We start from the raw sequence: 53,606 nt of genomic DNA on the forward strand, positions 1-53,606 counted from the left end.
TCCAAATAAAAATCAATACTTTCTTTTTCTAATAATTCCATCTTTTCTCTCCTTTTGTTCTTCTAACGGCACTCCTGATACACTAACAAATCTACCCCTTTCATCTGCCACGTCAATACATGTTTCTCTCGAATTTTATCTATCCATTTTTATTTTATCGCAACTATCAAAGCTTCTATTCCTATTATTTCTTTTTAAAGAAAAGATAGTTTTTCAATCGTATAAATCGCTAGTTTCGCAAAAAAGGCTGTGACAAAAATAGTCACAACCTTTTGATCTTTTCTTCAATTTTTCACATGTCGGCGATTCAATAAAAAACCGCCTATTATTGTAAAGACAGGAGCAAGGATCGAGAAAAAAGCGAATGGCAAGTAATGCAACGCGCTAACTTTCATCGTCCCCATAATGAATGTGCCGCTAACTCCCCACGGTACAAGAGAATTGACGGTTGCTCCTGAATCTGCTAGCGTCCGTGTCAAATAGTTTTTTGATAAGCCAACCTCATCAAAGGAGCGTTTGAATGTTTCTCCCGGAAGAATGATGGACAAGTACTGCTCTCCAACGATCAGATTGACTCCGATACAACTCAAGGCAGTAAACCCGACTAAACGAGAAGGTCGGTCCATCTTTTCTTTTAATTCTTGCACGATGGTCTCAACAATCAAATATTTGATCAATAAACCACCTAATGCCAATGCCAGTAAAATCAAACTGGCTGAGCCCAACATACTCATGATCCCGCCTCGAGAAAGCAGTTCATCTAGCTTGGGATCAGGTGTATGCGCGACATAACCATTCATCAAGATGTCTGCTGCTTTTCCAATCGTCAAACTTTTCTCATGGATAAAGGAAAGAACGAGGGCGGCTGTCGATCCTGCTAATAATGTAGGGATAGCTGGGATTTTTTTGATTGCCCCGCCAAATAAAATAACTAACGGAATCAATGTCCAAGGAGAGATCCAAAAGCTTGCTTTCATATTTTGGATCATTTCATTGATACTGGCTAGGTCGGCTGAATGACTGTTATGTCCTAATATCGTATAAAAAAGCAACGAAAGGACGAATGCCGGAAAATCCGTATAACGCATGCCAGCGATATGTTCGAATAGATTGACTCCGCCGATACCAGCCGCCAAGTTCGTCGTATCCGATAGAGGCGAGCAGTTATTCCCTAAAAATGCACCAGAAACGACCGCACCTGTAGTCATTGCATCGTTGAATCCAAGCAAATGACCGATTCCCAAAAAAGCAATCCCAATCGTCGAAATCGTCGTAAATGAACTGCCGACTGTCACTCCGACAATTGCACAAACAAGAAATGCTGTCGGTAAAAAGAAACGTACAGAGACAAGCTTAAATCCATAAACCATGATCGTAGGGATGGTTCCAGATAGAATCCAAGAGGCAACCAAGACGCCAATCAAAAGAAAAATCAGGATCGGAATGATCCCCGGGGTGATTCCTTTGATGATTCCGTCATGGATCTCATCCCATGAAAACTTTTTAAATCTGCCATAAAACAACAAACACATGAAAGCTGCAAGGATCGGGATATGTGGCGAGAGTTGGAATCCGATGATCAGTACTCCTAGGAGTGCCAACAACACGATCAATACAGCGATACTTTCTTTTAAAGAAATATTTTTATTCATCGTCGATCTCCTATTTCAAATGAAAAGGCCCTGCCATGAAAAAACTATTCACTTGGCAGGACCTCCTACTAAATCAGCGACAGATCGTCGGCTGAAAGACTTATTTTTTTATTTTTCTTCTAAACTTTTTTCTACCTCAATCCCCCAAGAATCTTTCTTGAAGTGATTGATAATCAATGGAATAACGAACATGACCACTGTGATAGCTGCTACTAATAATGCATCACTCAATGTCGCTGTACCTAATGTAGCAAATACGACAACGATGATAGAGAAGATCAGCATGCAGCTGACTACCCAAGCTAAGCCGTTTCCGTTTTTACCAATTCGGTAAGGACGTTCGAATTCTGGATGTTTCTTACGCATTTTAAGCAATGAAACAGCAATCAAAATGTACACGATACAATAAATAACAGTTGTAGCATTTGTAAGTGTCAAGAATACAGCACTTACGTCATCCATTACACCATAAAGTAAAGCAAATAATGAAATAACGATTGATTGTGTTAGAACGACATTTCTAGATACGCCGTATTTGTTTTCTTTATGGAATCCGAATTTTGGTGGTAGGAATCCTTCACGAGCTACTTGGATGATTGTTTTTGATGGTCCAGTAACCCAAGCTGATAATTGTAAAAGCACACCAATAAATACCATGAAGCTGAAGATATTTCCGATCACTTCTGGTAAGCCTAGGATTTGGCAATCAATCAAGATTGGCTGCGTGATATTTGCTAATTCCATTTTTCCATCTGGTACGACATTGGCAACAAGCATCGCATTGATGACATTCAATAAAACTAATCCGATCAAAGCGATAAATACGCCTTTTGTATAATTTTTTGTTGCGTCTTTCAAACGAGGCATGTAAACAGAACTCATTTCGATCCCAACAAAAATAAATGTGATACCAGCTAAGTATTTCAATGAATCAATATGTTCCAAGTCAGGGAAAGCTTTTGACCATGAAAAGTCACCTAGATAGCCGTTTGAGACTAGTCCGACTTTGAAGGCTGCCAAAACACCTAAAACGAACATGATGACTACTGGGATATATACCCCTAGCCATACACCGATGTTCCCGCCGACTTTTGCCATATCGAATTTCAAGTTCAAGATCGTGATGATCCAGTAGATAACTAAAATACAACCTAAAACGAACCAATGATTATTGCCAAGTTCTACATTACCAAATGTGTTTCCTAACAATGGTCCTAAAGTAGAAGCGACCATTACCATACCTGGGAACATTTGCACCCATAATAGCCATGCAACGACAAATCCCCATTTGCTGCCCAGTGCTGTTTTTACCCATAACTGAGGACCGCCTTCTTGAGGAAGCATCGTTGAAAGCTCACCGGAAACCATTGATATCGGACCGGCAAAAAACAAAACTGCAAAAATTGAATAAAAAATCAATGTCCAACCGACTGCGGCTAACGTAGGAATACTCCGAACCGTTGCACACAGTGCCATTGTCAGACCGATAAAGGTCCCAAGACCCATTTTACTTACTTCAGATTTACTCACCGTTGACACTCTCCTTGATTTTTTGGATAAAATAACGGTGTCTTTGAAGTAGTTTCAGCAATAAACGAAACAATTCAGCGAATATTTGAGGGGATTCTTTGAGTCTATTGCTTGAAGGAGTTCTTCAAAGACAACCTCAAAACAAAGGGATCGAAGAGCTTAGGTCACCCCTTGCTCTTCAGATCCAAACATGCGTCAGAAACAGTTAGCATTCAAGCTGTTTTCTAACATGATTACTTTGCTTATTTTGCTTCGCTTGCCAATAATTGGTCTGCGTAGATTTTTTCCAATTTTTCTTGAAGAGCTGCTTTGATTTTTTCAGCATATTCTTCAAAGTGTTCTTCTTTGTTCATGTATGGTGTCATTACGCTGGCACGCAATACAGTTACTTTTCCGGCACGGTTCCATTCTTCATCTGAGAATCCTAGTTGGTTCACGAATTGCAATGGGCTGTTGCCATAGTCTGGGATAGCAAAGTCAGTATGTGAAGTTAAGAATTCATTACCGTAAATGCTTCCTTTCACGTATGAAGAATAATCGTATACGTCATGGTTCAATTTATTCATCGCAACTAAATCGTCGTTGCCTTTTTCTTTGAATACGTAGTCTACCATGTTGAAATCTGGATAAGTTAATGGATGAACTTCGATTTCTTTGTCACCTACTTTGAATGACAAGTCATTCAAGAAGTTGTAGAAACGATGTGCCCCTTCGATTGATGCACCCATCAATTTACCGTATCCTGTGACATTCAAAGGTAAGACATGATGTGCTGCCCAAACGCTGGCTGCTGTTGCCCCTGCTTTTGAACCTTCCAAGATATACGCTCCAAGTAATGCTGGGATATCTGCACCTTTTTCAAATACATATGTTGCGAAGTAAGAGATAACGTCTCTCATGCGGATATCTTTGATGACGATACCACCGGCAGAATATGGAACATAGCCCATTTTATGCGGGTCGATCGTTACAGATTCTGCTTCTTCGATTGCTTTATATGCACTGTGTACTTCTTCTAAGATATAATCTTTGTTTTCTGTAAAGACATTGTATTTGTAATGAACGTCTTTTAAATCTTCGAATGGAATGAAGTTGTTGTCTTCGTCTAAGAAAATCGCACGGCCATATCCGCCATAAGCAGCATCTACATGCAAGTAGAAGTAAATACCGTCTTTTTCTAATACGCGACGCAATGCAACGATTTTATCGATACCGTCGATTGCTCCTTCTTCTGTTGATCCTACAACACCGACTACACCTAAGATTGGTGTTTTTTCAGCTGCTAGACCACGAACGATTTTTTCAAGTTCGTTGATGTCCATGCGGTAGTTATGGTCAACTGGCACTGGAATTACTTGGTCTAAACCAATACCGATGATGTCGGCAGCTTTTAGCCATGAATAGTGTTTTGTTTGTGGAACCAACCATTTCCCTAATTTTTCTAAATGTTTTCCGCTACGTGCTGAGTGAGCTTTGATTTCGTCGATTTTTTCTGGAACACTGTCTAACAAGTTCATGATTTCTTCTGTTGACAAGTTCATCAATTCCCAATCGCTTTTTCCAGCAACTAGTTCAGGTGTCACTTCTTTCATAGCAAGTGGCAATGATTTGATGTTGCGGGCATACCAAAGTCCTTCTAAGTTTGCTAAAGAACCATCAGCAACGATGTGTCCCCAGCCATCTTTATAGCTCATTAATTTTGCAAATTCCATGCCTACTTCTTCTTCCATTTGGCTTGTTGCAGGAGAAGATTCGTAAGCAACGTTATTACCATTCCATAGCATAGCAAAATTATACGCTAGTAAAGATGGCATCAATGTTTCAGAGTTCATATGACCCCAGTAGCGTCCGGCATTATGCCAAGGAACGGAATGGGTACGCATCCGCGCTGAAATTTCTGATAGAACATCTTTTGTTTTATTCACAGTGTGTTCAAAACTAGCACTGCTTTTTTCTTCTGGCGTAATGATAGGCATGTCTTGAGGCATGTAGTTTTGACGCCAGCCTAAATGTTCGTCCACCAATTCATTCAACAAAGCTTTATAGATTTGGCCGTTCTCAGCTTTGTCCCCAATGAATAGGGCATTTAGGTTTAGATCTTTCGACAATGATTCACTCATAGTGAAACCCTCCTAAAAAAATATTTAAATTTTGTCGAGCCCTACATTACACCTGTTCTCCTATTCTGTAAACTAAGCTTTCGACCGTTTTTTAATCGTATTTTAATATGTATCAATTATTCGAATTGTTCATACTTTTGAAATAATTAAAAAAAACGAGGGAATTTACAAAAGTAAACTCCCTCGCAAAGATTGTATTAACGACAACCAGCGTTCTATTTTAGGATGGGTTTCAAAATTGGAATGTTGTAATAGTATTCCCCTTTTTCAAGGCAAAAACTTACTAAATTCTAATCAATTACTTTGGCCAAAAAGTAATTTTTCTTACCTTTTCGAATAACCACAAACTTACCATCGAATTCATCGGATGGATTTATGACAAAATTTAAATCGGTAACGCGGTCACCGTTAATACTTATAGCTCCGTTTGAAACATCTTCCCGTGCCTGACGTTTAGATGGTTCAATTTTTGTGGAAACAAGTAGCTCCACGATATTTTCAGGTGTGCTTGAAATTTCAACGTTCGGCATTTTACCGAATCCTTGCGCGATTTCTTCCGCATTTAGTTCTTTAATATTTCCAGAGAACAATGCTTGTGTTATTTTTTGCGCTTCTTTCAAGTCTTCTTCACTATGCACAAATCTTGTAACTTCTTCTGCCAAACGGCGTTGTGCTTCACGTTTCTCAGGTTCTGTCTCTACTTTTTTCGCTAATTCTTCAATTTCTTCTTGAGATAAGAACGTAAAGAATTTCAAGTATTTCACTACATCACGATCATCTTGATTCAACCAGAATTGGTAGAATTCAAATGGTGAAGTTTTCTTAGGATCAAGCCAAACGGCACCGCCTGCGGTTTTTCCGAATTTCGTTCCGTCCGCTTTCAACATCAATGGAATCGTTAAACCGAACGCTTCTGCTTCTGGTCCTTCTAATTTTCGGATCAGGTCTAAACCAGCAGTGATATTTCCCCATTGGTCTGCTCCACCGATTTGTAGTTGTACATCGTATGTTTTATGCAGATGTAAAAAGTCGATGGATTGCAGGATTTGGTAAGTGAATTCTGTGAATGAGATCCCTACTTCCAAACGGCTGGCAACGATATCTTTTGCTAACATCGTGTTGATGTTGAAGTTTTTACCGTAGTCTCTCAAAAATTCAAGTAAAGAGATTTTTGACAACCAGTCGTAGTTGTTCACAAATGTGATATTTGCGTCTTTACCAAACAATTTTCTCATTTGATTGGAAAGTGCATCCACGTTATGTTGCACTTGTTCCATCGTTTGCAACACACGTTCTGTTTTACGGCCGCTTGGGTCGCCGATCGTTCCTGTTCCGCCGCCAATCAGAATATATGGATGATGGCCTGCCAATTGGAATCTTTTCATCATCATAAATGGGATCAAATGTCCGATATGCATCGAATCACCAGTTGGATCAACGCCGCAATAAAGTGAAATGCTCTTTTCTTCAACGAGCTCGCGAAGTCTTTCTTCGTTTGTTTGCTGATTAATGGCGTCGCGCCAAGTTAATTCATCAATAATATTCATTTTACTGACCTCCGTGTAGTTTTTTATGAAAGCAGGAACCTGCTAGCATGCGTCATTAAGTATTTCTTCGGGATGGAAAATAAAAAAAGTCCCTTGGCATATAGCCAAGGGACGAAATCTCGCGGTACCACCCAATTTGTATGTCTAGATATCCAACATACCTCTCGAACATTTAACGCTGTCGCGTGGCAATCACTGCCAGAGACTCCTGAAATGTAATTCGCTTTAAAGCATGTACTGGTTTGCAGCAACCACCAGCTTTCTGAAACATTGGCTTTAACAACTACTTCGTTTCGATCTTCGTCTTGTTATTATTAATATGTGTCTATCATAGAGCGCAACTTTTTCTTTGTCAACAGAAAAAGGATATTTTTTTTAAATTCCTCATTTTTTCTTTTTTGAATCCGCTCTAATCCCGAACATTTTATTTTTAATATTGTTAAAAGAAACTATTTTTTCTGTATTTTTTCTGCAATTTATCGAGAAGTCACTTTACTTTTCCTCTTATTCTTTCTTCGTTACAATGAGCAATGGGACGAGTAAAAAAATGAAAAAGCAAGGGACGAGGTATATGGAAAAAAAGCAAAAAATTATTTTAGGAGCTACTTCTGCTTTAACTGTCGTTATTTTAATTTTAAGTCTGTTTTTTGTCATCCGAGCATACACAAAAAAAGAACCGATCATTCCTGAAAAAAAAATAACAGAAAAGACAAAAGAGCCAATGGATGATAAGCAACAGCTAGTTACTCAAGCAAAAAATCTGGCACAAAGCTATGATTATGACCAAGCGATTGCTTTATTGGAGAAAAACAGTAAAAACGGATCTGCGGAAACACAGCAGCTTCTTCAAACACTGAAAAAGGAGAAAGAACAACTGATTGACTGGTCTGATCCTACTCAGATCTCTCACGTCTTTTTTCACAGCTTGATCGTGGACCCGCAAAAAGCCTTCCACTCTCAACAGTCGCAAGGATATAAAGACTATATGGTAACTGTTGAAGAGTTCAACCGTTCGATCGAACAACTCTATCAAAATGATTTTGTTTTAGTCAATTTGAATGATTTGATCCAAAAAGACGAACAAGGAAACCTTTCCTTTAACGGGCTTGCGCTACCTGAAGGAAAAAAACCATTAGTTCTTTCGCAAGATGATGTCAGCTATTATGAATATATGGATAATTCCGGTTTTCCTAGCCGATTAGTCGTATCAAATAACAATGAAATCAAAAATGTTTATAAAGAGAATGATAAGGAAGAAATTGGGGACTTTGACATGGTTCCTCTGATCGATGCTTTTGTCAAGAAACATCCTGATTTTTCTTATCGAGGCGCAAAAGGCACCTTGGCCCTGACAGGTTACAACGGTGTTTTAGGTTATCGAACATCCAAGTCTCAATACGGAGATAACGAGAAAACAAAAAAAGAGATCGAAGAAGCTAAAAAAGTAGCTGATCAGTTGAAGAAAGATGGCTGGAGCTTTGCTTCCCATACCTGGGGACACTTGAATATGACTCAAGCTTCATTAGAGGATGTCAAAAAAGACAATGAATTATGGCAGCAAGAAGTTGCACCTATCCTAGGAAAAACAAATATCCTGATTTATCCATTTGGTGCAGATATTAGCGACTGGCAGCCTTATTCAGCAGAAAATCAAAAATTTGCTTACTTAAAGAGTCAAGGTTTCGATATTTTCTGCAATGTAGATGCTTCTACTCCCGCTTGGGGACAATTAGGTGCGGATTTCTATCGAAATGCTCGAATCAATATCGATGGCATTCGGTTCCAATCAGATTTAGACGGACAAAACCCTATTCTTGATCCATTCATCAACGTTCATGATGTCTATGACAAAGAAGCACGAGAATCCGCTTGATTTTACGTCATTTATAAACCAAAAAAGCCGAACTGACATTTTATCGTCAGTTTCGGCTTTTTTTATGCTTTATTTCTTCTTCGGCGCGATTCCCTTGATCAGGACTTCTGTCCATTCTGCTGTATATGGAAGCAGTTTTGCGTATATCTCTGGCTTAGAAATTCCTTCTACCATTGCTTGAAAATAGAGGATCAAGAACTCATCAGAATATTTCAAATCCACTTTTCCCTCTTTACGCCCTCGATGGAAAAGATCAAGCATGATACTGAAACTTTCTTGCGTATACGCATCCATCGCGTCAGAAAATTCTTTTTTTTCTTTTTTTGTATAGCATGTCATTAAATCGATATAAAATTGTTTGTTCACTCGATTGAGATAGCGGATTTTATTTTCACTCATGGCAATCAACGTTTCTTCAAATGGAAGATTTTCCGCAATCAACGCTTTCGCTTCTTGCCCTAAATCATTCATAAATGTGAAAAATACTTCATAAATCAGCCCTTCCTTGCTGCCAAAATATTTAAAAATCGTCGCTTTACTTACCTGAGCGCTCTCAGCTACCTTATCCATCGTCACTCCAGCGGTTCCTATGTCTGTGTTCATCAAGTCAAAAGCTGCTTGTAAAATCTCTTTCTTTTTCTCTTGTGCTCTCTTTTCAAAACCGTTCATTGGTAGAGCCTCCCGTAATTTTAAACTTTTATAATATATATAGTTCAAATTTATTCTGAGGTTTATTATAACTATCTATTGAGAAAGTATCAAGCCAGCAATTCCTTGTTTATGAATTCATTGACAGAAATTTATAAAAAGAATATTATGTACTAAAATAATAAAAAAAGTTTTATAAAAAGGTATAAAACCATTTTATTAAACCATTTAATCTTATTTAGTATATATTTTCAAAAAAGGAGTGGGGTTTTTATGGCAGAAATCGTCAAAGTCACACATTTGAAAAAGAACTTTGGTCGTTTCGAAGCTTTAAAAGACGTCTCTTTCACCGTACATTCAGGTGAAGTCGTTGGATTTATCGGACCAAATGGTTCTGGAAAATCCACGACGATTCGGACACTTTTAGGGATTATAAAAAAAGACGGCGGGACGGCAACGATTTTTGGTCAAGATGTATGGGAAGATAGTTTATCTATCCATGAACGTCTTTCTTATGTTCCAGGTGACATCTCTTTATGGGGAAATTTGACTGGAGGAGCGATCATCGATCTCTTCATGAAGCTTCATGGAAAAGGGAACGCTCAAAAAAAGGACGAACTGATTCAACGTTTCTCTCTTGATCCTAAGAAAAAAGCAAAAAACTATTCAAAAGGAAATCGTCAAAAAGTGGGCTTGATTGCTGCTTTATCTGTTGATTCGGATCTCTATTTATTTGATGAGCCTACATCTGGTTTAGATCCCTTGATGGAAACCATTTTTCAAGAAGAAGTTGAAAAACTGAAAGAACAGGGTAAATCCATCCTGCTTTCTTCTCATATTCTCAGTGAAGTCGAACGGTTGGCAGATAAAGTCGTGATCATCCGCGAGGGAACAGTCGTAGAAGAAGGAACACTCGATGAATTGCGTCATTTGACCCGCTCGACCATTACTATAGAAACAGAAGCAGATAACAGCCACTTAGCACAATTGAACGGTGTCCATGATTTTGTGCAAAAAGGCCACCTTGCTCAATTTGCTGCTGACAACGAAGCTTTCGATGTGATTTTAGCTGAAGCTTCCAAATTAGGTGTGAAAAAATTTGAATCTATTCCACCGACTCTTGAAGATTTATTCATGAGGCACTATGAAGGATGAGGAGGAATCGAAATGACTGATAAATTTTCACGCTGGTCCACCCTTTTTTCTCAAAACCTTAGCCGTGACTGGAAAAAGATCTTGATATGGCTAGTCGGTGTCACTGCTTTTTCTGGTGGTTTTGTCCCTGCATTTGAAGAATTGACTTCAGGACAAGGGTTAGCTGGATTATACGAAACAATGCAAAATCCGGCAATGATAGCAATGGTCGGACCAACTCCCGCTTCGAATGCTGCTGAGTATACTTTAGGAGCGATGTATGCAAATGAAATGTTGCTTTTTTGCAGTTTGTTTGCTGCTGTGATCTCGGTTTTGCATGTAGTGAGCCAAACGAGAAAAAAAGAAGAGCTTGGTCTGATTGAACTTATTCGTTCCTTTCGAGTCGGACGTCAAGCAAACTCTTTAGCTGTCATCGCTGAAACTATTCTGATCAATTTGCTTTTAGCAATATCGATCAGCTGTACGATGATTTTTTTTCAAGCAGATTCGATCACTGCAGAAGGTGCTTGGCTTTTTGGGCTATCTGTAGGTAGTACGGGGATTTTGGGGAGTGCCGTTGCACTGTTTGCTGCACAACTGATGCCAAGTTCAGCCAGTTCGAATGGTCTGTCTCTAGCGTTTTTAGGTGGACTCTATCTTCTAAGAGCAATAACAGATGTAGCTGTTTCCTCCCTTTCGATGTGGAATCCTTTAGGCTGGTCTTATTTGACCTATCCATTTACAACTAATAACTGGATTCCTTTGCTTTATTTGTTTTTGTTCAGTCTCATCTTGATAATCAGTTCATTTGTTTTAGAGGAACATCGAGACTTGAACACCGGCTATATCCCCGAACGTGAAGGAAAACCGTATGCTAAACGTTCTCTTCTATCCTTGCGTGGTTTATTATTCTATCTAAATAAAGGAATGACAATCAGTTGGCTCATCACTTTTGGTTTGATGGGGGCGGCATACGGCTCTATCTACGGGAATATGCAACAGTTTTTAGAAAGTAACGACTTAATGAAACAGATGTTTATCCAATCTGGCGTCTCAATTGAAAAAAACTTTACAAGCACGATCATGGTCGTCTTGATTTGTCTAGCTGCTATTTTACCAATTGCTAGCATCAATCGTTTATTTACAGAAGAAACCCACGGACGTATGAATCAGCTGTTCGCAACAAAAATTTCTAGGAACCAACTTTATTGGACAAATCTGTTACTAGCGATCCTGTTTTCTATATTGTCGATTCTGATTAGTTCTGGTGCGCTAGGACTTTCTGCTTTGGCATCGATGAAGGATGCGAAAGATATGGATCTATTGCTGTTTCTTAAAGCCGGATTCAACTTTCTGCCTGCTGTTTTAGTGTTTATCGGGATGAGTGGCTTTCTATTCGGATGGCTTCCTCGAATGGGTAAATTTGCTTATATCTACTTAGCTTACTCCTTTGCGCTCAATTACTTTGGCGGGATTTTGGATTTGCCAGAATGGTTCTCCAAAACAGCGATCCCTAGCTGGGTACCACGGATGCCAAACGATTCTTTCGATCTTTCCGTATTCCTTACGTTATCCTGTATCAGCCTTGCACTGATCGTCCTTGGTGCTATCGGTTATAGGAGAAGAGATTTAGTGGAAGGATAACAAAAAAGAGCATGTTCAATTTCATACTAGCCTCCAAATTGGGATCAAAAATCCAACATTTGGAGGTCATTTTTGTATTTACAAGTCTTCTAACTGCTCTTTATCAATGATCCAGACTTCCCGATTCTCTCTTTTTACATAACCATTCTCCTCTAATAATTTAAATTTTCTAGATAAAGTTTCGGGGGTCGTACCGATAAATGCAGCAAGTTCTTTCATTTTCATTGGCAGGAAAAAGTGATTCTTCCCTGTCGCTTTAGCTAAATCAAGCAGATAGACAGCGACTCGTTCTTCTACTTTTTCCATCATCAAAAAAGTTGTCTGCTGCTGTACTTTTGTTAATTTCTCAGCGTTGATTGCTAAAAGTTTCAGACTAAGGGCGGGATAATGCAGTAAAAGTTCCGAGAAATCTTTTTGTCTCAATACACAAATTTCCGTTTTTTCTAGTGCTTCGCCAAATAAAGACTCATTTGGAACGCCTAGCAACTGGCTCTCTCCCTCATATCCGCCCGGCTCTACTACTCGTAAAAGCTGTTCCTTTCCGCTAGCAGATAATTGATACACTTTCATACTGCCGGAAGCCACGATCACTAATTGAGACTCTCCATTCGGCGCAAGAATCTGTTCTCCTTTTTCCACTTTTCTGTGTGTCACTAGCGAGTGGATTTTTTGCTGATCTTCTATCTCGAGATGATTGAATAATGGAACGAGTGAAACACACAATCCTTCATGTCTCATAGCAGATTCCTCCTTTGGATTTCTTCCTTGTTTGTTATTCTACTTGTTCTTTTAACTTGGTTAATTGATTTGTATCAAGATTTTTCTTTTTGTGCGATAAGTAAGCAGACACATGCCGTTTATGACCACGATCAGAATACTCATTTCATGGAAAAGCATACCGCTTGCCACCTCGGCCACCAGGATCAGACTCTCGGTAATAATGGTGATGAGTGTTTTATGTCCTAAAATCATTTTTTGATACTATCTATAAGTAAAATTGAAAATTGCCGCTTATGTCAAATAGGAGCTGTGACAAACGCCTTGTCACAACTCCTATTTTTTGAATAAACGGTGTTCAATCAGCTGACCCTCGGCATTAGCTCAACAAACGGCAAAATATGAGGAGCTATTTTTCCGTTTTTTTCTCTAATACTCAGGTCAAAACACTGATTTCACAACCTCTTCCTTAAACGGTGTTCAAAAGCTTGCATCTACGACACTAAGCCCAATCAGATGAAAAATATGAAAAGCTATTTTTCTCTGCTTGTTCTTACTGCTTGATGCAGAATAGCTTTTTCACAACCTCTTTATTACTGTAGCTGATTTTCTAAAAACTTACTAACATTCGGCTTTTTTTACTAAATGCCGCTGTTACTTTTTTGCCGAAACGACCCTTTACTGCTTTTTCCAATCCAGTCGTTGCAGAGGATACCGCTTTTTTTGCCGTGCTTGCTTCCACCTCTGCGGCTTGTTTCGCCTTTTTGCATTTCGTGACTTTGTCTTGAGTCATCGCAATCCCTAAAGCTCTTGCTGAGATTTTTTGTATCTCTTTCTGGTAGTCTTCCCAAATTTTTTCCTCTAGAACGATCACTTATTATCTCCTTTCCTGTTACTTTTTGTTTAATCGTTGCAGATCAGCACGATAACGGCGTTCGACTTCATCTTGCTGATCATAGATTTTTTTTCGTTTCTGCATCAATTCATGAGAGAACCTCTCTTCTAAACGTCTGAGTTCTTTTTGTGCAAAATACAAAGAATCCTTCGGGCATTCAAAGGAACGCACCGAAAAACGTATATTGGAATAAGTCGTTTCTGCCAGCTGCTGCATGTTCTTTTGCATCTGTCTGAGCTGATCTTCCTGATCTTCTAGCTGCAGTCGTTCTTTTCGGTATGTTTCATGAATCTGGTTTTCTTTTTCCATCTCACTACTCCTTGTTTTAAAATAATTGTCGTGCCAAGTCCCGATCACGTTGGACCAGCTCATTGATTTTCGCTTCGATCTCTTTTGCCAAGGTAGAGAATTCTGCTGAAAGCTGCTTGATTTTGAAGATTTTTTCCCGGAATTCCTGCGTAGGTTCATCAACGATCGTCTGCTTTGTACAACCGACTTCTCGCAGAGCATCGAGCATTTCGTTCTGAGACAAAAGCGGTGTCTGTCTGCGGACCATCGCAAGACCATCTGCCCACAGCTGTTCCAAATCACGAATTCCACGCTGGTAAATGACTAGCACTTGTTCCATCGCTTGATTGAAGACGGAAGCCGCATGTTTCACGATCATCAGCGCCTGCTGGTCGTCTAAATAGATCTGTTCATTGGTCGACAGACCGCCGCTGCTCGCTGTGAATCTTTTCCGCCAAGTCACTAGCTTGGAGAAAGCACTGATTTGTAGCTGGAGCCACTTGTTTTCTTCTTTCAGTTGACTAATCCGATCTTTCTCCCATTGATTTTTTTCGCCATATGTCTCCATTTGACGGATCATAGCTTTGTTTTTGATGATTTGCTGGGCGAGTAAGGTCTGTTCGAGGGCGACCCCTCCATGTTGGTCGGAATAGATGACGATATCGCCATATTTATCGATGTAATTCCCGTTTTTGTCGAGATTGAACTGATTTAGATCGTGTCCATAGTTTTTCCAGCCGGCGTTGTCGATTCCGAAACTGTGAAATGGCAGTTGGCCTTTCCCGCCAGTCAGCCAGCCACTAGTCACGATGTCTGAAGTGTCATACAGATTGATGATCTGCCCTTCATAATTCATGAGCTGCTTCTCACTCAAGCCTGGGCCTGCCGCTGCATATGTAAATCCGTGATAACCTTTTAAAACAGCGACATAGATTGCCTGCGCTCCACCTAAAGAATGACCGGTCGTGGAAATAGTGTAGCCGTCTTTGACAGAATAGGTCTTTTCGATTGCATCGGCATACGCTAAAGCAGACTGGAAGGCGCCGTTGTCGTGTTTGTCCTCGAAGCCGACTTCTCGGATGTTCGTTTTCCAGTCCTGCCAGTTTTTAGTGCCCGCGTAGGCGATGGTCAGGTCTTTTTTGATGACGGATTTGGGGTAGTCGGAAATTTGCTGTAATTGATTTTGCTTCTTACTTTTATATTCATCTTTGATTTCAGCCACGACCATGGCTTGCATACCGTTTTGCTTTGGTGTTTTTTCTTTTCCGATTGTATGTTTGTCGGTATCAATGACATCAATAACAAGATATTCATCCTCAACGATTTTTTCGTTGACTTTTACTTTCCCTGTTTCAACGCCATATACTGCTTTAGAGAATTCTTTGTTTTGGTCCATCACTTGACTCCCTTGTCATAATAGATAATGTTTTCTTCAGGCATTTTTTCATCTGTCGAAGAATTTTTTTTAGTTAGTACATATGAATTCCTAGTATTCCCAGTGTTGAAGGAATACAGCCACTTATTTGTTTCGGCTGATCTCGTATCTAGCGTCGTTTCATCTGGGTAAACATCATTGATGATAAATCCAACTACCAACCCTTTCATCGGACCTACAGAAAAACCTGTAAATTCTATTTTCTCAATATCCATATACTCAGTTATAGAATCTAATCTTTCAAAAAATTCCTGTTCAGTCATGTCTCCTTTACCTTGATTAAATTCTTTGAAGATTTCCTTTTCTCGCTTTTCATCCACTGTTGAAATCTCATAATGATTATACAAATAATTTGCCAGATCGGTTTGGATGGTACGCAGTTCTTCATTGTCTTTTTCTCTTCTATCCATCAATAATTTCCCTCCTATACTCAGTGCAATGATGACTATGACTCCTCTGAAAATGATTTTTTTCATGCTTGCTCCTTCTTGCTTCCCTTCACAAAGAAAACGCTTTAAATGGATTTTACCATAGGCTTATCAGTGAAAAAAGAAGCCTTTTTCTTACTTTTCCTTGTTTGATAACGAAATGAATATCTTTTCTTTTTTTCTGTTATGTAAATCGAAACATATATATAAAAGAATGAGAGGGCGCAAGTAATCGTTGTTTTTTAGAGATCGTTAACCATTATGTTTTTAGATTTGTTTAAATTTTTATTCTGATTTGGCTGATGGAAAAACCAAACAGACACCTGCGAAAAAAATGATTTTTTCGCAGGTGTCTGTTTATGTTGCATCATGAGAGCAGTGGATTCGATGATGTGCCATCTATTTAGTACGCAACGCAATCAGCTTTTTCATAACTTATTTTTTATCGCATGATACAATGGCGCTAGTTCTTTGAGCGCCTCAGCAGTTTTCTCTTCAATGTTTGTGTATTCATTTGGAGAAAAAAACAGTTTGCCAAGTTGGAAGGTTCGATTGCCCATTGTCTCTCGCAGCTCTTCTTGCTTGCTCTTATCTGATAAATAAACGGATAAAGGCAAATGATCTTCCAGCTCATTTTCAGGCTGAGGCCAGATATAATATTCTTCAATCGCTACCTGGGTACTCCATTCCTGCAGTAAAGATAGCGATTGATTGTATCCTTCAACGCTTCCTTCTCTCGTATCACTTTTATAGTGCTGATACATCAAATAGATTTGGTATTGTTTTTGATTCAACAAAACTGCTAGACAGGCATTCTCGTCTTGACGAGATTCGCTTCGGTACGCGCTCCAAAAATGACTGCGTAAATTCCAGCCATTCGTCCAACTCTCGATTTTAGGTTTGCTCATGCCATACGTATCAGGCAAAAGTGCAGCAGTCTGGAGTTGGATCTCTTTCCATTTTTGCCAATGTGCTTTGTATTCTTGTTTGATTTGTTCGACTTCATCTGGTGTATGTATTTCTTTGAGTTGTTTGAATGCATAATTGTCTCTGTCAAATAACTGATAGTCTTCTTTCATTAGATCCATTTTGTTCCCTCTTTTCTTTTTTATTTTAACTATCTTATTTAAAAGAAACAACTGTAAAAAAGCTGAATCGAAAAAGCAACTGCTTGCTTTTCGAGTTCAGCCTCTGTTTCCATTTACAGGAACGGTCATGAAGTTTTGATCACATTGAGTAGTGTCGTAAATAAAATGGCACTGGAAGCAGCTCCCGGGTCGATATGTCCGATTGCACGCTCTCCTAGATAGGAAGCTCGTCCTTTTTTAGCTACCAAGTCTTTGGTGTGTTCTTTTGCCTGTTCAATGATTTCTTTTGTTAGATTTCCTGCTTTCAATGCCTCTGTAACTGGGAGCCAAACATCTAACATCGTTTTATCGTCAGCTTCTGCCTTTCCTCGGCTTTGAATACCCGCTGTTCCCTGCTCGATCACTTCTCCTAATTTTTCTTGAGAATCAATAGAATCGACCTCTTTTGTCGCTTTCATCATGTTCATGAATGCAGATCCGTATAACGGACCAGAAGCACCACCAACTTTCGATATCATCGCCATAGAGAATACTTTGAATGTATCACTAATTGTTTCAGGATGATCGGTTTGAAAAGCTTCTTCATAAGCTGAAACCCCTCTTCCCATATTATTTCCGTGGTCTCCATCGCCAATCGGGGTATCTAGATCACTGAGATATTGTTTGTTCTGATTGATTGCCTCTGCAAATTGTGAGAGCCATTCTTGGATTTCTTGAACGGTTAGTTTCATATTATCACCCTTTTATCTTGAGATTGTCTTACCATGAAATCGTCTGTACATTGCTTTCTAAAGAATCTTTCCATTGTGTCTCCGTCAAGTCGATCAGCGTCAGAGAAAGGCCTTGCATATCTAGTGAGGTCATAAAATTACCGACTTTTCGGAAAACTACATTGACGCCTCTTTCTTCCAACAGAGCTAAAACATCATTCATGAATACGAACTGTTCCATCAAAGGCGTCCCGCCCATTCCGTTGACGAATACACCTGCTTCTTTTGGCAAATTCGAGTAATCATCTAAAATCTTAGTAACAAGTTCCTTTGCCAGTACTTTAGAAGGCTGCATCTTTTCTCGACGATAGCCTGGCTCACCGTGGATACCAACACCATACTCGATCTCATCTTCTCCTAGTTCGAATCCTGGTTTCCCTACTTCTGGTACAGTTGCTGCTCGAAGCGCTACACCGATCGTTTTAGTTGCCTGTACGACCTTTTCTCCCAATTCTTTCAACTCTGCTAGGGAAGCACCGTTTCTTGCTGCATCGCCCACGATTTTGTGTACAAGGACAGTACCCGCAACTCCGCGTTTTCCAGCAGTATACGTACTATTTTCAACGGCGATATCATCATCTACGATCACACTTTCTACTTCAATATCGTCCATAGCAGCTAGTTCCTTTGCCATATCGAAGTTCAATGCATCCCCTGTATAATTCTTAACAATCAGTAAAACTCCTTTTCCACTATCCGCTTCCTTGATAGCCGTTTGAATCTGATCTGGAGTTGGAGAAGTAAACACATCACCAAGCACCGCTGCACTTAACATTCCTTCCCCTACAAACCCGGCATGGGATGGTTCATGTCCGCTTCCTCCACCAGAAACCAAACCAACTTGTTCTGCTTTCTGATTCTTGGCTACAACGCGGGAAGATTCTACACGATGAACAAGTTCTGGATAGCTTTTTACTAATCCTTCCAGCATTTCTTCGACAATATTGCTTGGATCATTCATGATTTTTTTCAATTTATTCCCATCCTTTCTTTCCGGCATTTTGTGCTTCTGTTAAGATTTGCTGAGTATCATCCGTTATACCGGCAGTGATGGCTGCTGCAAAAGCTCCTTCCACTAAAGGCGCATCCACCAGATGATAACGTTGCTGCTGTTCTTCTTCCAACATGTCTTTTGCCAATTCCGAATTCAATACCGCGCTGCCGATATCCGCAAAAACAAAATAACTAGCTGCATCGCTTGACTCATTGACAGCTTCTACGATTTTCATCGGGTCTGATCCGATCTCGCCATTTATTCCGCCGAGAGAAAAGATCTGAACCTCTTCGGATTTTTGCATCTGCTCAATCATTTCTTTAATACCATCTGTTACTTTTTGACTATGAGAAATAAGCAAAATACTCTTTTTCACAAGAATCTTCCTTTCTTTTACATAGTTGCTAACGATTGGTTTCGCTTTCATTAATGAACAATTCAAGTATATAATAAATTCCTAATTTTGGGAAAATATGTGTTGCGCATCTTGAACTTTGTTATACTTTCATTAAAGAGAGGAGTGATCAAATGATTACAACAACCACGAATAGTGTGGAAGGAAAAACCGTAGTAGCTTATAAAGGAATCGTTTTTGGTGAAGTTATTACTGGAATCAATGTATTGAAAGATTTGGGGGCTGGTTTGCGAAACGTTTTTGGCGGCCGTTCAAAAAGTTATGAAAATGAACTAATGGGCGCAAGAGAAGAAGCCCTTGCGGAAATGGCCGAACGTGCAAAAGCATTAGGAGCTGATGCAATCATCGGCGTAAAAATGGACTACGAAGTATTAGGCAGCGACAATGGCATGCTGATGGTCACATGTAGTGGAACAGCTGTCTCCACAAGATAAGTAGGAATAGCTGTCTTAATAAATAAAAAGAGATGGGACATGTAGTGGGATCCAAGAGTTAGATTTTTCAGTCTAACTTCGAGGTTCACTACCTTCCCATTCTCTCTTTTTTATTTCTTTTTGCGAATGATTCCGTAAGCTGCTGCAACTAGCACACCTGTGCCTACGAAGGAATAATTGACAGAAGCTGTTTTTTCATTTGTTTTTGGTAAAGTCTGACTTGTTGATTCGGATGGCTCTGTCGTTTGCTGAACTGTTTCTGTCGTGGTTCCAGAGGCCACTGATTTTTCTCCTGCCGAATGCAAAATATCTTTTATTCGTTGGAAACTAGCTGCTAAGTCTGCTTTTTTTGCTTCAAAATCATCAGCAACTGTTTGCGCTTCGCTGATCTTTCCATGGATCGCTTGACTGGCCGCTGTGATATCCGCTTGAGTTTGACTTAGCTTTCCAGAAGCTGTTTCAGCAACCTGATCTAATTGTTGATTGAACTCTTTTGCTTGTTGGATCTTCCCGTCAAGATCTGTTTGGACAGCTTCCGCTTTTGCTTTCGCTTCAGCAAGCTTTTTCTCAAGTTGTGCACGGTCATTTCCTGCTTTATTTTTAAGATCAGCTAAATCTTGATCGATTGCTGCTTGGTCTTCTTTCAATTTGTTTTTTGCAGCTTCTAATGCTTCTTCGAGTTCTTTTCTTTTATTTTCCAAGTCTTGCAAATGATCGATTTGGTCAGAAGAGGTAGAACTATTCGTTGATGTATCTTCTGAAAACGAAATCGTTTCTCCTGAGTTATCTGTCGGTACATTGGAAGTCATTTCTGTTTCCGAGGTTCCGTTTTCAGCATCAGAAGAGCTTATAGTTGTTGAAGGCTCTGTTTGAGCAGGTTCAGAAGTTTCTGCAAAAGCCGTATGTCCGAAGAAGAAAATACCGGAAACAGCAATCGGCCAGATCAACGGCTTCATTCTTTTTTTCATCACTTTTCCCATCCTTACTACTTTTTAACTAATTTCTTATTATAAGCAAAAATGATTGGAAGAACCATAAACACAACAGGCTGTTTGTCTAAAAAACGGTGCATCTTTTATTTTTTTGTACGTTCCGGACTTTTCCATGTCCCGCTTCCATAACCTAAAATCGTTTTGACTGCTGGAATGAAAGTCGTCACGATCGTTATCGCGTTCACTATCCAGAACAAAAGCATATATAGTGGCGCGAAAAGAAGATATTTCAATTTTCTTCGTCGATCATCTACAATCAGCGAAGCTAACAACTGGAAAAATCCTGCGACCATTTCAAAGCAGATGAACACAAAACTGAATGTAAAAGTGACATAGATCTGTTCATAGTTTCCTTGGTACACATAATGCCCAATCAATCCAATAAAAAGAATCACGGAAATACAAAAGAATATTGACCAGACAATACTCAATGTTTGATCAATGAAGATGATCGTTCTTCCGATATGTTCAAAAGGATGGAGCATCACTTTTTTGAAATTCGTCAACCAGACTTCTGTTCCACCTTTTGCCCAACGTTTTCTTTGTCGATATAGCATCTTCAACGTCACAGGTACTTCCATGAAAAAGATGATCCCAGGAGCAAAAACAGATACCCAATCATTCAACTGATGATCCCACGCAATACTGATGTCTTCTGTCGCTCGATCTTGCCTGAATCCGCCCACATCGATCAAGGCTTCTTTTCAATACATCGTATTTGCCCCACTGTACGCATAAAGGCCACCGAAAACAGCTGACTGTGTTCGTTTGATGATACCAACGATACTCGAGAATTCAACCGTTTGCGATTTTGCAATCAACTTGGTACGATTTTGGACATCCATATTTGCAGTGACCGCAGCAATATGTCTTGCACCAGGGCGAATGAAATAATTCACATACCTGTTCAGTGCATCTGGTTCCGGTACCGTATCTGCATCATTGCTTAAAATCAATTTCCCTTTTGCAAAGGCAAGTCCGATATTAAACGCATGGGCTTTCCCTTTATTTTTTTCGATCCGAACCACACGAAGATTAGCGTATTTTTTCATCAGTCTGGCTAATATTTCTGGTGTTTGGTCCGTTGAACCATCATCGGTCACTAATACTTCATAGTTGTGATAATTCAATTTCGTCATCAAATACTCAATCGTATCTTCGATCACGATCTCTTCATTATGGGCTGGCACCATGATCGTAATGAACGGTTCGACACCCGATGGAACATCTACCCATTCTTTTTGTTTATGTTTGTATAAAAAAACATAACACCAGACACCAATAAACCATGCAAATCCGCCTAAAATCGGGTAAGAAACGAGAAAAAAATACATGATAGACAAACAAGTATCTAGGAATTGATTACCTGTATGAGTGATTGAGGTCATTTCAGTTCCACCCCATTTTCTTTATACAAATCTGCAATGAGTGTCGTATCTAGATTTTTCTCTTCGGAGACAGAATAAAAACGGACCGTTTCTCTCTCTTCTTTTGTTCCAAAACGTTCCGTATACATTTCTTCAAGTAATTCTTGTCTTTTTTTCAATTCTTCATCTTCATATTCAAAAGACTTATTTACTTTTCTATACAAATTTCGATTGTTCCATCTAGTCAACACAAATGAGATAATCAGGAAGCTGAAAAAGATCAATGCAAAAAAGCCGATGAAGAAATACAGCATTTTCTTTTCCAATAAAAAAGCGTACAAGTAAAAATCTTTGGCTCTTTCTGGTCTTGTTAATGGGAAAAATACCCATATAAAAGGAAGAACAACGATCATCCAACCCAAAAGAGCCACTAGCGTTTGCCAAATTTTTAACCAATAATTACCTTTTGAAAAATACTTATCTTTCACCAAAATCGATGCAACTTCTTCTCTTGTTACTTTTTTCATATCCTCACCTCACATTTTTGTTACGACGTAGGAGTTTACCATACTTTTCATTTCTTTTCACATAAAGTGTTCCTAAATTTTTCCTAAGAAAAAGAACAAAACATTTCTCATCGGCAAATGAAAAATATTTTGTTCTTTTTATCAGTTATTCTTTTTATTTTTTTATCTCTTAATTATGTTTCTCTTTCCAATACGACAATGCTTTTCATTCCTCTAGATATCGCCGTGTACATTTGTCTGCGTCTTCTTTGCTCATCTCTATCGTTTTCAAATGGATACAAGATTACATGATCAAATTCCAGTCCTTTTGCTAGACTCAAAGGGATGATCTGGCAGTTTTCTAATCCATATGAACTTTTTTTAATCGATTCTTGTAGCGTTTGGGTTTCCTCTTCTGTTTGGGTGATAATTGCCGCTTTTTCTCCTTTTAGAGAAGCCAAAATCTCAGCTAGTATTTCCAACAATTCTTCAGAGGATCGAAAAGAGCGGTATTCGGGTTCTTTTCCTTGCGGTCGGATCGATACGATGTCGATCTTCTCTTGATCCACAGCATAGGTTTTGAAAAGCTCTGTGATTGCTCCGCTAGAACGGTAACTATTTCTAAGATCATACCGATGGATCGGCAGATGGTAGTCGTCGAAACAACGCATAATATCAGCAAAAGTAGTGGAAGAATTAAAGATTGCTTGATTCTCGTCACCTACTAAAGTAAAGTGAGTTTTTGGAAATAATTCGATCAATAGACCTAATTGTGCCAGGGTATAATCTTGTACTTCATCAATCAATAGATAGCGAAACGCTGGTACATTTACCTTTTCAACAAGCAAATGATGAATAGCTAATAAAATGACTGCTTCATCAACAGTACGTGTGTGTGGCCAAACATAAGCTGAGCCATATCGTTTTTCATAAATTCTTTCAAACAATCGGTGCTCATCCACCCATGCCATTTCTTCGATTTGTCTGGTTATTTTTCGATAGTTTTTTTGTAAAAGTTTCCTTGCATAAGCTGCGATACTTTGTTCCGAATCATCAGAAATCAATTCACCGAATAATTTCAACTGTCTATCTTCTGTCAACGAGAGTACCTGATTCTGCACAGCAGGACTTTTTGCTTGTTTCAAAAGATGATTCTTCCATTCGCTCATCAGTGCCTTTTTCGTTGCTTGAAGCCTGTCGATCAATTTAGGATGAGCAGGGACTTTCTCATATATTTTTTTGATCGTTTTTTTAGAAAGAACTGTTTTTCCATTTTTAGTAAGTCCACGGATAAAATCAGGATGATCTAGAAACAAAGGATCTGATCGTTTTAGATCATCAATATACTCTTTACTACGCAAGTGTTCTGCTTGCTCTGATACATTTTCTTTGGTGATACGTTTGAAATAAGCTTCTTCACCTTCTATTTCCTCTGCTGAAAGCTGTGAAACTAGCTGCAAGATGGTTAGATTCAGTGGATTTCTTTCGCCTAATGATGGTAGGACATTCGAAATATAGTCGATGAACCGATGATTAGGCGATAGAATCAGCAAGTCATCAGATGTCATCGTATCTCGATATAAATAGAGCAGATACGCAATACGCTGCATGATAGCAGAGGTTTTACCACTACCTGCTACGCCATTTACCAAGATATTTTGACTTTTCACATCCCGAATGATTGTGTTTTGTTCCGATTGGATCGTAGCAGTGATAGCATTCATTTCATTGGTCTCATCTTGACCTAACACTTCTAATAACACATCGTCTTGGATAGCTACAGACGTATCAAAAAACTTGACCAAACGATCTCTTTCCAAAATAAATTGACGTCTTTCTTTGATAACCGTATCGATTTTATTTTGACGAACCGTATAAGAAGATGGGCCAATCATGTTATTGTAAAAAAGTTCGGCAATTGGTGAACGCCAATCATAAACAAGATTTTCATCTGCATCATCTGTGAAATTTGCTGTACCGATATAAAAGGATTCTTTTGGCTCATTATCCAGAAAGTCTACAACGACTTTTCCAAAGTAGGGACTTTTCAATAAACGTTCGATCTTTGCTAGCTGATTTTCTGCGTTTTTCTGTTTGATATTCATCTGATCGATTTCTCTATTTTTCATTTCAATCATCGAAAAAGTATCCAGGTTATCTAAGTAACTGTCAAAATTCAATCGAAGCTCGCCAGCCATTTCTTTCAGCGACTGGTTTCCTTCTACTTTTGCCGTATCCATCGATTCACGCAGTTCGTTTCTTTTATCGATTAGCTTTTGATACACGTTCTTCAGATATGCTTCTTCTAACTGCTTTTGTGTGTTGACCATACACATTCTCCTCTTTTTTTAAAGTGGCGGAACCGATTAGTTTACCTCTTTTAAGAGTCGAATGCAAGCTTTTTAACGAGTATCATTTGTTAGGATATATCAGTTCTTCAGGTCGGACAGTTTGATATAAAGAAAATGCACCATCAAGGTTTTTTACGTGGTAGCCAGACTGCTTCAAGATTCTTTCCGCTAGATAGCTACGTAATCCGCTATGACAGCTGACGATATATTCTTGTTGGCTGTCTAATTCATTTAATCGGTCCCGAAGTTCATTCAAAGGGATATGTTTGGCTTCCTTGAATTTGCCTTTTTCCAATTCTTCTGCTGTTCGCACATCTAATAAAATTTTTCCTTTGGCTAATTCTGTCGGCAATTCCTGCCATTGTACGGTTTCACTAAGCCCTTCTGCAATGTTCATTGCTGCATATCCTAGCATGTTTACTGGATCTTTGGCTGAGCCAAATGGCGGTGCATACGTCAATTCTAACTCCGGCAAATCGAAGATCGTCAAATGCCCTTTGATTGCTGTTGCTAAAATATCGATCCGTTTATCCACACCTTTTGCCCCAACACCTTGTGCACCATAAATCTCGCCAGTCTCTGGATGGAAGATCAACTTCAGTAAAATATCTGTTGCTTCTGGATAATAGCTTGCATGATCTTTTCCTGACACATGAACGACTTCAAAAGACAGCTCGTTTTCTTTGGCTGTTCTTTCACTTAATCCGGTGGATGCGGCAGTCATTCCAAACGTTCGTATAATTGCTGTGCCAATACTGCCTTGATTTCTTCGAGAAATTCCGGAAATCGTGTCCGCAACTTGTCTACCTTGACGATTGGCTGGTGAAGCAAGAGAAATAAGTGCATCTTTTCCAGTGATTGGCTGTTTTACAACGATAGCATCCCCCACCGCATAAATATCAGGAATATTCGTTTGATAACGTTCGTCTACTAGGATACCCCCGCGTATACCTAATTCGATTCCAGCAGTCACTGCTAGCTGGTTATCAGGACGAACACCAATGGATAAAATAACTAAATCAGCAGGAATGGTACGCCCGTCATCCAGTCGCAATCGTTTCCCATGGTCTTCAAATCCAGCGACAGCATGAGAAGTAATCACTTCTACTCCTTGATGAGACAATTCTTTTTCTATAAAAGCTGCCATTTCTTCATCCAGTGTCGGAAGAATATGCGGTGCTTGTTCGATCACCATGACTTCTAAACCTCTTTTTTTTAGGTTTTCTGCCATTTCCAATCCGATGAATCCTGCACCAACGATCACGGCACGCTTTGGCTGTTTTTCTAATGCATGCATCACTTTATCGATATCTGGTACATTTCTAATAGAAAAAACATTGTCGGCTTCTGTTATCCCTGGAATCGACGGAACAACTGGTTTTGCACCAGGAGATAAAACCAATACATCGTACTGTTCCAAGTGTTTTTGACCCTCATGTACGACTTCTACCGTTTTGTTTTCAGGAAAGATAGCTGTCACTTCATGATTTGGACGCACATCTAAACAAAAACGAGCGGATAATGATTCTGGCGTTTGGACAAGAAGATTTTCCCGGTCACTGATTTCACCAGAAAGATAATAAGGCAAGCCGCAATTTGCAAAAGAAACATACGGTCCTTTTTCAAAAACAACGATTTCTGCATCTTCCATTAATCGGCGAAGCCGTGTAGCAGCAGACATTCCACCTGCTACACCTCCGACAATAACGATTTTCATCTTATTTCCCTCCTACTGTTCGATCAAACCATTGATTCATACCGCCACGTACATTCACCACATCATAACCAGATTTCTTTAATTCTTTTGCTGCTTGTTTACTCCTCATCCCTGATTGACAAATCACATAAACGGTCTTTTCTTTGTCTCCATCATATCTGTTTATGCTTTGTAATGGAATATTTTTAGCTCCTTTTATATGCCCGCCCCGGTATTCTACAGGTGTTCTAACATCAAGTAATACTGACTTTTCTAAAAGCTTTTCCTTTAATTCTGGGACTGTTATCGATTTTATTGGCTGAAATAACAAACTCATTTTCTGCACCTCGTTTATATTTTATAAATACCTTACGGGGTATATTAAACAGGAGCTTTCTTATTCTGTCAACCAGAATGACTCTTCATTTTTTTAACTGCTTTTTATATTTGCATAAAATACCGATTAGGGGTATTATCGAGTTATAAAAAATAGAGGAGAATGTGCTATGGAGATTGAGAATAAAAATATCCTGAACCGTTTGAAACGTACAGAGGGGCAAATTCGTGGTATCCAAAAAATGATCGAAGATGAAAAAGAATGTATGGATGTCATCACTCAATTAAGCGCTGTTCGTTCCAGCATTGATCGCGTAATGGGAATGATCGTTGCAGATAATCTGAAAAATTGCTTTGAAAATCCCGATAGTAATCCAGAAGAACAAGCGGCTAAATTAGAGCAAGCGATCAAGATGATTATTAAAAAGTAAAGGAATGATTTCAATGAAAGTCGTTTTCCATATTGATGAATTAGAAAAATGGTCAGAAACAGGGAAAAACGTAAAAAACCTGATAAAAGCTTCTCCTGAAACGACGATCGTCGTTTCCGTCAACGGTATCGCAATTACCGGTTATCTAGACTTTGCCAATGCAGAATTCTTAGATTTGAAAGAAGTCGTTTTTCACGCTTGTGCGAATGCTATGCGTGCTAATCATATTTCAGAAAGTTCTTTACCTGAACAAGTAATCGTTGTACCAGCAGGTGTACTTGATTTAGTTAAACTGCAATCCCAAGGTTATGCTTATATCAAGCCTTAGTCAGTAGAGGTTGTGAGCCTACCCATTTAACTCCGAGTTACAAGAAATAATTTTAAAAACAACTTCTCATGTTTTTGGTTTGGTTGGCTTATTATCGAGAAGTAGCTATTGGGAGTCTATTTATCAAAAAAAGGAGTGCGACATAGGTCACACCCCTTCTTTATTTTCTTTGAAACATCTTTCGGTACTCGACAGCATACAAGACAAAAGATTGTAAAAGACCGTAAGTGATGACGGCAAAAATGACTCTCACCCACAGCGTTGGTAATTCTGGGAAAAGCAGCAAAAGGATCATGCCAACATAGATGACAGCAGTCGCTACTTTGCCATACCACTTCGCACCACTTAATTTGATATTTTTAGATAGCCCGATTAATCCAGCTACAAACATAAAGCCTTCTTTTATCAAGAATAGACCAAACAACAGCCAAAGCCACGGTCGATACCATGCCATAGACAAAATCAGAAAAAGTTGTGTCAATTTATCTGCAAACGGATCAAGCACCTTCCCTAAGTCTGTTACCTGATTATATCTCCGAGCAATGACCCCATCTAGATAATCAGACAAACCTGAGACAACAATGACCACTCCTGCTACATAAAACGACTGTCTCAGCACAAAATAAAGATAAATCGGCAGCAAGAGAATACGGAATATCGATAAAAGATTCGGAATTGTTTGGATTTCTTTACGCCAGTTTGTGCTTATTTTCATTTGACCGTCCCACCTCCTCAGCACTCTTTTTTTTATTTTAGCTTACATAGAGAATAAAACCAATGATTTTACTGCTGTTATTTTTTTGCAATCACTGATCATATGCGTTGGTCTGAAATAATCACTTGTTGTTTTCATCTTTTGCTCTTCTTTCTTCCTGTCGTTTACGCATTTCTTTTACTAACGCTTTATGGGCTTTTTTTGATCCTCGCTCTAGATCACGCTGCTGTTTCCGTGTTTTAAAATCAACAAACAGACTGTCTAAATCGTAACCTGTCGGGTACAGATTTTCTGCTGAACGCACCAGACGAACACGCTGACGAGGCACACGGATCATTTCTTTTTCTAAATATACGGCAATCGTATCTTCACCTATATCCTCATAAACTAATGCTTCTTTTTGGTATTCATTCACAAATATTCGATCGCCTTTTGCAAAGAGCTGGCGTTCTTTTTTATTGTCCTTCCTATTTATACCTGCTGTCTTAGGAGGAAATTCTTTTTTCTGTGTCCGATAGGCTTTTTCCTCCAGGTAACGCTCTGCTTGCTGGATCAATTTCATAGACATAGCCATTTTATGAGCAATCCATAAAGCTTGGCTTTCTCCTGTTTCTCCAACACGCAATTGATATTTAGGACGAAGTGCTTCCCGATCGAAAGCCATAGCAGCCGGCACAAAATCTTCATGATCCCTAGCAAATTTCTTAATTTCTCCATAATGGGTCGTGGCAATGATCAATGCCCCCTGCTCATACATAGATTCCATGATTGCGATCGCTAATGCAGCCCCTTCATTTGGCTCTGTTCCACTGCCAATCTCATCCAGAAGTACCAATGTATTCCTTTTTATCTTTTTCAAAATAGCAGCGATGTTTTGCATATGACCAGAAAATGTACTCAACGCATTTTCTAAATTTTGGTGGTCACCGACATCGACGAAAACCTCATCAAAGACAGCAAGCTCTGTCCCTTCTTTTGCCGGAACTTGCATGCCGAACATCGCCATCAAAGTCAATAAACCGACCGTCTTCAACACGACTGTTTTGCCGCCGGCATTTGCTCCGGTAATAATCAAGCCTCGATAGTCTTTACCGATTTCAACATCCAATGGTACCGCATGATCAGGTAAAAATGGATGTCTGCCTTGTTTGATGACGATATGTTCTGATTTATTGATTTTAGGCGTGATCCCATTGATTTCTCGACTGAATTTTGCCCGAGCAAAAATGATGTCTAATACCGTCATCGTTTCGATCAATAAATCGATTGCTTCTTCATTTTCTGCAATAGCACCAGTCAATGCAGCCAGAACTTGATATTCTTCACTGATTTCTTCAGCTTTTAACAACTGATAGTGTTCATTCAGTTTAGAAACCACAGTCGGTTCAATAAAAACCGTCGTTCCTTTGTTCGATTCATCGATGATCGTCCCATCTACTTTATTTTTATAGCTGGCTTTGATAGGAATCGTATAGCATTCACCTTTTTGAACGATTATTGCTTCTTGGATCATTTCTTTGTTTTTCGGATGACGCAAGAATTTCAGCAATTTTGACTGGATTTCTTTTTCTATTATTTGTAATTGTTTGCGTACTTTACGCAAATTACGTGAAGCATCGTCACTGACTTTATTATTTTTTATTTTTTGGTCAATCAACTCTTCTACATTTATCAAATCAGGAAGATGCTTGCTATAAGCAAATAACAAAGGTGCCTGGTATTGATTCTTATCAAAAAACTTTGTGATCATCCGACTGCTTCTTAGAAAATCCGCATATTCGATCAAATCAGCGGGCGACAGAACCAATCCTTTTTTGACTTGTTCTGTCAGTGCATCAATCCTCGGCAATCCCATAAATGGAACATGCTGACTACTTTCTAAGATCAAGCGTGCTTCTCTTGTTTCTTCTTGACGATCCAAGACGGTTTGTAGGTTTGACGAGGTCGTCATCTTACTGATTCGTTTTTTGCTATAGTTTCCGATTGCTCTTGCTTGGATTTCCTTTTTGATCTGATCAAATTGTAATTGACTAATCATTTCGTTGTTCATACTCTCTCCTTTTCTTGAAGAGATACCTGTCCCAAAATAAATAAGGGCCTAGAGATAAATAAAAGGATAGAACACAGCTTAAAAAAGTCATGTCCTATCCTTATTAGAATACAAAGATATTGTTTTCCTGACAGGTACCGTTTCATAAGCACACCAAATAAACCTTGTTTATTGGCTATTCGACTTACTGATTAGATACCAGCTACACTCACAAAACATTCCCCATTCTTCTAGGTCTTATTTATTTTCCACTTAACTATAGCAAGACGCCTTTTGATTGTCAAACCTTAGTATGTTTTATAGATTTACACCATTAATGAATAGACACCTACCGCGATAATTGCTCCGATCATTGGACCTGCGATTGGTACCCATGAATATGCCCAATCTGAAGTTCCTTTATTAGCTATTGGCAATACCGCATGTGCTAATCGAGGACCAAAGTCCCGAGCAGGGTTGATTGCGTATCCTGTTGGTCCTCCTAATGAAAGACCGATGGCTAAGATCAATCCACCTACAGCGAATACGTTCGTTCCAGGTGCAAATTCGTTTTGTCCAAAAGCTAGCAACCCAAGAACTAATACAAAAGTACCAATTAATTCTGTGATTACATTTGCTGGATAGTTCCGTATAGCAGGACCTGTTGCAAACGTACCCAAAATCGCACTTTCATCTTTCGTTGCATTCCAATGTGGCAAATAAGAAAGCCAAACAAGAATGGCCCCTGCAAAAGCTCCTAAAACTTGCGCAATGATGAAAGGAACGACAAGATTCCAACTAATTGCCCCTGTCATCGCCATAGCTAGAGAGACTGCAGGATTCAAATGAGCTGGGCCCATGAATCCAGAAATATAGACAGCCATTGTTACAGCGAGTCCCCAACCAAACGCAATGACAATCCAGCCAGAAGCTTGTGCTTTACTTTTGTTTAGATTCACAGCCGCACACACACCATCTCCAAGCAAAACTAGGATCAATGTCCCAATAAACTCCCCCATGATTTGAGTCATATCACTGTTCATTTATTTCTCCCCCTTTAGTTCCCGCAGATCTGATTCTGCGATCAATGCTTCTAAACGTTTAGTCTGTTGCGCCTTCTCTTCTTCTGTCCACCCAAAATACTCAGCAATTGCATCGATCACAGGTTGCTTGATCTCATCCAGCTGGTCTCGTTCAAACAACAGATGATTCGTCCGACGAATGAGATAATCACCTGGGGCTAAAACCATTTCTTCTTCTAAGCCATAACGTAACCGAGCTGACTCAGCGAGACTCAAACCAGGATAAGGTGTCATTTCTTTTGCTAATTCAAAGATACGTCGAGCATTAGTCCCGTAAAAATCAGCGATATAAGTAGCATCTTCTTCCTCTAAACCGGCTGCTACTCCTTCTTTTGCTAATTCCCTCACTGTTTCTTCTAATTTCGTTGGATCGAAGTTTCCACCTGAAATCTGATATTTTTTAGAGTCGATTTCTTTCGTCTCTATTCCGTATTCTTCTTTTAACAGCTGACGAATCAATCGTAAAGCTCCTTCTGCCATCTTACGGTAATCAGTGATTTTCCCACCTGATAAAGTCAACAAGCCATCTGGTTCTCTTTCTAAAGAACTACCTCTGGAAATCGTAGAAGGTGCTTTTTCGTCGCGGCTGTTTTCCAAATGGTTCAACACATCTTCTACTTCAGCACGAGAAACTTTATTTTCCTTATATTCACTTACTGTATCAACCACTTTATTGAAGCTCTTGTCTGAAATCGATCCGTTATCTCCGCCATTATAATCAGAACCAGAATTACCAATCAATAGTGGACGAAGCCCTGCCCAGCTTGCTTCGATATCTGCCAATGTGATATTTGCTTCTGGATAGCGATGGTTGATTACATCCAATAGATAATCCACGTCTTCTTGTGTGACTTTTGGATCCGTAAAGTCTCCTTGGTAATCCGTATCTGTCGTACCAAAGTAAGTTTTGTTTTCTCTTGGGATAGCAAAAACCATCCGCCCATCTTGTTTTCCTGTATCGAAGTATGTGGGTTGCGGTACAGGCAGTTTTTTCGCATCTACGACTAAATGGATTCCTTTGGTTGGACGCATTTTAGGAGAGACTGGACGCGTAAAATTCAAGTTCCGTACTTTATCTACCCAAGGACCACTCGTATTGATCACTAATTTTGCTTTGATCTCTATCACTTCATCTGTCAGCAGATCACGAGCTTTGACACCAACGATTTGATCGCCCTCATATAAAAAGCCAACCGCTTTCATTTTACTTACTAGATAAGCCCCATCTTCTGCAGCCTTTTTGATATTATCGATCACTAAACGGGCATCATTGTTGCGGAAATCCAGATAAACACCTGCACCTTTTAGCCCTTCTTTTTTCAAAAATGGTTCTCTTTCCAATACTTCTTCTGGTGTCAGGGTATAGTTCTCATATTTAGTTCCTGTCACATTTGCCAGTTTGTCGTAAAGGTCCATTGCTACTTTGACAGAGAACATATTGAAGGTTGTTGCTCCTTCATCTTCATAGATTGGTAAAAGCATTGGATCTGGTTTTGGGATGTGTGGGGCAATACCTTGTACGACTGCACGTTCACCAACTGTGTCAGCTACTACTTCCACATCAAATGTTTTCAGATAACGAATACCGCCATGCACAAGTTTGGTCGAGCGAGAGGACGTCCCTTCTGCAAAATCTTGCATTTCGATCAATCCTGTTTTGATTCCTGATGCTGCTGCCTGGACTGCCACACCGGCACCAGTGATTCCGCCACCGATGATCAACAGATCCAATTCTTCTTGCTGCATTTTTTGAATGCTATCTTGTCTTGTCTTGTTTGAAAACATATGGATTTCCTCCTTATTCAAATGCTTGGGTAGCTTTTACTGCTTTTTTCCAGCCATTGTAAAGTTTTTCTCGGCGCTCTTCCTCCATTTGAACTTCAAATAGCTTGCCAGCTTCATAAAATTCACGAATCTCGTCTGTATCTTTCCAATAGCCGACAGCTAATCCTGCTAAAAATGCTGCCCCTAGTGCTGTTGTTTCCAAGTTTTCTGCTCGTTGGATCGGTACATTCAAGATATCTGTTTGGAATTGCATCAGATATTCATTATTTGCTGCACCGCCATCCACTTTCAATACAGGAATCTTGATTCCAGTGTCATCTTGCATCGTATCGATGATATCTCTCACTTGATAGGCAATCGACTGCAAAGTAGCTTTAATGATATCTTCTTTTGTCGTTCCACGTGTCAAACCAAACATAGCCCCTCGTGCTGCCTGATCCCAATAAGGAGCACCCAGTCCAACAAATGCAGGAACAACATAGACCTCATCTTCGTTTGTGGAGCGTTTTGCCGCGGCTTCCGAATCACTAGCCTTTTGCAACATTTGAAGACCATCTCTCAGCCATTGAATCGAAGAACCAGCCACAAAAATACTTCCTTCTAAAGCATAGTAAACCTTTCCATTTATACCGTAACCAATTGTCGTCAATAAATTATTTTTGGATAATTGCGGTTTTTCACCGGTATTCATGACAATAAATGAACCTGTACCATAAGTATTCTTGACCATACCTGGTTCGAATGCCATTTGTCCGAATAATGCAGCTTGCTGGTCTCCTGCCATCCCTGAAATTGGTGCTTCGCTTCCATAAAAATGATAACCTTGCGTATAACCATAAACTTCTGAGTTAGAAGTAACTTTTGGTAACATCACTCGAGGAATATTCAATAAATCCAAAATTTCCTGATCCCAATCTAGCTGATGGATATTGAACAACATCGTCCGACTGGCATTCGAGTAATCAGTAACATGTGCTTGTCCATCGGTCAGTTTCCATACTAACCACGAATCAATCGTTCCAAACATTAACTCGCCTTTTTCAGCGCGTTCTTGCGCACCTTCTACATGATCAAGAATCCAGCGAATCTTCGTTGCTGAGAAATAGGCATCGATCACTAGTCCTGTTTTTTCGTGGAAAAATTCTTGATATCCTTCATTTTTTAAGTTATCTGCAATTCCAGCTGATTGTCTGGATTGCCAAACAACTGCATGATAGATTGGACGTCCTGTATCTTTTTCCCAGATTACTGTTGTTTCACGCTGGTTCGTTATGCCAATCCCAGCAATCTGGTTTGGTTTGATCCCTGATTCGATGAAAGCTCCGGCAATAACTGACTGTACAGAATTCCAGATTTCATTTGCATCATGTTCAACCCAGCTTTCTTGCGGGAAATATTGCGTGAACTCTTTTTGAGAACTGCCGATATGTCTTCCTTTCTTGTCAAAGATAATTGCTCGTGAGCTAGTTGTACCTTGGTCAATCGCCATGATATACGTTGGTTCTGTCATTGTGATTCCCTCCATTATCTGCAAACGCTTTCTTTAACTGCTTTTATCATACTACTCATTTAAAAAAAGAAACTGTCAAAATTTTATTCTTTTTTTCTTTTTTTTGACAGTTTTTTATTATGATGCTAGTTTTTGATCAATTCTTTTCTTTTTTCAACATTTCTATTCTTCTTTTCAATCGGATAATGTCATAAGGCGACGCAAATTCTGATAGATAATATTCATTCTGTTGCTTGTTTCTCTGACAAAACGTTATGACCAAATCATAGTTTTGTCCTTCTTCATAACTTTCAATCTCAATACCGCTGACTCCTCTCAGTTCTCTGTTCAGATACTGTTGGAAAGCAATACGGTAAATAGGCAAACTTTCTAAATCGATCCCTATCACTACTGGTTTCGCAATATAAAAATCGATCATCAAAAGAACATTGGCATACTGGATCATCAGATAACTAAGTGCACTGTCTTCGGTGCTTTTCCTTGGCAATTGCTGCATCGCTGTTTCCTGTAGTTTCTCCAATAACTGTGTTAAGGAATGCCCAAGCATTTTTTGCTGCTGCTCCAAAAGCCGATCACGCTCGTAGACTTCGATCTTTCCAACAAAGAAAAACCATTCATTGTTGATTTGTGAAATTTGGTAGCCTACTGCTTTTTCCTCTTTGATTTTCAAACGACGAGGACGATAATGCCATAGCATCGTTTCCCGAATATAAGTATCCAAAACAGCGGTGGGTAACTTTTTGCTCCGTGTCAAATCATATTGATAAAATATTTCTTCGTCGACTATCGAAAAAGAAACAAAAAAGCTGTAAAACATCATTGTTTCGTATACATTCAGTTCTGCTGCTGTTCGACTAAGATGCATCACGATGATTGGATCGATTGCTTGATAAAGCCGGTCCGACTGATAGAGTAATTTCTTTTCTTTCAAGGTTTCGTACGTACTTTTTTCATTCAATAGTCTTTTTTTCGTGATCCCGAGCCAGCAAGCAATCTGTGCTTCTGCTGATGCCGTAAACGTCGTTTCTAATACGCGGCCCAATCCTAGAATGAATGGTCTTTTTTCTGGTGTATTTTGCAAAAAAAGCGGTCGTTGATCTTCCGGGATATATTGGAATAATTCATAATAAAAATATCGGATCTGTAGCTCTTCTCCGTATAATTGTCCGTTTTTGATTTGTAATCCAAATTCCTCTAAGAGCTGGTTTAATTCTTTGATCTTTCGAAAAACAGAAGACTCACTGATATTAAACGCTGTCGCTAATCGAACGATGGATACTTGCTGGTGTTCTAATAAATAGACAAGCATTTTAAACTTCAAGCTTTCCTGTAATAAAAACAAAAGAATTTTTTCCAAACTGACATCTTCGTCCAACACAAGCAGCGCCTGATACTCGTTTCGCTGTACTTCTACTTTTTTTCCCATCATCCGTCCAATCAATTCAATATCTTCCAAATATTGATCAAAAGAGGTTTTTGACAGTTGGACATGCTCTCTCAATCCATTGATAGAGGCTGTTCCCCCTTGCAGAACAAGGTTTCGCAAAATCAGGATCTGTAACTGCTCTTTTCTTTCTAATAATGCTTCAATCTTCATAGGCAGTATTCGCCACCTTTGACCACACCATATTAGGTACACGATATTCTGGCTGGAAAAACAGCTCATGTTCTTCTAACTGTTCGAACGTCCAGCCTTCTTCTACTGCGATTGTCAGTTGGTCAAGAAGATGGAACATTTCTTTTCTGCTTTGGAGCTGTGCTCCAAGAATCTTTTTTTCAGAATCAAATAGGAATTTGACTTTGACTTTGCTCTGGTTTATTGCTGCAAGCTTGTATTCCGCGTACCCTGTTTCAATTTTTTGGGGATAAAAAATGCTTTCTTCTTCTGTCATACCTACGCTTCCTAAGAAATAGCCAAACCACTGATTGCCGACTGGTCGATAGGTTCCCTGATCCTTTGTCGCAGAACCACTAATTGTCTTGCTGACATTTCGCGCTGTACGGACAGCGTTGTTTACTAGAGAAACGTACATTTTTTCATTTGTTGGGCGAAAAGTGACTTGGATTGCATCGCCAATTGCATAGACGTCTTTTTGAGACGTTTGCAAATAGTCATCTACCCAGATCGTTCCATCATCATTCAATGTTAATTGTTCTTCCCACATCTGATTGTTGGGGCGAGAATGGTTAGCCAGCAAAACAAGATCATAGTTTTCCCTTCTTCTTTCCGTCTCTACTACAGCGGTTTCATTTTCGGACAAAGATACGACTTGCTCTTCTAAGAAAAGCGATATCCCTTGATTTTTCATTTCCTTTACTAACGGCTCCGTCATTTCAGGGTCTAGGTAACGAAAAAGAATCGACTTTCGGCTTTCATAAAGATGGATTTGTGTTTTTCCTGATGCTAAGCCTTCAGCTATTTCGATCCCTGCTTGACCTGCTCCAATGATGGCAATTTTTTTTGCATCCATGATCTTTTGCTGAAGAGCAGCTATGTTTTGTATCTTTTTAACTGGGTGAATGAACCTTGCTTCTGCAGGAACATTTCGAAAATTTTGATTTGAACCAGTCGCCAAAATCAAACGATCAAAATCCAGTTTGTCTCCGCCTGCTAAAACGACTTTCTTTTCTTCCAATCCTATTACCGTCTTTTCTGTGTAAACATGGATACGATAGCGGTCGATCAGCTCTTCTTTGGTGATCCAAGAAAGTTGTTTTTCACTGGTGACCTTTCCTTTTACTATCAGATTGAACCCGCTGGGAATCCACCCTAACTTCGATTGCTTTTCAATCAAATATATTTCACTTGTTGGTATCAATTGGCGAAGATAAATAGCCGCATGAATCCCTGCAAACGACCCGCCGACAATTACAATGTTCATCTGTATTCCTCTTTCTTATTAAGTGTGCGACTGCCAACATGGGCTGAAATCACAATGTTCTTAAACCATGTTTACTCATTCCTATGATCCATAGCAGCGTAGCAGAAAACACTCTGTCCATCCTACCGTGTGACTAGGTCTGCTTCTCAGTAATAAATTAGTTGACCTAATTGAAGAGTATCATTTCTGAAGAGATGTTTCAAAAAATGTACTCTTAGAAAGGCAAAAAACCCGCCTTTTGCGTACCTCTGTCCAAATAGGAAACAGAAAAGAACGAAAAGACGTGTTTTAGCGTGTGTAATGTAATAGTTAGAATAGGCAAAACATTTTTATGCTGACAATTTTTAATGCTTTAATGCTTCAACCACTACTTCGCCCAATTGATGAGCAGATTGAGGGTTTTGCCCTGTAAGAAGACGTCCATCGATTTGAACGACTTCTGAAAAAGCTGGACCTGACTGATAGTCAGCTCCTTTTTCTTTCAAAGCATCTTCTGCTAAGAATGGTACTTCATTCGTTGTACCATTGGCTTCCTCTTCTTCATTACTGAATCCAGTCACTGTGCGTCCAGCTAAAATAGACTTTCCAGATTCATCTGTAACTGGCAACAATCCGACAACACCGTGACAAACAGCTGAGACCAGTCCTTCATTTCGATAGATTTGTGAAGCAACTTTCCCAAGATCTGTTGCTTCTGGAAAATCCCACATTGTTCCGTGGCCACCAGCATAATAAACTGCTGCATAATCTTTTGCATCCACATCATCAGGACGTAAGGTATTTCCCAAGGCCCGATTTCTGAAATCTTCATCTTTATAATAGGCCCAATCGATTTCATCCATATTCAAAACACTTTGCGGTTCTAAAGGTACATATCCGCCTTTAGGACTGACAAAATCTGCATCGATCCCATTTTTTACTAATACATCATAAAAATGAGTCAGTTCACTTAACCACAAACCTGTAGGACGCTCGATCTTTTCGTACTTTTCTACATTTGTTAATACGATCAATACTTTCATTTTTCCATCCTCTTTCTATAAAAATTGAGTTATTGATAACGTGCTTTCAAGAAATTATATAATGGACTTGGCAAATAAAGCTCTTTATATGCTTCTTCAAAAGGTTTCGTTACAAATTCATCCTCACGGTTTTCCAATAATTTCTCTGCCCAGTCAGGATCGACGATCATTTGCTGTCCAATTGCTGCAAGTTCTGCATATTTCAGTACTTGCTCTACGTCTTTGCGAGTACGGATGCCTCCGACACCAATTAAAGGGATCTTTCCTTGGATCGTGTCATGGACAGCTTCAAGAATCGACTGATCGCTGTATTTATCAGAACGGGCTCTTCGATCATACGCATTTAATGAAACATGCAGATAATCTAATTTTGTCTCACGTAATCGTTCAAGAAGCCAGATCGTGTCTTCAAAACGGATACCTGGTGTTTCATATTCTTCTGGCGAGAAACGATACCCTACGATGAATGGTTTTTTTGCATATTTTTCAACCGTTGAGAAAACCGTTGTTAATAATTCGTCAATAAAACGATAGCGATTTTCTAAGCTACCGCCCCATTGATCCTCTCGTCTATTCGAATGCGGAGAGAAAAATTGTTGGATCAAATACGTATTTGCTCCATGCAACTCGATACCATCAAATCCTGATTCAATCGCTCTGCGTGTGGCTTCGCCAAATGCTTGGATTGTTTCTTTGATTTCATTTTCACTTAATGCTCGCGGTGTTTCTGCATCAGGTCGTTCCGCTGCAACTGCACTTGCAGATACAGGCTGTTCTCCGGATAGAGTAGCTCGACTAGTCATTCGTCCACCGTGGAAAATCTGAACAATCGCTTTTGCACCTTCTCCTTGGATTGCTTTAGCTAGTTCACTTAACCGAGGAATCATTTCATCGTGAGCGATGCTCAGTTCGCCTGGCCAGCCTTTTCCGATATCTTGGACATTTGCAGCACCAGTAATAACAGCACCAAGTCCTTTAGAACGTTGTTTATAATAAGTGATCTCATCTTCGGTGATCACTCCATTGAAGAAGCTGAGTTGTGTCGTCATAGGCGACAGCATCAATCGGTTCTTCAATTGAACTCCTGAAGGTAAAATAATTGATTGATCAAATTGTGACATTGTCATTCCTCCCATAATTCGCTCTGATTAACCTATCGAGAATCATTTATCATTAAACCACTCGGTTAGTTGCACATGCAACTAATTTGCTTAAAAAAATTTTTATTTTTTTTGTAACTTATCTGTTGCTTCATTCATTATCTCGGCTAATTCTTTACTTGCTTCATTTCCCAAGACTGCTTTGTACGACTGATGGAGTTCTTCCCAGCTACCATCGACTTCCTTAGTAAATTGGCGTCCTTGTTCTGTAAGATAAACTAATGACAAGCGCCCTTCGCTAACTGTTTTGACGTATCCTTTATATTCTAATTTTTCAACAAAACGAGCGATTGTTGAAGGCGCAGAATAGAGCATTTGTGCAATATCTTTTTGCGGTATACCATCTTTTTCTTTTAATATCAATAAAATAAATCCATAAGTTGGTGCCAGACCTGTTTTTCTAAACGCTTCATCCGCTAATTTATTCAATAGGCGATCTAGCTTTTTCACGCTAAAGAAAAGACATTCATCCAACGCTTTTTCAATTGGCTTTTCCATTTCATCCCCTCCATTGGCGTACATATCATAGTATGATTTTTATTTTTTGTCAAAAAACACGGAGTAATGACCGCCTCCTCTGTTTAGTTTTGAGAAAAAGAAGTTGTGACAAAAAATGTGTCACAACCTCTCGGTAATACGTTTCAATCAAATAAGCTTTTCTTTATTTACTTCCATCACAAATGCTTCATATGGTCGTAACTCGACTTTGCCGTCTGGTAACTGTTTCAGAGGATAATTTGACACAATAATCCTTAAAGCTTCACGTGGAACAGTGAACACCTGTTTTTCACTGGACATATTGCAAACAACGAGCCATCGCTGGTCTTCATATATGCGAGAATAGGCAAAGACATGCTCTGGCGTCTCTTCTACTAATTCATAGTCTCCCCAGACGATGATGTCATGTTTTCTACGCAAATCGATCAATTTCTTGTACATATAAAAAACAGAATCTTGATCTGCTAACGCTTCTTCTGCATTGATTTCTTTATAATTTGGGTTGACTCGAAGCCATGGAATTCCAGTAGTAAACCCAGCATGTTCACGGGCGTTCCATTGCATAGGCGTCCTAGCATTGTCTCTTCCTTTCGCATTGATTGATTCCAAGATTTCCTCTTTTGTAAATCCAGAAGAAATCCTTTCGTTATACATATTGATTGTCTCAATATCTTTTGCTTCCGAGATATCATCAATTGGGCAATTCGTCATGCCTAATTCTTCTCCTTGATAAATATAAGGAGTGCCTTTCATCATATGAAGCAAGATAGCAAACATCTTGGCACTTTCTTTTCGATACAAATCGTCATTTCCCCAACGTGAGACGATTCGAGGCAGATCATGATTATTCCAAAATAAACTATTCCATCCTTCATCACCCAAAGAAGTTTGCCATTTCGATAATACTTTTTTCAGTTCAGAGATACTTAAAGGTTTCAAATCCCATTTGTCTTTGCCTTCTTGCTGATCTAATCCTATATGTTCGAATTGGAAGATCATGGATAATTCCTTTCTTTTAGGATCGGAATAAAGTTTAGCAATCTCGGTAGTTGCTCCCCATGTTTCGCCAACGGTCATCAGATTTTTGTCGCCAAAAGTTGCTTGATTCATTTCCTGAAGATACTCATGCAGTTTAGGTCCATTACTTGTGATTTCTTTATCCGGTTCTTTGCCAATCATATCGATCACGTCCATACGAAAGCCACCAATACCTTTGTCGATCCAGAAATTCATCATTTGATAAATCGCTTGGCGAACCTGTTTGTTTTTCCAATTCAAATCAGGTTGACGCTTGCTATACAAGTGCAGAAAATATTGCCCTGTTTGCTCATCCAACTGCCAAGCAGGTCCACTGAATATCGAGCGCAATCCATTAGGCTCCTCTCCATTGACTGGATCACGCCAAATATAGTAGTCACGATAAGGATTTTCTTTATTTTTACGTGCCTCAATGAACCACGGGTGTTCATCAGAAGTATGATTCACCACCAGATCCATAACGATACGGATGTTTCTTTTCTTTGCTTCTTCAATCAGTTCCTCCATTTCTTCCATCGTACCGAATTCTGCCATGATTGCTTGATAATCGCTGATATCATAGCCATTGTCATCATTTGGAGACTCGTACACCGGCGAAAGCCAAATCACATCAATGCCCAAATATGCCAGATAATCCAATCTGGAAATAATCCCTCGCAAGTCTCCAATCCCATCTTGATTTGAATCTTGAAAACTTCTTGGATAGATTTGATAAACAACTGAATGGTGCCACCATTTTCGTTCCATGATTTTCCTCCTATAAATGGATGTTACTATTTTTCGCTTAATCATCTAGTTTAGTTTCTTCTACCAAAAATTGTAACGCTTTCAAATAGTCATTGCACCTTGTTATCGGTAACAGAATAAAACAAAAAAACAGCTGAGGAAATTTCCTCAACTGTTTTTTGAAAGGATTGATTGATGCAGGGAAGAACGCTGATTTCACAACCTCTTTATAAACGGTGTTCACTCAGCTGTCCCTCGGTATTAGCTCCAAAAACGGCAAAATAGGAGGAACTATTTTTTCGTTTTTTTCTCTAATACTCAGGCCAGAACGCTGATTTCACAACCTCTTTATTTCACATTCAATATCCACATGAATCCCACGAATACAAAGAACAGACCATACATGATTGGAGATACTTCTTTTCCTCTTTTAGCCGCTAACATCGTAATTGGATAGAAAATAAAACCTAATGCAATCCCATCTGAAATACTATAAGTTAAAGGCATGCCAATCAAGATCAAGAAGGAAGGGATCGCAATTTCTAATTTTCCCCATTCGATTTGACGTAATGATTGAGCCATCAAAACACCTACCATGATCAATGCTGGTGCAGTTACTTGTGAAGTAACAACTGACAGTAATGGAGAAAAGAACAAACCTAACAAGAAGAAAATCCCTGTAGTAATAGCTGTGATTCCTGAGCGTCCTCCAACAGCAATCCCAGCTGATGATTCTACGAATGCACCAACAGGAGAAGTACCTAATAAGGAGCCCGCAAGCATAGCTGTTGAATCAGAAGCTAAAGCTTTCCCTACACGAGGCATCTTGTTGTCTTTCATAAAGCCTGCTTGATTTGCTAATCCAACTAAAGTTCCTGCTGTATCAAAGAAAGTCACAAGCAAGAATGTTAGTACTACGACCCACATTTGAAGAGAATTGATGTCCCCTACATGTTTTAACGCAACTAAAAATGTTGGTTTCAAACTTGGTGCTGCAGCAACAATTTCAGAAGGCATTGGAATCAAACCTGTGACCAGACCTAAAATCGTTGTAGCTGCCATCCCGATGAAAATGCCACCTGGTACACGTCGAACAAGCAAGATAGCCGTGACGACTAATCCAAAAATCGTCAACCAAGTAGAACCAACGTTGAGTGATCCTAATCCTACTAATGTAGATTCATTCGAAACGATGATCCCACCTTCGCTCAGACCAAGGAAAGCAATAAATAGACCGATACCACCAGAAATCGCATATTTCAAATCTGCTGGGATCGCATCAATGATCATTTCCCGCAGTTTGAAGATTGTAATCAAAATAAAGATCAAAGAAGCAACGAATACGCCGGACAATGCTGTTTCCCATGGGATCCCCATCCCTAAACAAACAGAATAAGCAAAGAAAGCATTGATCCCAAGAGCAGGTGCCGTTCCAATTGGATAACGGGCTAATACCCCCATCAAAATACAGCCGATTGCACTGGCTAATGCAGTCGCAGTGAACACCGCTCCTTCATCCATTCCAGAAGCGCCTAATACAGTTGGATTTACAAATAAGATATAGGCCATTGAAATAAATGTCGTAAATCCTGCCAGTACCTCACGTTTTACCGTGGTATTCAATTTTTCTATTTCGAAGTAGGAAAGTATTTTTTCCTTCATCTTCCATCCCCCTAAATCCGAACATTATAAATAAAGTCCGTTAAAATTTCGATTGATTAATAAAACAACGTGTTTTATCATATACTAAAACAAAACATAAGTAAACAAAAAATTCGGATTTTAAGCAAAATCCGAACGTTCCATCTGTTCAAATCCCTTTATCTCAAAGTCCATGAACATTCACTTTGGATCAAAAGAATTTCTTTATTGTGTTAAAAAAGTTTCTTCATTCTAGTATCAAAATCAATAGTGTGATTTGACTTTACCATTTCGTTTCTGCTCTTCTTTGATGAATTCTTTTGTATCGACAGGATTTAGGTTATTTAGTCCGCCAAAACCTGTATCGACCATTTTTCCCCAGCCTTTTGTCTTCTTTTTCCCTGATTTGAGATTCCTTGCTCGAAGCTTCTCACTATGTTTTGCTCGCCGATACTTCAAATAACCTTCTAGCCTTCCCATTAGATCCACTGTTTTTCCTCCTTTTTATTCAATCAGACGACTCAGCTTTTCCTATAACAAAATAATTGCCTTCAGGGTCCGAAAAATTGAAAGTCAAGACGCCATTGTTGTCTGTGATTTCTCCAGGTTCGTCCATGTTCTCGTAAATAGTTTCAAATTCATCCGTAAAAAAGACTAAAGAAGGTGGCGGTCCCAATACTTCTGGTGAAAACTTCTGCACAAATACTTTTGGAAATATACCTAATTCTAATTCTTTTGAGATACTCAGCACAATACTCTTAAATTCTTCTGGCAATTCGATCGTTTCTGAAATTTCTGCACCAATTTTTTCTACAAAGAATCGGCAAATCATCTCTACGTCATTGACATAAAGCATCACACGTGTTTTTTGTATCATCGTTTGACCCTTCTTTCTAGTTGATTTTCTTTCCTGTCTATAAACTGATTCCATTATATCACGAAAGCGCGAACACCTTGTGTTTGATCCTATTCAAGAAAAATAAAGCAATAGTTTCTAGACTTGCTTTCCTCCACAAACTTTTTTTACAAAAAAAGAACGGCAATGAATGCCGCTCTTCTTTTTTCGATTCTTTTATAATTCTGCTTCTGATTCATCTTTGGTTAGTGTGTGTCTGACACTGGACACGCCAAATGTTTGATCGATTTTTTCCTTCAACGCTTCGATTGCCTGTGCGCCGCGTGCCGCTTGTTCAGCATTGATGGATTCAATGACCAGCACCGCTGCTTGCGTTTCTTCCGTCAGCATCGTTCTTTGGGCTTCACGCCAGTTGAGACAGCGACAGATTGCTCCTTGTTCATCATAGTAGATGATTTCTTCCGGAAGTGCCGGAGCATCGGAATCTGCACCTAAAGGCAGGAATGATTCGCCACCTTGGGCTTTTCCTAGATGCAGATTTCCTGAAATCTTTTCGATATCTTCTCCGCCGCAAGGTACGCCAAAAGACAAGGAAATACTATTATAAATATCTACAAGCGGATTGATTGGGAAAAATTCCCGTTCTTGATTTGCACGTTTCAGTAAAGCTTCAATAGAAGAACGTGCACCTTTTTTAGTCTTGAATGTGGTAAAAGCCTGACGCCACTGAGCAATGACTTCGTTTTGGCTGAATGTTTCTTCCGTAAGGTAATTTCTTGCTTCTTTTGCCGCGCTATTCAATAATTGATGATACATTTCTTCATTTTCTTCTGTTACGTGATTATCGATACCACTCACGGATAAGATTTCGATGGTTGCTTCAGGAAATACTTCCCAAAAATTGGCATCCACTATTACTTTTTTCATATGTTCACACCTCTTGATTAGAATAATTGCTTGATGAATAGATAGTCTGTTTGGGGATCATCTCCCATATAAAAAACATGTTCACTGTACTTGGTAAATCCTCTTTTGCGATAGAAAGCGAGCGCAGCATCGTTGTGTTCCCACACACCGAGCCAAATGGCTGTTTTTTGCTTTTCTTTTGCTTTTTTGATAGCTGTATCTAGTAAAAATGTACCAATACCTTGATGTTTAAATTTTTTTCGTACATAGATTCGCTCGATTTCTAAAAAATGATCATCCATTTCCTCAGATTGACTCGTTCCTATATTTAGTTTCAGGTAACCCGCAGGCTCTTGGTCCATACTTACTAGTAAAAAATCAGTTTCTTTCTCTTTTAGCTCTTCTGTAAGTTTTTCTGGCGCATAAGCTTGTCTCAAGTAAGCAGCTAAATGCTCCGGCGAATTATCTTTTCCAAATGTATCTGTAAATGTTTCGATACTGATTTGTTGTAGTAAGTCTACATCTGAAGGCGTCATTTCTCGAATTTCGTATTTATTCACGGCTTCTTCCTTTCAATAGATCCTTTTATTACCTTTTTTGACAAAATTCCAATCTTCGCTAACATTCTTGCATACTTTCTTTAAAAGATATTCCAATTGTTTTGCTTCCTCGTCAGACAGACCATTTAATGCGACTGCATTAGAGTAGTTGTTTTCTCGGATGATGAAAGGATAGATTTCTGCTCCTTTTTTAGTCGGATAAAGTTTCTTGATTTTTTTATTTTCTTTATCTTCCAAACGTTCGATCATCCCATTGGATTCTAATTTCTTGATTGCTCGTGCAGTCGTTGTACGATCTACTTTGATCATTTCTGCTAGTTTTTCTTGGATGATTCCTGGATTTTCGCAAATACGTACTAAATAAAGATACTGCCCTCTTGTTAAATCAACTTCTTTGAATTCGATATTGCTGATAGAATCCAACGCTCGGGCAATCATTCCAATGTCTCGAAGAATTTCAGCCATTTCACCCCACCTTTATTTTGTTTGTAAGACTAGTTTACCTCTTTTTGTTGCAAATGCAACTATTTTTTAATAAAAGAACGAGTTCTTTTTTAGAGAACTCGCAGAGTAAACAGCTTTCTTCTTTTACGAAAAAACTCAATCGCAATAGAGCTGATTTTTGTTTTCTAAAATAAGCAACTGCTTCTTTGTTGTTCGTTTTTCTGATAGCTTTGGCAGCTCTTCTATACTAAAAAATCCCATGTCGGAAGTTTCATTGTTCTCAATAAATTTTGCATCTTCGTCGTGGATCGTACAAGCAAAAACAAGCTTATAATACTGAAAAAGCTGCGGAATATCTTTTTGTTTATTCGTATCAAAAACCGCTTGCAGCTGAGTAGATTCTACTGTTAAACCCGTTTCTTCATAGACTTCTTTCCGCACGTTTTCTTCAGGGGACAAACCTATTTCGGCAAATCCGCCTGGCAGTGACCATTCTCTCGTCCGTTTATCTTCGATTAGTAGGATCTTGCCGTCCTTTCTGATATAGGCACGAACATCGACTTTTGGTGTGGGATGACCTTCTTCAATAACTGTAAGTGCTTTTATTTCTTCGAAAGTTTCTTTTCCTATTTCACTGATCAATTCCAATGAGATCGTCCGAATCTCTTCAAATCGTTCTTTATCGAATACATCTTTTCCATAATACAGACCAGCTTGAGAAAGTGCGAGCAGTCTTTTGTATTGGGCCAACTTGTTATTCATTCTCTTCCCTTCTTTTCAGCAAATGTATGACTATGTAATCAAGTATAGAAGACTGACCTAATTACGGCAAATAAACACAAGGAAATCGGCAATAAATAAAAGAATATGAAAAAACATTTTAGAACAAAAAGACATTTGGCTCCTCTGGGGACCAAATGTCTTTTTTATTACCTGTCACTATCAAACCATTTCTTCGTTACTTATTGTCATTGATTTCTTTTTCTAATTTATCCAATAGTGGAGTGTAATCTACTTGAGTATAGTCTGTTACATCAAATTCATATAGTGTTCCTAACTGAAATTCGTCATATTTTCGGTCAGTGATGATTTTTTTGAATGCTTCTTTCGTAATATGATTCGTCCCTTTCGATCGATCTTCCAATATGTCGCCATAGTGATAATGATCCATGATATAGCTCAAATGACGATCTGGTTCACGATCACGTTTGTACCGACGTTGCCATAACACTTCAAAGTCTGCTGTTAGGCGAATCGTCATTACCTGATATCCGTATCTTTCTGCTAATTCTTGGAGTCGAGTTTTTTGCTTATCACTAAAAGGATACTCTGACACAATCACTTTCTTTCCTGCTTCCATATACAGATCAAGTGCTTTGTAATAGAAAGGATAAACTTTCGTCCTTTCTTGTTTCGCCCGTTCTTCCAAGTTGTTAAAACCGATGGATTCTGCATAATATTCCTTGATTTCATCGAGCGTGATGGCATACATATCTGGAAATCGTTCCCGTAGTTTATTCATAAGATATGTTTTTCCTGTACCAGGACTACCAGCTAGAAGAATGAAATACTTTTTCATCTCATTTGTTTCCTAAGTTAATTGGACTTTCCAAGTTCATAAACAGTCCAATCTTATGCTTGACAATTTCTTTTACTGCTTCATTTGCTGGAATCACATTATGGCGAAGAGACTTGTTGATTTCTGTTTCACTAAAGGTTCCTTTAGCCACTTTTGTCCAGTTGACTAAAAGCTCCGTTCCAACATTGAATTTGCGGATCCCGTTATTGATCAATTCGGGATAATCTTCTTCTTTCACACCTGTTCCGCCATGGATAACGAGGGGGACATCGACTACTGCATCGATTTCTTTCAGCAAGGGAATGTTCACTTCTGTTTTTGATTTGAATTGTCCATGATTCGTACCGATAGCAATAGCTAATGCATCCACACCTGTAGCTTCTACAAATTTCACTGCGTCTTCCGGTCTTGTATATACTTTGTCATTTTCAGCGACATGGATTCCTTCTTCTGTACCGCCGATCGTCCCAAGTTCTCCTTCTACGGAAACACCGTGTGCATGGGCATATTCTACCACTGCTTTCGTCTTCAAGATATTTTCTTTGAAAGGCAGATGGGACCCGTCATACATGACAGAAGTATATCCGCTATCGATTGCTTCTTTGATATCATCAAAGTCTCGGGCGTGGTCTAAGTGCAAGACTGCATCAACCATTTCTTCTTCTGCAATAGCTGTCATTACATTGACTAACACATGCATACCGATATATTTTGCGGTGTCGACACTTGTTTGAATAATGATTGGCGAACCCATTTCTTTTGCTGCGCCTAGCATGGCAGGAAGCATTTCTAGGTTATGCGTATTAAAAGCTCCAACTGTAAAATTCAACTCTTCTGCTGTTTTTGTTACTTCTTTCAATGTTGTATACATTTTTTATTGCCACCTTATCTTTTTATTTGTTTCCTTTGATCGTTACTTGTTTTGCAATTTGTCGCATCACATCCATTTTGCCCATGTAGTAATCGATCCCTTGATCATCACCCGCACGAGCAGCATCTGCACGCTTCTGATTATAGAGGCTCATCAGTTTTTTATACCCATCTCCGATCGTCTGTTTATTTTCCAAGCTCTTTTCTAAATATTGGATGGCTTGATCGTTCTCATACAATTCAGAAAATTTAAGTCCAACTTGTTCGTAAAGTTCCGCTAATTTGGGCTTCTCTTGGGTCGTTGAAATCTCTTGGTTTAATTGTGTAATCTCTGATTGAATCTTTTCGGTCACTTCTGGCGAGAGGATTTTTTCCTCTTTTATCGATCTTTTTTTTGGTTCATTTTCTTTTTTCTTAAAAAATCCGAACATCATTTTCCCTACTTTCAATTAAAATGCTTTCAAAATTGGGCTTAAGATCCAAGCGTATAAGAGTGCGGCGGCTACTGTATCTACATCGGTTGCTGTAGCATTGATGAATCCCATCGAATTAAAGATCGTTACTAGCAAAGCAGGCAATAATGTAATAAAGAAGCCATGAGCAATACCGCCAATGATCGCTCCTCGACGTCCGCCAACTGCGTTACCAAATATCCCCGCTGTTCCTCCGGCAAAGAAATTCGTTAGCATACCTGGTAAAATCATCGCTAAGCCGAACATCGGCAAAGTGAACATGGCAATAATCGTACCGATTGTTGTCGTAATGAAACCTAAAATAACAGCATTTGGGCTATAGGGAAAGAAAACTGGACAATCTAAGGCAGGAATCGCATCAGGAACTAATTTCATAGCTATCCCTCGAAATGCCGGCACGATTTCACCTAACAGTAGACGTACGCCAGCTAGCAATACATACACACCCACTACGAATTGGATGGCTTGTAAAAAGGCAAACATGATATAGTTTTGATCTCCTGATAATTCAGAAGCGAATGGTTCACCTGCAAACAAAACAGTGATGATATATAGTGGGACCATCACGACCATGACAGACAAATACGTATCTTGCAGAAACTCGAAATGCGTGGGCAATTTGATCTCTTCAATCGATTTTTTATTTTCACCTTTCTCACCAAAAAGTTTAGCCACGCCAGCTTCAAATAAGTATCCAATCGTACAAAAATGCCCTAAAGCAATATCATTCGATCCTGTAATCTTACGTATAATTGGTTGCGCTACTGCTGGCATAGCAATGGCGAAACAAGCTCCGATAAAACCACCGACTAAGATCAATACGATCCCTCGCAGACCAGCGAAATAACCAAAGACCGTCGTCATCGTCGCCATCCATAAAATGGCTTGACCAGTTAGAAAAATGTACTTCCATTTTGTGAAACGAGCCAAAATAATATTGAATACAAAAATCGCTAAGAACGTCAGTGCAATATCTCTACCTAAACCTAAATCATTCATTGCTTGACCATTGATAGACTCAATAGAAGGAATGATTCCTTGCATATGAAATCCTTCAGTAAAAATTTTCCCGAAATAAGTTAAACTTCCAACGATGATACTCGAACCGGCACTCAACACTTGGAATCCTAGGAGTGTCTTTAACGTGCCAGAAATGACTTGTCCTGCTGATTTCTTCTGCAGCAGTAGACCCAACATAGCAATCAATGCAATGGTGATCGATGCCTGAGTCAAAATATTTTCGATGATAAAATTGATAACGCCCATGTTTTTATCCTCTTTTCTTTTTTATTTAGATAACTCCCTTATCTTGTAGAACTGGGGTGATTTTTTCTTCAATTTCATTTTTCGAGACAATATTTTTCAAATAGATCATCGCTGTTTTAGGATCGACTGAGAATTTTTCGAACTGCGAGCGAAAATTTTCTGCTGTGATGATCACATCTGGTTTCATGGACACTGCAGAAGAAATATCACAATGGTCCAGTTTGGCTTCTACTCCTAATTTGTTCAAAACATCCTCAGCAGACATCTGTGCTGCAAAACTACTTCCTAAACCTGCGCCGCATACGAATAAAATGTTTAATTTGTTCATCTTTGTTCTCCCCCGTATCATTTATTATTTCTCAACTACTGAAAAAGCAGTTGTTTGAAATCTTCAACATTTGTGCACTCGATCAATCGATCCAACTTCTCTTCATTGTTGATCAGTTCGATCAGTTCTTTCATGATGTTCAGATGCGAGTAGGAATCTACTGCCGCTAAACAAAAAATAATCTTTACTGGATCCATTTCAGGATTACCGAAATCGATTGGTTGCTCAATCGTAGCTACGCTGACTCCTAACTTATTGACCCCCATCTTCTGGTCGAGCATGGGCTAGCGCCATGTGTTTGCCAATCACGATATATGGCCCGTATTCATTCACTGCGCGAATCATCGCTTCGACATAGCGTTCTTCAACAATGTTTTCTTTGACCAATGGTTTAGCAGCTCGTTCAATCGTTTCCTCCCATGTAGCGGCTTTTTCTTTGATCATGATATTGCTGTCCGTCAAAATATCTTTTAACATAGGCTGGATCTCCCTTTTGTTGATTTCTAGATTGTTTATTTCAAATAATTTTTCCAACTTGCCATAGATGATGCGATCTACTCGGCCACCACTTTCTTCCATGACACCGATTATTTGAGTGAATAACTGCGTTGATTCATGACTGTTAGGTTTTAACCGCTGCAGTTCTTCATTTCTTTTCAAAAAGTCTTCTATAACTAAAATATTCGTCTCAGTCAAAATTGGATCGATAACTAAAAGCGGCTTATTTCGATAATTCAATTGAAAGGTGCTGAAAACCAGATCGACATCCAGTTTATCCACTAATTCGATTTCTTTTGAACTTAAAACTGCAGTAATCTCGATTTGAGGAAATTTTTCTTTCAGATTTTCTGCTAACAGATTCCCGGTAGCCATGCCGTGATTACAGACAACAACTGATTGATAAACATAATTCAGGTCTCGCTTGATCACACTGGCAATCGTCGAAAAGTGGATGACAAGAAAAGCTATCTCGTCCTCCAGTATCTTGCCGCCGATTACTTCTTCGATCGTAGGAACAAAATGAGTGACTGCGCGGTGGATTGGAAAATAATTTGTACGGATGTTTTCTTTCAATGGATTCATGACTTGAATAGCATGCTTGATTCTTATGATCAGTGCAGCCATGTGTTTATAGAGATTTTCGAATAAAGCTTCTTCTTTTAGATGAAAAGGTATGTGTGTCTCGTTCTCTACAAATTGGATCAATTGGATCGTTAGTAGTTGAGCTTGTACCCACTCAATCGAATTGGAGATATCTCTAGCATTGAACGTCTCGATAGTGAAACGAAGATAATTTCTTTCTACTTGTGGAACATTGTCCAATTGAAATTCCGTGATCATGTAGTCAATAAATGCAGAGAAGCTGCTGTCTTTTATTTCTGTATTTTTCCAATTAATGGCAGAGATGAATTCATGTTTCCTGATTCGTTGGATCCAGATCAATGTAAAAAGCAGAATTTGCTTTTTATAAATATCATCCTCTTGTTTTAACAACTTATTGGAATAGATCTCCTCTATTTTTTTGATTTCCGCCAAAGGAAAATAATGGAAAAAGATTTTTTGAGCCGGTGTTAGTTGTGCATCTTGATTCATAAAGAAGTCGGTCATCCCCAGATTCTGATTGATAAAATCATAGATCATCGTACGGATAGATCGTTCTGAACCTTTATAAACCAGTCCCTGCTTTCCATAACTGACGATCTCGATTCCATAACTGACCAGTGTTGCTCGTAATCGTCTCATATCTTCATCTAACGTACTTTTAGAGATTTGAAATTCTTCTTCTTTTTTGTTTAGATGGATCGGGTTTCGGCTGTAAGCAATGGCTAAAACTAAATCAAAAATACGTTCCCGCCGATTCAAAAAGCCGTCTTTCACCTCTTTTATTTCAGTTTCTAATCGAACTTGCTTGTCATTCTCCAGTTTCAACGAAAAACCTTTGTTGCGAATTGTTCTGATTTCCGGAAGCTTTTTACTACTCAACCAGATATTCGCTTCAAGAACTTCCTGACGGATCGTCCGCTGACTGACATTGAATTCAGCTGCTAGACGTTCCGCTTTTACTGGATATTGGGCTGTCATGATTCTGTGAAGTATTTCAATTGTTCTTGTTTTCATAGAAATGATCTCCTTCTGATTCCAAGTATATGGTTCCGCTTACATAATAAAAAGTAGATATTTCTGCCACTTGAAGTGGAAAGAAAGTAAGCATAGCAAACAAAAAATAAGCCGTATGCTTTTTCAACTTCTCAACGAAAAAGACATACGCCTATTATTACAAAAAAGAGGTCATGAAAAAGCTGTCCTGCATCAAGTAAGAAGAACAGCCAAACAAAAATAGTGCTTCCTATTTTTCGTTTGGTTGAGCTTATTACCGTAAATGTAAGCTTTTGAATACCATTTAGTGGAAAGGTTGTGACAGAGAGGTTCAGCCTTGAGCGATAAGAAGCGATTTTGAAAAATAGCTTCCCATATTTTACAAAATCGTGCCTTATTGCCGATAGGCTATCTCTGGAACACCGTTTATTCAGAAAAAGGAGCTGCGACAAAATTTTTGTCACAGCTCCATTCATAAATATTTCCTGTCAATCCAGCATAATCGGCTGAATAAAATCGG

Annotated in this window: 49 protein-coding genes, 2 pseudogenes and 1 other annotated feature; of the genes and pseudogenes, 6 read left to right on the forward strand and 45 right to left on the reverse strand. The window is 39.0% G+C overall.

The genetic code is table 11. The annotated features are described in order from the left end of the window. Positions 1-284: 284 nt before the first annotated feature. The 4 genes from nhaC to tyrS form a co-directional block, all read right to left on the reverse strand. Complete coding sequence (gene nhaC / locus HMPREF2961_RS11960; protein WP_002292602.1) at positions 285-1,652, reverse strand: Na+/H+ antiporter NhaC; 1,368 nt, start codon at positions 1,650-1,652, stop codon at positions 285-287. A gap of 108 nt (positions 1,653-1,760) precedes the next feature. Further along, a complete protein-coding gene (tyrP, locus tag HMPREF2961_RS11965) occupies positions 1,761-3,158 on the reverse strand; it encodes a tyrosine-tyramine antiporter (protein WP_002316652.1) in 1,398 nt (465 codons plus the stop codon). Between the two features lie 266 nt (positions 3,159-3,424). After that, positions 3,425-5,302, reverse strand: a complete 1,878-nt coding sequence (gene tdc / locus HMPREF2961_RS11970; protein WP_002286400.1) for a tyrosine decarboxylase — start codon at positions 5,300-5,302, stop codon at positions 3,425-3,427. A gap of 290 nt (positions 5,303-5,592) precedes the next feature. Further along, the gene (gene tyrS / locus HMPREF2961_RS11975; protein ID WP_002315946.1) at positions 5,593-6,849 is read right to left on the reverse strand and encodes a tyrosine--tRNA ligase; all 1,257 of its coding nucleotides are present in this window, start codon (positions 6,847-6,849) and stop codon (positions 5,593-5,595) included. Positions 6,850-6,953: 104 nt separating this feature from the next. Beyond that, positions 6,954-7,159, reverse strand: a binding site (T-box leader). A 261-nt stretch (positions 7,160-7,420) separates the two neighbouring features. Here tyrS and HMPREF2961_RS11980 point away from each other — a divergent pair. Continuing rightward, on the forward strand, positions 7,421-8,722 hold the full coding sequence (locus HMPREF2961_RS11980) for a polysaccharide deacetylase family protein (protein WP_025477359.1): 1,302 nt from the start codon (positions 7,421-7,423) through the stop codon (positions 8,720-8,722). Positions 8,723-8,791: 69 nt separating this feature from the next. Here the strand turns inward: HMPREF2961_RS11980 and HMPREF2961_RS11985 are convergent, their stop codons facing one another. Next, a complete protein-coding gene (locus tag HMPREF2961_RS11985; protein ID WP_002315948.1) occupies positions 8,792-9,391 on the reverse strand; it encodes a TetR/AcrR family transcriptional regulator in 600 nt (199 codons plus the stop codon). A 252-nt stretch (positions 9,392-9,643) separates the two neighbouring features. Between HMPREF2961_RS11985 and HMPREF2961_RS11990 the strand changes: the two genes are divergently transcribed. Both HMPREF2961_RS11990 and HMPREF2961_RS11995 read left to right on the forward strand, forming a co-directional pair. Beyond that, a complete protein-coding gene (locus HMPREF2961_RS11990) occupies positions 9,644-10,525 on the forward strand; it encodes an ABC transporter ATP-binding protein (protein WP_002315949.1) in 882 nt (293 codons plus the stop codon). A gap of 12 nt (positions 10,526-10,537) precedes the next feature. Beyond that, the gene (locus HMPREF2961_RS11995; RefSeq protein WP_070704840.1) at positions 10,538-12,148 is read left to right on the forward strand and encodes an ABC transporter permease; all 1,611 of its coding nucleotides are present in this window, start codon (positions 10,538-10,540) and stop codon (positions 12,146-12,148) included. A 78-nt stretch (positions 12,149-12,226) separates the two neighbouring features. Here HMPREF2961_RS11995 and HMPREF2961_RS12000 read toward each other — a convergent pair whose 3' ends face one another. From HMPREF2961_RS12000 to dhaM, 10 genes are all read right to left on the reverse strand, one after another. Continuing rightward, complete coding sequence (locus tag HMPREF2961_RS12000) at positions 12,227-12,886, reverse strand: Crp/Fnr family transcriptional regulator (protein ID WP_002292592.1); 660 nt, start codon at positions 12,884-12,886, stop codon at positions 12,227-12,229. Positions 12,887-12,946: 60 nt separating this feature from the next. Then, a complete protein-coding gene (locus HMPREF2961_RS15835; RefSeq protein WP_185056233.1) occupies positions 12,947-13,045 on the reverse strand; it encodes a cadmium ABC transporter ATPase in 99 nt (32 codons plus the stop codon). Between the two features lie 430 nt (positions 13,046-13,475). Further along, positions 13,476-13,739, reverse strand: coding sequence for a hypothetical protein (locus tag HMPREF2961_RS12005; protein ID WP_002315952.1), 264 nt, complete (start codon positions 13,737-13,739; stop codon positions 13,476-13,478). An 18-nt stretch (positions 13,740-13,757) separates the two neighbouring features. Further along, on the reverse strand, positions 13,758-14,069 hold the full coding sequence (locus HMPREF2961_RS15460; protein WP_024635416.1) for a hypothetical protein: 312 nt from the start codon (positions 14,067-14,069) through the stop codon (positions 13,758-13,760). Between the two features lie 16 nt (positions 14,070-14,085). Next, complete coding sequence (locus HMPREF2961_RS12015; RefSeq protein WP_025477361.1) at positions 14,086-15,444, reverse strand: Tle-like phospholipase domain-containing protein; 1,359 nt, start codon at positions 15,442-15,444, stop codon at positions 14,086-14,088. Continuing rightward, the gene (locus tag HMPREF2961_RS12020) at positions 15,444-15,959 is read right to left on the reverse strand and encodes a hypothetical protein (RefSeq protein ID WP_002315955.1); all 516 of its coding nucleotides are present in this window, start codon (positions 15,957-15,959) and stop codon (positions 15,444-15,446) included. The genes HMPREF2961_RS12015 and HMPREF2961_RS12020 overlap by 1 nt, the downstream gene beginning before the upstream one ends. Before the next feature lie 380 nt (positions 15,960-16,339). After that, entirely contained in the window at positions 16,340-16,999 is a 660-nt protein-coding gene (locus HMPREF2961_RS12025) for an HI_0552 family protein (protein ID WP_002315956.1), read from the reverse strand. A 125-nt stretch (positions 17,000-17,124) separates the two neighbouring features. Beyond that, positions 17,125-17,730 (reverse strand): dihydroxyacetone kinase subunit DhaL, encoded by a 606-nt coding sequence (gene dhaL / locus HMPREF2961_RS12030; RefSeq protein ID WP_002315957.1) that lies wholly within the window; start codon positions 17,728-17,730, stop codon positions 17,125-17,127. A 28-nt stretch (positions 17,731-17,758) separates the two neighbouring features. Further along, on the reverse strand, positions 17,759-18,769 hold the full coding sequence (dhaK, locus tag HMPREF2961_RS12035) for a dihydroxyacetone kinase subunit DhaK (RefSeq protein WP_002329626.1): 1,011 nt from the start codon (positions 18,767-18,769) through the stop codon (positions 17,759-17,761). After that, positions 18,744-19,139, reverse strand: coding sequence for a dihydroxyacetone kinase phosphoryl donor subunit DhaM (gene dhaM / locus HMPREF2961_RS12040; RefSeq protein ID WP_002304157.1), 396 nt, complete (start codon positions 19,137-19,139; stop codon positions 18,744-18,746). The genes dhaK and dhaM overlap by 26 nt, the downstream gene beginning before the upstream one ends. A gap of 152 nt (positions 19,140-19,291) precedes the next feature. On the opposite strand from dhaM, the gene HMPREF2961_RS12045 reads away from it, so the two are divergent. Beyond that, positions 19,292-19,612, forward strand: coding sequence for a putative heavy metal-binding protein (locus HMPREF2961_RS12045; RefSeq protein WP_002315959.1), 321 nt, complete (start codon positions 19,292-19,294; stop codon positions 19,610-19,612). 110 nt (positions 19,613-19,722) lie between these two features. Here HMPREF2961_RS12045 and HMPREF2961_RS12050 read toward each other — a convergent pair whose 3' ends face one another. The 6 genes and pseudogenes from HMPREF2961_RS12050 to HMPREF2961_RS12075 all read right to left on the reverse strand — a co-directional run bounded on the left by HMPREF2961_RS12050 (position 19,723) and on the right by HMPREF2961_RS12075 (position 26,861). Then, entirely contained in the window at positions 19,723-20,580 is an 858-nt protein-coding gene (locus HMPREF2961_RS12050) for an LPXTG cell wall anchor domain-containing protein (protein ID WP_002315960.1), read from the reverse strand. Positions 20,581-20,687: 107 nt separating this feature from the next. Beyond that, a pseudogene (locus HMPREF2961_RS12055) lies at positions 20,688-21,992 on the reverse strand (glycosyltransferase). Continuing rightward, complete coding sequence (locus HMPREF2961_RS12060) at positions 21,989-22,498, reverse strand: hypothetical protein (protein WP_002315963.1); 510 nt, start codon at positions 22,496-22,498, stop codon at positions 21,989-21,991. Before HMPREF2961_RS12060 ends, HMPREF2961_RS12055 begins: the two are co-directional and overlap by 4 nt. Positions 22,499-22,671: 173 nt before the next feature. Continuing rightward, positions 22,672-24,807 carry a HelD family protein gene (locus tag HMPREF2961_RS12065; RefSeq protein WP_025477363.1) on the reverse strand — a complete coding sequence of 712 codons (2,136 nt, stop codon included), beginning with the start codon at positions 24,805-24,807 and terminating at the stop codon, positions 22,672-22,674. 82 nt (positions 24,808-24,889) lie between these two features. Continuing rightward, the gene (locus HMPREF2961_RS12070) at positions 24,890-26,545 is read right to left on the reverse strand and encodes an FAD-dependent oxidoreductase (RefSeq protein WP_002315965.1); all 1,656 of its coding nucleotides are present in this window, start codon (positions 26,543-26,545) and stop codon (positions 24,890-24,892) included. Between the two features lies 1 nt (position 26,546). Further along, positions 26,547-26,861, reverse strand: coding sequence for a rhodanese-like domain-containing protein (locus HMPREF2961_RS12075; RefSeq protein ID WP_025477364.1), 315 nt, complete (start codon positions 26,859-26,861; stop codon positions 26,547-26,549). Positions 26,862-27,030: 169 nt separating this feature from the next. Between HMPREF2961_RS12075 and HMPREF2961_RS12080 the strand changes: the two genes are divergently transcribed. Together HMPREF2961_RS12080 and HMPREF2961_RS12085 are read left to right on the forward strand one after the other, a co-directional pair. Continuing rightward, entirely contained in the window at positions 27,031-27,291 is a 261-nt protein-coding gene (locus tag HMPREF2961_RS12080) for a metal-sensitive transcriptional regulator (RefSeq protein ID WP_002292566.1), read from the forward strand. Between the two features lie 13 nt (positions 27,292-27,304). Then, the gene (locus tag HMPREF2961_RS12085) at positions 27,305-27,619 is read left to right on the forward strand and encodes a DsrE family protein (protein WP_025477365.1); all 315 of its coding nucleotides are present in this window, start codon (positions 27,305-27,307) and stop codon (positions 27,617-27,619) included. Between the two features lie 160 nt (positions 27,620-27,779). Here HMPREF2961_RS12085 and HMPREF2961_RS12090 read toward each other — a convergent pair whose 3' ends face one another. The 24 genes and pseudogenes from HMPREF2961_RS12090 to HMPREF2961_RS12205 form a co-directional block, all read right to left on the reverse strand. Beyond that, positions 27,780-28,334 (reverse strand): CDP-alcohol phosphatidyltransferase family protein, encoded by a 555-nt coding sequence (locus HMPREF2961_RS12090; RefSeq protein WP_002315969.1) that lies wholly within the window; start codon positions 28,332-28,334, stop codon positions 27,780-27,782. 121 nt (positions 28,335-28,455) lie between these two features. Further along, positions 28,456-30,384 carry an endonuclease MutS2 gene (locus HMPREF2961_RS12095; protein ID WP_002315970.1) on the reverse strand — a complete coding sequence of 643 codons (1,929 nt, stop codon included), beginning with the start codon at positions 30,382-30,384 and terminating at the stop codon, positions 28,456-28,458. A 305-nt stretch (positions 30,385-30,689) separates the two neighbouring features. Further along, positions 30,690-31,406: an MIP/aquaporin family protein gene (locus HMPREF2961_RS12100; protein WP_002292560.1), complete on the reverse strand. Its 717-nt coding sequence runs from the start codon at positions 31,404-31,406 to the stop codon at positions 30,690-30,692. Continuing rightward, complete coding sequence (gene glpO / locus HMPREF2961_RS12105; RefSeq protein WP_002315971.1) at positions 31,407-33,230, reverse strand: type 1 glycerol-3-phosphate oxidase; 1,824 nt, start codon at positions 33,228-33,230, stop codon at positions 31,407-31,409. Positions 33,231-33,243: 13 nt separating this feature from the next. After that, entirely contained in the window at positions 33,244-34,740 is a 1,497-nt protein-coding gene (gene glpK, locus HMPREF2961_RS12110; RefSeq protein WP_002292557.1) for a glycerol kinase GlpK, read from the reverse strand. Positions 34,741-34,876: 136 nt separating this feature from the next. Continuing rightward, the gene (locus tag HMPREF2961_RS12115) at positions 34,877-36,337 is read right to left on the reverse strand and encodes an AcpB/EbpR/MafR family transcriptional regulator (protein WP_070704843.1); all 1,461 of its coding nucleotides are present in this window, start codon (positions 36,335-36,337) and stop codon (positions 34,877-34,879) included. Then, on the reverse strand, positions 36,327-37,622 hold the full coding sequence (locus HMPREF2961_RS12120; RefSeq protein ID WP_002315973.1) for an NAD(P)/FAD-dependent oxidoreductase: 1,296 nt from the start codon (positions 37,620-37,622) through the stop codon (positions 36,327-36,329). The genes HMPREF2961_RS12115 and HMPREF2961_RS12120 overlap by 11 nt, the downstream gene beginning before the upstream one ends. Before the next feature lie 344 nt (positions 37,623-37,966). Then, positions 37,967-38,644 (reverse strand): type 1 glutamine amidotransferase domain-containing protein, encoded by a 678-nt coding sequence (locus HMPREF2961_RS12125; RefSeq protein ID WP_002310684.1) that lies wholly within the window; start codon positions 38,642-38,644, stop codon positions 37,967-37,969. 29 nt (positions 38,645-38,673) lie between these two features. Next, entirely contained in the window at positions 38,674-39,765 is a 1,092-nt protein-coding gene (locus HMPREF2961_RS12130; protein WP_002292552.1) for an NADH-dependent flavin oxidoreductase, read from the reverse strand. A 102-nt stretch (positions 39,766-39,867) separates the two neighbouring features. After that, positions 39,868-40,302 carry a MarR family winged helix-turn-helix transcriptional regulator gene (locus tag HMPREF2961_RS12135; protein ID WP_002315975.1) on the reverse strand — a complete coding sequence of 145 codons (435 nt, stop codon included), beginning with the start codon at positions 40,300-40,302 and terminating at the stop codon, positions 39,868-39,870. Positions 40,303-40,449: 147 nt separating this feature from the next. Further along, complete coding sequence (locus HMPREF2961_RS12140) at positions 40,450-42,087, reverse strand: glycoside hydrolase family 13 protein (protein ID WP_002315976.1); 1,638 nt, start codon at positions 42,085-42,087, stop codon at positions 40,450-40,452. Positions 42,088-42,414: 327 nt separating this feature from the next. Next, positions 42,415-43,728, reverse strand: a complete 1,314-nt coding sequence (locus HMPREF2961_RS12145) for an NCS2 family permease (protein WP_002292548.1) — start codon at positions 43,726-43,728, stop codon at positions 42,415-42,417. 243 nt (positions 43,729-43,971) lie between these two features. After that, positions 43,972-44,196: a hypothetical protein gene (locus HMPREF2961_RS12150; protein WP_002315978.1), complete on the reverse strand. Its 225-nt coding sequence runs from the start codon at positions 44,194-44,196 to the stop codon at positions 43,972-43,974. 19 nt (positions 44,197-44,215) lie between these two features. Beyond that, the gene (locus tag HMPREF2961_RS12155; protein WP_172867800.1) at positions 44,216-44,638 is read right to left on the reverse strand and encodes a VOC family protein; all 423 of its coding nucleotides are present in this window, start codon (positions 44,636-44,638) and stop codon (positions 44,216-44,218) included. A gap of 141 nt (positions 44,639-44,779) precedes the next feature. Further along, on the reverse strand, positions 44,780-45,490 hold the full coding sequence (locus HMPREF2961_RS12160) for a B3/B4 domain-containing protein (RefSeq protein ID WP_002315980.1): 711 nt from the start codon (positions 45,488-45,490) through the stop codon (positions 44,780-44,782). A 17-nt stretch (positions 45,491-45,507) separates the two neighbouring features. Then, a complete protein-coding gene (locus HMPREF2961_RS12165) occupies positions 45,508-46,005 on the reverse strand; it encodes a GNAT family N-acetyltransferase (RefSeq protein WP_029743392.1) in 498 nt (165 codons plus the stop codon). A gap of 36 nt (positions 46,006-46,041) precedes the next feature. Continuing rightward, positions 46,042-46,494, reverse strand: a complete 453-nt coding sequence (locus HMPREF2961_RS12170) for a MarR family winged helix-turn-helix transcriptional regulator (RefSeq protein WP_002292540.1) — start codon at positions 46,492-46,494, stop codon at positions 46,042-46,044. A 135-nt stretch (positions 46,495-46,629) separates the two neighbouring features. Further along, positions 46,630-47,235 (reverse strand): NUDIX hydrolase, encoded by a 606-nt coding sequence (locus tag HMPREF2961_RS12175; RefSeq protein ID WP_002292539.1) that lies wholly within the window; start codon positions 47,233-47,235, stop codon positions 46,630-46,632. 196 nt (positions 47,236-47,431) lie between these two features. Then, positions 47,432-48,052 carry a P-loop nucleotide/nucleoside kinase family protein gene (locus tag HMPREF2961_RS12180; protein WP_002341037.1) on the reverse strand — a complete coding sequence of 207 codons (621 nt, stop codon included), beginning with the start codon at positions 48,050-48,052 and terminating at the stop codon, positions 47,432-47,434. A 1-nt stretch (position 48,053) separates the two neighbouring features. Further along, on the reverse strand, positions 48,054-48,923 hold the full coding sequence (locus tag HMPREF2961_RS12185) for a class II fructose-bisphosphate aldolase (protein ID WP_002310673.1): 870 nt from the start codon (positions 48,921-48,923) through the stop codon (positions 48,054-48,056). 22 nt (positions 48,924-48,945) lie between these two features. After that, the gene (locus tag HMPREF2961_RS12190; protein WP_002315984.1) at positions 48,946-49,353 is read right to left on the reverse strand and encodes a hypothetical protein; all 408 of its coding nucleotides are present in this window, start codon (positions 49,351-49,353) and stop codon (positions 48,946-48,948) included. A gap of 18 nt (positions 49,354-49,371) precedes the next feature. Continuing rightward, positions 49,372-50,661 (reverse strand): PTS sugar transporter subunit IIC, encoded by a 1,290-nt coding sequence (locus HMPREF2961_RS12195; RefSeq protein ID WP_002315985.1) that lies wholly within the window; start codon positions 50,659-50,661, stop codon positions 49,372-49,374. A 25-nt stretch (positions 50,662-50,686) separates the two neighbouring features. Beyond that, positions 50,687-50,989, reverse strand: coding sequence for a PTS sugar transporter subunit IIB (locus tag HMPREF2961_RS12200; RefSeq protein WP_002292534.1), 303 nt, complete (start codon positions 50,987-50,989; stop codon positions 50,687-50,689). A gap of 35 nt (positions 50,990-51,024) precedes the next feature. After that, positions 51,025-53,107, reverse strand: a pseudogene (locus tag HMPREF2961_RS12205) (transcription antiterminator). Positions 53,108-53,606: the final 499 nt, after the last annotated feature.

The organism is Enterococcus sp. HMSC076E04 (assembly GCF_001814285.1).
Lineage (GTDB): Bacteria > Bacillota > Bacilli > Lactobacillales > Enterococcaceae > Enterococcus_B > Enterococcus_B lactis.

Coding starts and splice junctions, on each gene's coding strand:
- nhaC (WP_002292602.1), bottom strand. CDS start 1,652: ATGAATAAAAATATTTCTTTAAAAGAAAGTATCGCTGTATTGATCGTG.
- tyrP (WP_002316652.1), bottom strand. CDS start 3,158: ATGGGTCTTGGGACCTTTATCGGTCTGACAATGGCACTGTGTGCAACG.
- tdc (WP_002286400.1), bottom strand. CDS start 5,302: ATGAGTGAATCATTGTCGAAAGATCTAAACCTAAATGCCCTATTCATT.
- tyrS (WP_002315946.1), bottom strand. CDS start 6,849: ATGAATATTATTGATGAATTAACTTGGCGCGACGCCATTAATCAGCAA.
- HMPREF2961_RS11980 (WP_025477359.1), top strand. CDS start 7,421: ATGGAAAAAAAGCAAAAAATTATTTTAGGAGCTACTTCTGCTTTAACT.
- HMPREF2961_RS11985 (WP_002315948.1), bottom strand. CDS start 9,391: ATGAACGGTTTTGAAAAGAGAGCACAAGAGAAAAAGAAAGAGATTTTA.
- HMPREF2961_RS11990 (WP_002315949.1), top strand. CDS start 9,644: ATGGCAGAAATCGTCAAAGTCACACATTTGAAAAAGAACTTTGGTCGT.
- HMPREF2961_RS11995 (WP_070704840.1), top strand. CDS start 10,538: ATGACTGATAAATTTTCACGCTGGTCCACCCTTTTTTCTCAAAACCTT.
- HMPREF2961_RS12000 (WP_002292592.1), bottom strand. CDS start 12,886: ATGAGACATGAAGGATTGTGTGTTTCACTCGTTCCATTATTCAATCAT.
- HMPREF2961_RS15835 (WP_185056233.1), bottom strand. CDS start 13,045: ATGCTTTTCCATGAAATGAGTATTCTGATCGTGGTCATAAACGGCATG.
- HMPREF2961_RS15460 (WP_024635416.1), bottom strand. CDS start 14,069: ATGGAAAAAGAAAACCAGATTCATGAAACATACCGAAAAGAACGACTG.
- HMPREF2961_RS12015 (WP_025477361.1), bottom strand. CDS start 15,444: ATGGACCAAAACAAAGAATTCTCTAAAGCAGTATATGGCGTTGAAACA.
- HMPREF2961_RS12020 (WP_002315955.1), bottom strand. CDS start 15,959: ATGAAAAAAATCATTTTCAGAGGAGTCATAGTCATCATTGCACTGAGT.
- HMPREF2961_RS12025 (WP_002315956.1), bottom strand. CDS start 16,999: ATGGATCTAATGAAAGAAGACTATCAGTTATTTGACAGAGACAATTAT.
- dhaL (WP_002315957.1), bottom strand. CDS start 17,730: ATGAAACTAACCGTTCAAGAAATCCAAGAATGGCTCTCACAATTTGCA.
- dhaK (WP_002329626.1), bottom strand. CDS start 18,769: ATGCCGGAAAGAAAGGATGGGAATAAATTGAAAAAAATCATGAATGAT.
- HMPREF2961_RS12045 (WP_002315959.1), top strand. CDS start 19,292: ATGATTACAACAACCACGAATAGTGTGGAAGGAAAAACCGTAGTAGCT.
- HMPREF2961_RS12050 (WP_002315960.1), bottom strand. CDS start 20,580: ATGAAAAAAAGAATGAAGCCGTTGATCTGGCCGATTGCTGTTTCCGGT.
- HMPREF2961_RS12060 (WP_002315963.1), bottom strand. CDS start 22,498: ATGAAAAAAGTAACAAGAGAAGAAGTTGCATCGATTTTGGTGAAAGAT.
- HMPREF2961_RS12065 (WP_025477363.1), bottom strand. CDS start 24,807: ATGGTCAACACACAAAAGCAGTTAGAAGAAGCATATCTGAAGAACGTG.
- HMPREF2961_RS12070 (WP_002315965.1), bottom strand. CDS start 26,545: ATGAAAATCGTTATTGTCGGAGGTGTAGCAGGTGGAATGTCTGCTGCT.
- HMPREF2961_RS12075 (WP_025477364.1), bottom strand. CDS start 26,861: ATGAGTTTGTTATTTCAGCCAATAAAATCGATAACAGTCCCAGAATTA.
- HMPREF2961_RS12080 (WP_002292566.1), top strand. CDS start 27,031: ATGGAGATTGAGAATAAAAATATCCTGAACCGTTTGAAACGTACAGAG.
- HMPREF2961_RS12085 (WP_025477365.1), top strand. CDS start 27,305: ATGAAAGTCGTTTTCCATATTGATGAATTAGAAAAATGGTCAGAAACA.
- HMPREF2961_RS12090 (WP_002315969.1), bottom strand. CDS start 28,334: ATGAAAATAAGCACAAACTGGCGTAAAGAAATCCAAACAATTCCGAAT.
- HMPREF2961_RS12095 (WP_002315970.1), bottom strand. CDS start 30,384: ATGAACAACGAAATGATTAGTCAATTACAATTTGATCAGATCAAAAAG.
- HMPREF2961_RS12100 (WP_002292560.1), bottom strand. CDS start 31,406: ATGAACAGTGATATGACTCAAATCATGGGGGAGTTTATTGGGACATTG.
- glpO (WP_002315971.1), bottom strand. CDS start 33,230: ATGTTTTCAAACAAGACAAGACAAGATAGCATTCAAAAAATGCAGCAA.
- glpK (WP_002292557.1), bottom strand. CDS start 34,740: ATGACAGAACCAACGTATATCATGGCGATTGACCAAGGTACAACTAGC.
- HMPREF2961_RS12115 (WP_070704843.1), bottom strand. CDS start 36,337: ATGAAGATTGAAGCATTATTAGAAAGAAAAGAGCAGTTACAGATCCTG.
- HMPREF2961_RS12120 (WP_002315973.1), bottom strand. CDS start 37,622: ATGAACATTGTAATTGTCGGCGGGTCGTTTGCAGGGATTCATGCGGCT.
- HMPREF2961_RS12125 (WP_002310684.1), bottom strand. CDS start 38,644: ATGAAAGTATTGATCGTATTAACAAATGTAGAAAAGTACGAAAAGATC.
- HMPREF2961_RS12130 (WP_002292552.1), bottom strand. CDS start 39,765: ATGTCACAATTTGATCAATCAATTATTTTACCTTCAGGAGTTCAATTG.
- HMPREF2961_RS12135 (WP_002315975.1), bottom strand. CDS start 40,302: ATGGAAAAGCCAATTGAAAAAGCGTTGGATGAATGTCTTTTCTTTAGC.
- HMPREF2961_RS12140 (WP_002315976.1), bottom strand. CDS start 42,087: ATGGAACGAAAATGGTGGCACCATTCAGTTGTTTATCAAATCTATCCA.
- HMPREF2961_RS12145 (WP_002292548.1), bottom strand. CDS start 43,728: ATGAAGGAAAAAATACTTTCCTACTTCGAAATAGAAAAATTGAATACC.
- HMPREF2961_RS12155 (WP_172867800.1), bottom strand. CDS start 44,638: ATGGAATCAGTTTATAGACAGGAAAGAAAATCAACTAGAAAGAAGGGT.
- HMPREF2961_RS12160 (WP_002315980.1), bottom strand. CDS start 45,490: ATGAAAAAAGTAATAGTGGATGCCAATTTTTGGGAAGTATTTCCTGAA.
- HMPREF2961_RS12165 (WP_029743392.1), bottom strand. CDS start 46,005: ATGACGCCTTCAGATGTAGACTTACTACAACAAATCAGTATCGAAACA.
- HMPREF2961_RS12170 (WP_002292540.1), bottom strand. CDS start 46,494: ATGGCTGAAATTCTTCGAGACATTGGAATGATTGCCCGAGCGTTGGAT.
- HMPREF2961_RS12175 (WP_002292539.1), bottom strand. CDS start 47,235: ATGAATAACAAGTTGGCCCAATACAAAAGACTGCTCGCACTTTCTCAA.
- HMPREF2961_RS12180 (WP_002341037.1), bottom strand. CDS start 48,052: ATGAAAAAGTATTTCATTCTTCTAGCTGGTAGTCCTGGTACAGGAAAA.
- HMPREF2961_RS12185 (WP_002310673.1), bottom strand. CDS start 48,923: ATGTATACAACATTGAAAGAAGTAACAAAAACAGCAGAAGAGTTGAAT.
- HMPREF2961_RS12190 (WP_002315984.1), bottom strand. CDS start 49,353: ATGTTCGGATTTTTTAAGAAAAAAGAAAATGAACCAAAAAAAAGATCG.
- HMPREF2961_RS12195 (WP_002315985.1), bottom strand. CDS start 50,661: ATGGGCGTTATCAATTTTATCATCGAAAATATTTTGACTCAGGCATCG.
- HMPREF2961_RS12200 (WP_002292534.1), bottom strand. CDS start 50,989: ATGAACAAATTAAACATTTTATTCGTATGCGGCGCAGGTTTAGGAAGT.